The following is a 57,445-nucleotide window of genomic DNA, read 5'->3' on the forward strand; positions in this document are numbered from 1 at the left end:
CACAAGGCTGTTTCTACCCCGCACAGGCGCGCCATCCCGCTGGACAGTTTTTTAAAATGTCGCGCTCCATGCGCAGCTGTTCGTTTTCCCGCTGCAGCCGCGCAATCACGTCAGCTTGGTCCGCCGACGGCACCGCCGCTTGCGATGTGGGCGCCACGGCGCTGCCGCCGGCTTTCGCCGTGCCCTGCTCCGCCACCCACCGGCTCAGCACGGAGCCGTCAAGCCCGAGTTCCTTCGATACTGACTTCGCCGAGCGGCCGCTCGACAAAACCAGATCAACTGCCTGCCGCTTGTACTCGTCCGAATAAGAACGTCGCTGCCGTTTCGTCATCTGACACCTCTTGCTGTCTAAGCTATAGGTGTCCACCGATTTAGGGGAGGCTCAAGAGCGCCCTACTTCACCTCCGCCAGCGCCGCGAGGATGCGCGCCCACGAACGGATACCCTTCTGGAAGCTGCGGAGGTCGTACTTCTCGTTCGGCGAGTGGATGTTGTCGTCGTCGAGGCCGAAACCGACGAGCAGCGAATCCATCCCGAGCGCGCGCTTGAAGTCTGCGACGATCGGGATCGAGGCGCCCGATCCCATCAGCACGGTCTCCTTGCCCCACTCCTCGGTCAGCGCGGTCTTGGCCGCGGCGAGCGGCTTCATGTTCCAGTCGAGCGCTATCGCAGGCCCGGCGGAGTGGTCGCCGAACTCGACCTTGCAGTCTCCCGGAATGCGCGCCGTCACGTACTCACGGAAAGCCTTTCTGATCTTCGCGGGATCCTGGCCTTCGACCAGCCGGAACGAGACCTTGGCCGATGCGTGCGACGGGATCACCGTCTTCGAGCCCTCACCGATATATCCGCCCCAGATGCCGTTGACGTCGCAGGTCGGACGCGTGGAAGCCTGCTCGACCAGGAGCCTGCCCTTCTCGCCGGCGGGTATCGATAGCCCAACGGGCTTGAGGAACGTGTCCGGTGTGAAATCGAGCTTCTTCCACTGCGCGAGAATGTCCGGCGGCGTGTCCTTCACCCCGTCATAGAACCCGGGAATAGTGATACGGTTGTCATCGTCGAACAGCCCGCCGAGAATTTTGGTCAGCACCCGGATCGGGTTCATCGCGCTGCCGCCGAACACGCCGGAATGCAGGTCGCGATTGGCGGCGGTGATCTTGAGCTCCTCATAGAGCAGGCCGCGCAGCGAGGTCGTGATCGCCGGCGTGTCGCGGTCCCACATGCCGGTGTCGCAGACCAGCACGTAGTCCGCCCTAAACTCGTCCTTGTTGGCTTCGATGAACGGCACGAAGTTCTTCGAGCCGACTTCTTCCTCGCCTTCGATCAGGAACGTGACATCGATCGGCAGCGACCCCGTCACTTTCTTCCAGGCGCGGCAGGCCTCGACGAAGGTCATGACCTGGCCCTTGTCGTCCTCGGCGCCGCGCGCCACGATGATCTTGCGGCCGTCGGCATGGTCGGTCACAGCAGGCTCGAATGGCGGACGGTGCCAGAGCTCGAGGGGATCGACCGGCTGCACATCATAGTGGCCGTAGAACAGCACATGCGGCCGGCCGCCCGCGACGCTCTTGCCGACGACCGCGGGATGGCCGGCGGTCGGCCTCACTTCGGTCGCGACGCCGAGGCTCGCGATATCCCTGGCAAGATGCTCGGCCGCCGCCTTGCAATCGGCCGCGAAGGCCGGATCGGCGGAGATCGACTTGATCCGCAACAGCGAGAACAGACGCTCCAGGCTGTTGTCGAACTCCTTGTCGATGTGGTCGAGCACGGATTGAAGCTGCGCATTTGCCATTGGTCGTATTCCCTGCGTTCGAATCCCAAGACGTCGGGGCTCAAGATGTCTTCTCAAGAACTATCGGCTTTTAGCGCCGCCGCGGCGTTGGGGCCAGCCGCAACCGGCGGATGCCGGATGTGCCATGCGAGACTAGCTGCGAGGACCGCCGTGGCGACAAGGTTATTGCCCCAGGCCTGCAAGACATTGGGAAACCACGGCAGCGCCAGCAGCATGAGGATGCCGGCGGCGCCAAGGGCGAGCCAGGTTCCCAGGCGCACGTTCGCCCGCTCGTCGAAGGCGGCACGATGCATCAGCACCGTCATCGGGAAGAACAGCCAGATGAAGTAGTATTGCCGCGCCAGGGGCGAGGCCACCGTCATCAGGCAGAACAGGATGCCGAGCTCCTCGGCGTCCGAGCGCGCCGTACGCCGCATTTGCCGTGGCATGACCGCGACGAAGCCCAATCCGAGCAACGCCGACAGCGCCAGCACGATCCAGTTCGCCGTCCCGTAATCGACGTCGATGACGTTCATCGTGCGAGGCGGCTTGTTCGGATCCTCCTGATTGTAGTTGATGGGCCGGACCAGCCGGTGCGTGACAGCAATGAGCGACTGGTTCACCCACGACCAGTTCTGCTCGTCGCGCTGGCCAAATCCTTTTTCCGAACTCGACCCGACCATGCCCTGATACCAGGTCTTGACCTCGGCGGCGTTGCGCTCGAAGCCGCGAATGGGGGCCGGCACGATATAGAGAAGTATGCCGGTGAAGGCGACCGTAGCGACAGCGGCTCCCCACTTTCGCCGCCAGACCAGATAGGGCAGCACCGCAATGGGAAACACCTTGATAGCGGTGGCGAGCGCGAACATGAAGCCTGCGAGCCAGGAGCGTTGATGCTGCAAGCTCCAGAAGCCGTAGAGAATCATCGCCAGCAGGACGAGGTTCGGCTGGCCAAGATCGAACATGTCGAACACGAAGGTCACGGTGACGAGAGCGGGCAACGCCTCCAGCCAGGGGCCAGGCGTGCGGCCCGAACCGGTCATGGCATTGGAGAGCATCCCGGTGTACCACCACGCCGCAATATTCAGGATCGACAGCACGGTGTAGAGCGCGATCTTGCCGAACCAGCTCGGGATCGCCAGCAGGATCGCCGGCAGCGGTGGGTAGATGAACTCGAAGTACTCGCGGATGTCGGCGGGATAGAGCGGCCCACCGTTCAAGACCTGCTGCCCGGCCCAGTACCACAGGCCGTAGTCCTTGGTTTTGCCGTGGCCGAAGATCTCGGGACCAAGGACATCGGCAGCCAGGATGAAGCAGCAGAGCAGGAAGAGCAGGTCGAGCGGCGCACGCAACGACAGGTTTCGGAATGCGCCGGGTCGGACGAAAGATTTAAGTGAGGTCACGATGTGGTCCAGTCAGGGGCCATAGCACCTAGCAGACCGACGGACGCTTGGAGAGTCCTGATCACCCGAATTTGTACCCGCCGCGCACAAGCGGCGGGTCTGCGGACGAATTGCCTCAAACGAGGCTTTCTGCCTACCTGCGCAGCAAGCCGCCGAGCGCGCCGCGGACCAGCGTGCGGCCGATCGAGCCACCAAGCTGGCCGGCGACCGACTTGCCGATATTGGCGGCCATCCCCCCGATCACCTGATTGGTAACCGATCGGGTCATGTCGCGGGCGATGACCTGGCCGGTCGAGAGGCGGCCGCGCTTGACGTTGGTACCGAAGATGCTGCCGACCATCGAGCCGATCTGGCCGAGGATGCCGCCGCCTCCATTTCCGCCAGCCGCGCCGGGATCGGCAGTCGCAGCCGTGCCGGCAATGCGCTTCTGAATCATCTCGTAGGCGGACTCTGCATCGACGGCGGTGTCGTATTTGCCCTTCACCGGGCTTGCACCCATGATCGCCTTGCGCTCTTCCGGCGTGATCGGTCCGATCCGGGCCGATGGCGGCCGGATCATCACCCGCTCGACCATCGCCGGCGTGCCGTTGCCTTCGAGAAAGGACACCAGCGCCTCGCCCTTGCCGAGCTCCATGATCACCTTGGCAGTGTCGAGCTTCGGGTTGGGCCGGAAGGTCTGGGCCGCGGCGGCGACCGCCTTCTGGTCGCGCGGGGTGAAGGCGCGCAGCGCGTGCTGCACCCGGTTGCCCAATTGTCCGAGCACGCGGTCGGGTACGTCGACCGGGTTTTGCGTCACGAAATAGACGCCGACGCCTTTGGAGCGGATCAGGCGCACCACCTGCTCGATCTTGTCCATCAGCGCCTTGGGCGCGTCGTTGAACAACAGATGCGCCTCGTCGAAGAAGAAGACCAGCTTCGGCTTGGGCAGGTCACCGGCCTCGGGCAGCTCCTCGAACAATTCCGACAGCATCCACAGCAGGAATGTCGCGTAAAGCCGTGGGCTCTGCAGCAGCTTGTCGGCGACGAGGATGTTGACCATGCCGCGGCCGTCGCGGTCGGTCTTCATGAAGTCCTTCAGCGTCAGCGCCGGCTCGCCGAAGAATTTGTTGGCGCCCTGGTTCTCCAGCACCAGAAGCTGGCGCTGGATAGTGCCGACCGTGGCCTTGGTAACGTTGCCAAAACCCTGCGCCGCCTTCTTGATCTCGGCAAGCGGACTCTCCTCGGCATCCGTCCCCTTCTTGCCGGCATCGGGCACGATCGCATCGAGCAGCGCGCGCAGATCTTTCATGTCGATCAGCGTCAGCCCGTTGTCGTCGGCGACGCGGAAGGCGACGTTGAGCACGCCTTCCTGCACGTCGTTCAGGTCCAGCATACGTGCGAGCAGCAGCGGGCCCATTTCCGTGACGGTCGCACGCACCGGGTGGCCCTGCTCGCCGAACACGTCCCAGAACACCGTCGAGAACTGGTCGGGCTCGAACGTCAGGCCCATCTCGGTGGCGCGCTTGACGATGAAATCCTTGGCTTCGCCAACCTCGGAGATGCCGGAGAGGTCGCCCTTGATGTCGGCCGCGAACACTGGAACACCGGCGCGCGCAAATCCTTCCGCCATCACTTGCAGCGAGACCGTCTTGCCGGTTCCGGTTGCACCCGTGACGAGGCCGTGGCGATTGGCGAACGCCAGCGTCAGCCATGCCTGCTCGTTTCCTTTACCGACGAAGATCTTCTCGTCGGTATCACCGAGCTTGCTGTCCTGTGCGGTCATTATTCTCTGATCTCTCTGCCCTGTTTCGCATATCGAAACTCGAATGCACCAGTTCCGTAGTTTAACGCATGTCGCACGCTGATTGAAACCATTCAACGCGCTCCGGGCATGCGACATCGTCGGAAACATGCGGGTGGCATCCGCCGAAAGTAGGAACGACGCATTCGCATCGCGGCATTTTTTTGCCGATTTCATCTCCGCTCTTGCATCACTGCAACACTTCTCGCGCGTTCGAGACTGAATCGGAACGTTGATGGCGTTCATCGCTTGTATTTCACATCACACCGGCTCAAGATCATTTTCGAAAGCAATACTCCGGCATGTGAACCGGCTGAGGGGCGGCCATATGGACGAGCTGATCGGGCGGCTGGCGACAAACGCCAGCATAGATGGTGCTGTCGCCGAAAAGACCGTCGGCATTATCCTGGGCTTCCTCCGCAACGAGGGTCCTTCCGACAGCGTCCAGGTCCTGATCGACCACATTCCAGGTGCAGAAGCGGCAATCGAGGCGTCCGGCAGCGGCGGAGGACTGTCACGGCTGATGGGCGGCGGCCTGGTGGCGGTCGGCACGCGCCTGATGGGCCTGGGACTTGGCATGTCCGAGATTCAGAACATCGCCCGTGAACTTTTTCGCTTCGGCCGAGACAAAATCGGAGCGGATCAGATGGGCAAGATCATCGCGGGGACCCCGGGCCTCAGCCAGTTCGCCTGACGCCTGCGCATTTCACATCGAGTATCATGACATATCCGATCTCCGAGATTGAGGGCCTGTCGGCCTTTGCCGCCAACAAGTTGAAGGCGCAGGGTATCCGCACCACCGACGCGCTGCTCGAGGCGGCTTCGACCGTGAAGGGCCGCAAGGCGCTCTCCGCCAAGACCGGCATCAGCGAGCAGTTGCTGCTGGAATGGGCCAACGTCTCCGACTACATGCGCATCCCCGGCATGGGCCGGGCCAAGGTCGGCCTGGTCCGCGCGGCCGGCGTCACCACCGTGCGCGAGCTCGCCTACAGAAATCCGGCAAGGCTCGCCCAGAGCATGCGGGACGCCAACGAGAAGAAAAAGCTGCTCCGCATCCTGCCCTCGGAGAAGTCGGTCGGCGACATCATCGCCAAGGCGAAGAAGCTGCCGCCGAAGATTTCGTATTAGGGCTGCTGCTCTCCGGATACGGAGTGGGCGCTACTCTCTCGGCATCGTTTTGCCCGATGGGCAACAATGCATCCCCCAACTCCGCCGTCATACGCCGCGAAAGCGGGTATCCAGTACGCCGCGGCTCCTCCGTATCGTGGCACTGTCTCTGGAATACTGGATTGCCCGCTTTCGCGGGCAATGACAGCGAGGGTGTGCGAGGCCGTGCCGAAACGCTGGCAACCCACCGCTTCCCGTCTTGAATCCCCCCTTCCCGACCGCTAAAGCGGGCCGCATGAATGCCTCGCCCTCCCCATCCGTCCCGGCGGCCGGTTCAGTCGGGCTCGACGTGCTGCGGACGCTGCTGGAGCGGCCGATCCCGGCGGTGATGGGCGTGCTCAACGTCACCCCGGATTCATTCTCCGACGGCGGCGAATTCATCGCGCCCGAGCAGGCACTCGCGCGGGCACGGGCGATGATCGAGGCCGGGGTCGACATCATCGATATCGGTGCCGAGTCCACCCGGCCCTACAAGGGCGCCCGGCCGGTCACCGCGGCAGACGAACTGGCCCGGCTCGAGCCGGTGCTATCGGACATCGTGGCGCTCGGCGTGCCGGTCTCGATCGACAGCATGAAGGCGGAGGTGGTGGCCTTCGCGCTCGCCCAGGGTGCTGTGATCGCCAACGACGTCTGGGGCCTGCAGCGCGACGCCGGCATGGCGCCGATGGTGGCCGCCAAGGGCGCCCCCGTCATCGTCATGCACAACCGCGACAGCGTCGATCCCGCTATCGACATCATTGCGGACATGAAGGCGTTCTTCCAGCGCTCGCTGGATATCGCGGCAGAAGCCGGCATCGCCCGCGACAAGATCGTGCTCGATCCCGGCATCGGCTTCGGCAAGACGGCCGAACAGAGCATGATTGCGCTGGCGCGACTTCGCGAGCTTGACATGTTTGGCCTGCCGATCCTCGTTGGTGCCTCGCGAAAACGCTTCATCGCCTCGGTGTCGCCGTCGGAGCCGACAGAGCGGCTCGCCGGCTCGATCGCCGCGCATCTGATCGCTGCGCAACGCGGCGCGAAAATCATCAGGACCCATGACGTCGCCGAGACCTTGCAGGCCCTGCGAGTGGCGCACGCAATCGAGAGCAAGCCATGACCGATACGATCTTCGTGAGCGGCCTGTCGATCCATGCCCGCCACGGCGTGATGGAGCACGAGACCGAGGTCGGCCAGCGTTTTGTCATCGATCTCGAGCTCTATACCGACCTGTCGGAGCCGTCGCGCTCTGACCGCCTCTCCGACACCGTGTCCTACGCCGACGTCGTCGCGACCACCACCGCGGCCTTCAAGAACACCAACTACAAGCTGCTGGAGCGCGCGGCCGGCGCGGTCGCCGATGCCATCCTGTCGCACTTTCCGCGCATCCGTGCGGTCAAGATTACCGTGCACAAGCCACATGCGCCGATCGCCGCGATCTTCGACGACGTCGGCGTCATGCTGACGCGCTCGCGGCACCCCTGACATGGCGAGCGTCCTGATTGCGCTCGGCGGCAATGTCGGCGATGTCCGCGCGACGTTCCAGAAGGCGATCGCTCATATCTGCGGCATGGCGCAGGCTGCGTTGACCGCGCGCTCGTCGGACTATGCGACGCCGCCCTGGGGCGACGAGGACCAGGCCCCCTTCATCAACGCCTGCATCGAAATCGAGACCAGCCTCGATCCGCATGCGCTACTGTTCGTGATGCAGAAGGTCGAGCAGAAATTCGGCCGCACGCGCGATAAAGAGCGGCGCTGGGGCCCGCGCACGCTCGATCTCGACATGATCGCCTATGACGACGTGTCGATGCAGAAACCCGACCTGACCCTGCCGCATCCGCGCCTGTTCGAGCGCGCCTTTGTGCTGGTGCCGCTGGCCGAGATCGCGCCCGACCGCGTGATCGCAGGCATTCGTGTCCGTGACGGTCTCGCCAGCGTCTCGACACAAGGCATTGAGCGGCTTCCGGATACCGGTTAACCAAAAACAACCGTTTGCAGGGACGGCCGGCCGTGGCAATTTCGCCTGCGAACAACAAGATTTTCGGGAGCCCTTCGCCGTATGACCTCCGCGACTGACGACCTGCCGCTGGCGGCGGACTTTCCCAAGGCGACCGCCGAAGACTGGCGCAAACTGGTCGATGGCGTGCTGAAGGGCGCGCCGTTCGAGAAGCTGGTCGGCAAGACCTATGACGGCATCAGGATCGATCCGCTCTATCCGCGCGCCAAAGGCGTTGCGCCCGTGGTGGGGCGGCCGGCGGCGGCGCCCTGGCAGATCATGCAGCGGATAGATCATCCCGACGCAAGTGCGGCGAATGCGCAGGCACTCACCGATCTCGAAAATGGCGCGACGGGTCTGGCGCTGGTGTTCGCCGGCGGCAATGCCGCTCACGGCTTCGGGCTGGAACCGACCGCGGACGCAGTCGCAAAGATCTTGAAGGATGTCCATCTGGATGCCGGCATCGGCCTCGAGCTCGAGATCGGTCCGCAGTCACGGATGGCGGCGATCCACGTCGCGGAATATGTGAAGAGCAAGGGCATCGATCCCGCGGCCTGCGACATCCGCTTCGGGCTCGATCCGCTCGCGGCAGGCGCGGTGTGGGGCCATAGCCCCTATACCTGGGACGAGATCGTTCCGGCCATCACTGGCGGCATCAAGGGCCTCGCCGCGCTCGGCTTCAAGGGTCCGTTTGCATCGGCCGACGGACGCGTGATCCACGATGCCGGTGGCTCGGAGGTGCAGGAGCTCGCCTTCGTGCTCGCCTGCGGCGTCGCCTATTTGCGCGCGATCGAGAGCGCGGGCGTTCCGCTGGAGCAGGCGCAGGGCACGGTCTATGCGCGGCTTGCCGCGGATGCAGATCAGTTCCTCACAATGGCAAAATTCCGCGCATTGCGGCTGCTGTGGGCGCGTATCGAGACGGCGTGCGGGCTCACGCCAAGACCACTGTTCATCGCCGCCGATACCGCCTGGCGCATGCTGACGCAGCGCGATCCCTATGTGAACATGCTGCGCGCGACCATGGCGACGTTTGCGGCCGGACTTGCCGGCGCCAACGCGATCACCGTGCTGCCGCATACGCTGGCGCTCGGCCTGCCCGATCCGTTCGCGCGGCGCGTGGCGCGCAATACGCAGCTCGTGCTGCTGGAAGAGAGCAATCTCGCCAAGGTCAGCGATCCCGCGGCAGGCGCAGGCGGCATCGAGGCGCTGACGGGCCAGCTCTGCGACGCGGCCTGGGCGCTATTCCAGGAGAGCGAGAAAGCCGGCGGCGCCTTCGCCGCGCTTCAGCAGGGCCTGTTCCAGAGCAAGGTCGCGGCCGCGCGAAAAGTCCGCGACTCCAACATCGCAAAACGCCGCGACGTGCTGACCGGTGCCAGCGAGTTTCCGAATCTGCGCGAGAACGAGACTACGGTGCTGAAGGCGACGCCGATCGCGCTGGCGCCTTATGGCGAGCAAAAATACAAGTTCGACGCGCTGCCGCCGATCCGGCTTGCGGAACCGTTCGAGGTGCTGCGCGACAAATCCGATGCAGCGTTGAAGGCAAACGGCGCGCGGCCGAAAGTGTTTTTGGCCAATCTCGGCACGCCCGCCGATTTCACGGCGCGCGCGACCTTTGCCAAGAGCTTGTTCGAGACCGGCGGCATCCAGGCCGTCGACAACGAGGGCTTCGCCGATCCGGCCCTGTTGGCTGCCGCCTTCAAGGCCTCTGGCGCCGAGCTTGCCTGCCTTTGTTCCAGCGATAAGGTCTATGCGGAACACGCCGAAGCCGCGGCGCAGGCCCTGCAAACCGCCGGGGCCCGGCTTATCTATCTGGCAGGCCGCCCGACCGATGCCGAGGCGGCGCTGCGTGCAGCCGGGGTCACCGGTTTCGTCTTTGCCGGTGGTGATGCGCTTGCGACGCTGCAAGACACGTATCGACGGATGGAGCAGCCATGACGGAAGCAGGCAAACCCGTTCTCACCGGCGGCTGCCAATGCGGGGCAGTGCGCTTTGGAGTCATGACGGCGCCGAACAGGATTTCGATCTGCCACTGCCGGATGTGCCAGAAGGCCAGCGGGGCGCCGTTCGCCTCTTTTGCCGACATCAACAAGACGGACTTCGCCTGGACCAAGGGGAAGCCGTCGTTCTTCCGCTCCTCCTCCATCGCCGAGCGCGGCTTTTGCGCCGCCTGCGGCACGCCGCTGAGCTTTGGCCGCATCGACGGCGACCGAATCGAGATCATGACCGGCGCGTTCGACCGTCCTGACCACGTGGTGCCGACACGGCAGTTCGGCACCGAGTCCCGTCTCGGCTGGGTGGTCGGGATCGCCAATTTGCCGAGCCAGACCACGCAGCAGAATTACGGACCGGAGAAGCTGGCGACCATCGTCAGCCATCAGCATCCCGATCATGATTGAGCGCCTATGATATGGTTGAAACCATGACCCGCATTCCTGATTTCGCCGACGTCGCCTTCGAGCGCGCCAACACCGCCGCGCCATCAGGCAGCGCCGAGCCGTGGCTGACGCCCGAGGGCATTCTGGTGAAGCCCGCTTATAGCGAGGCCGACCTGGCCGGGCTCGACTTCCTCGAGACTTATCCGGGCATCGCGCCTTATCTGCGCGGCCCCTACCCGACCATGTATGTCAACCAGCCCTGGACTGTGCGGCAATATGCCGGCTTCTCCACGGCGGAGGACTCCAACGCATTCTATCGCCGCAATCTCGCGGCCGGACAGAAGGGCCTTTCGGTCGCATTCGACCTCGCCACCCATCGCGGTTATGACAGCGATCATCCGCGCGTCGGCGGCGACGTCGGCATGGCCGGCGTTGCCATCGATTCCATCTACGACATGCGTACGCTGTTCGCGGGCATTCCGCTCGACCAGATGAGCGTGTCCATGACCATGAACGGCGCGGTGCTGCCGATCCTGGCGCTCTACGTTGCGGCTGCCGAGGAACAGGGCGTGCCGCCGGAGAAGCTCTCAGGGACCATTCAGAACGACATTCTGAAAGAGTTCATGGTGCGCAACACCTACATCTATCCGCCCGCGCCCTCGATGCGGATCATCTCGGACATTTTTGCGTACACCTCGCAAAAAATGCCGAAATACAATTCGATCTCGATCTCCGGCTATCACATGCAGGAGGCCGGGGCGACGCAGGACCTCGAGCTCGCCTATACGCTGGCCGACGGTGTTGAATATCTTCGTGCCGGCCTTGCGGCGGGCCTCGATGTCGACCGCTTCGCGCCGCGCCTGTCGTTCTTCTGGGCGACCGGGATGAACTTCTTCATGGAAGTCGCCAAGATGCGCGCCGCCCGGCTGCTCTGGGCGAAGCTGCTCAAGCCTTTCAATCCCAGGGATCCGCGCTCGCTGTCACTGCGCACGCATTGTCAGACATCCGGCTGGTCGCTGACCGCGCAGGACGTCTTCAACAACGTCATGCGCACGACGGTGGAAGCGATGGCGGCAACGCAGGGTCACACCCAGTCGCTGCACACCAACGCGCTCGACGAGGCGCTGGCGCTGCCGACCGATTTCTCCGCGCGCATCGCCCGCAACACGCAGCTCTTCCTGCAGCAGGAGAGCGGCACCACCCGCATCATCGATCCCTGGGGCGGCTCGTATTATGTCGAGCGTCTGACGCGCGACCTCGCCGCCAAGGCCTGGAGCCACATCCAGGAGGTCGAGGAGCTCGGGGGCATGGCCAAGGCGATCGAGGCCGGCGTGCCCAAGCTGCGCATCGAGGAGGCCTCGGCCAAGACCCAGGCCCGCATCGATGCCGGCAAGCAGGCGGTGATCGGCGTCAACAAATACAAGCCGACCGACGAAGCTCCGATCGATATCCTCAAGGTCGACAATACCAATGTCCGCCGGCTCCAGATCGACAAGCTGACGCGGCTGAAATCCGAACGCAATCAGAAGGACGTCGAGGCCGCGCTCGCTGCGCTGACGCGCTCGGCCGGCGAAGGCAATGGCAATCTGCTGGCGCTCGCCATCGACGCTGCGCGTGCGAAGGCCACCGTCGGCGAGATCTCGGACGCGATGGAGAAGGTGTTCGGCCGGCACCGCGCCGAGATCAAGTCCATCACCGGCGTCTACAAGCGGGAGGCGTCCAGCATGGGTAACCGGGTCGAGAAGGTTCAGGCGCTGATCGACGCCTTCGAGGAGGCGGAAGGCCGCCGTCCGCGCATCCTGGTCGCGAAAATCGGCCAGGACGGTCACGATCGCGGCCAGAAGGTGATCGCGTCCGCCTTCGCCGATATCGGCTTCGACGTCGATATCGGACCGCTGTTCGCGACCGCCGACGAAGCCGCGCGCCAGGCGGTCGAGAACGACGTCCACATCCTCGGCGTCTCCTCGCTCGCCGCCGCCCACCTCACCGCAGTGCCAGAGCTGAAGGCCGCGCTGAAGAAGCAGGGCCGCGACGACATCATGATCATCGTCGGCGGCGTGGTGCCGCCACAGGATTACGACGCGCTCTACGCGGCCGGCGCCGAAGCCATCTTCCCGCCGGGCACAGTGATCGCGGACGCGGCCGAGGAGCTGATCCGCAAGCTGAATGCCCGGCTCGGGCATAGCGAGGCGGCGGAGTAGGTCGCCATCGATCTTCGAAAGGACAGTGCGTGATATTTTCCGCGCCAGCGTTCATGCGCGCGTTAGCTGTGGGCGCAGCTTGCAGCGCGTTGTTGGCTACCGCCCATGCAGCCGACCCCAAGCCCGACGCGGTCATCAAGACCAAGAGCATCGAGGCCCGCGTCTTCCTCGACGACAAGGTCAAGGTCGATGCCGCGCTGGTGGCGGATTGCCTAGCCGAAGGCAAGAAGTGGATCGACAAGAACGCGGCAGAAGCCGCCGCGTCGCGCAAAGAGGATCCGCAGTTCTTCAGGGATGGCGGCTGGGACTTCGAGCGCAAATACGCGGTCCGCTCCGTCGTTGCCGACCGCTATGTCAGCGTCCTGCGCAACGACTATATGGACACCCACGGCGCCCATCCCAACTCCGACGTGAACACTGTCCTGTGGGACAAGGCGGAGAACAAGCGCATCTCCATCCGCCCGTTCTTCGCCGAGACCTCCGACAACGGCCCGGCCATGAAGGCAATGGTGAAGGCGGTGATCGCCTCGTTGAAGATCGAGAAGAAGAAGCGCGATACGAGCGAGACCGCCACCGACGAATGGTTCAAGAGCGTGGAGCCGAGCCTGCTCAAGATCGGCGCCGTGACGCTCGCGCCCTCAACCGACGCGGGCAAGAGTTCCGGCCTCACCTTCCACTATCCGCCCTATGCAGTCGGACCCTACGCCGAGGGCGATTATGTCGCATTCGTGCCGTGGCAAACGCTGAAGCCCTATCTCACCGCAGAAGGCACCCGCATTTTCGGTGGCGCGCGACCGAAGAGCGACGCGGACGAGCCGCAGTGATCGTGTTGAGCAGCGACAGGTTGCTCGCAGAGCGCTGGTAGCGCTGCCTTGCAGCCGCGCTGCAAAGCCGACTAGAATGTCGCCATAGACAAGAGCGCCTGACGTCATGGGCGCCGCTGGGAGGCATTCATGTCCAAGATTACGCGCCGCAGCTTTGCGGCCTCTTCCGCTGCGGTTGCAGCGTCGGCCGCATTCGGCCTCACACCCGCACTTGCGCAAGCCTATCCGGCGCGGCCCGTCACCGTGATCGTGCCCTGGGGCGCGGGCGGCGGCACTGACGCGACTGCGCGCATTGTCGCAGCGCTTCTGGAGAAGGATCTCGGCCAGCCCTTCAACGTAGTCAATCGCACCGGCGGCTCCGGCGTCGTCGGCCATACCGCGATCGCGACCGCGCAGCCGGATGGCTACACCATCGGCATGCTCACGGTCGAAATCTCGATGATGCACTGGCAAGGGCTGACCGAGCTGGCGCCGAAGAGCTACACCCCGCTGGCGCTGATGAACGAAGATCCCCCGGGCATCCAGGTCTCCTCCTCCTCGCCTTACAAGACGGTGAAGGAACTCTCGGAAGCCATCAAGGCGGCCCCTCCCGGCAAGTTCAAGGCCTCCGGCACCGGCCAGGGCGGCATCTGGCATCTTGCGCTGGTCGGCTGGATGCAGGCGATGGGCCTGCCCGCCAACCAGGTCGCCTGGGTGCCGTCGAACGGCGCCGCACCCGCGATGCAGGACCTCGCCGCCGGCGGCCTCGACCTCACCACCTGCTCGGTGCCGGAAGCCCGTGCCATCATCGAGGCCGGCAAGGCCAGGAGCCTTGCCATCATGGCGCCGGCACGCAATCCGATCTTCAAGGACGTGCCGACGCTGAAGGAGGCGATGGGCATCGACTACGCGACCGGCGCCTGGCGCGGCATCGGTGCGCCGAAGAACCTTCCGCCGGAGATCGCAACGAAGCTCACCGCGGCGCTGAAGAAGGTCTATGACTCCGCCGAGTTCAAGGACTTCATGGGCAATCGCGGCTTCGGCACCGTGTGGGGCGATGCCGGCCAGTTCGCAAGCTTCATGGACAAGGGGGACGCTCAGATGGGCGAAGCGATGAAGGCGGCGGGTTTGAGCAAGGCGTGATCTCCTGCGGCTCTCACGCGAGGCGATAGTTGATTGAAGTGGCCGGTCCGCACGCTCAGTTCACCTCGCCCCGCTTGCGGGGAGAGGTCGGAATGCGCGCGAAGCGCGGATTCCGGGTGAGGGGAACTCTCCGCGAATCCAACTTTCATCTCCCCCGCGGAGAGCCCCCTCACCCCGACCCTCTCCCCGCGCGCGGGGAGAGGGAGAACACCTCTCATAGGACTCCTCCCATGCGCCTTCCCGACTCCGTCACGGGATCGTTTCTCGTCGTGCTCGGCACAGCAGCCGCCTATGGCGGCTGGCTGCTGCCGCCGGTGCCCGGACAGCCGGTCGGCCCCAACGTATTTCCGCTCGTGATCGGCATCGGGCTTGCGCTGTGCGGGCTCGCGATCGTGTTCGGGATCGGCCACACCTCCGAAGAGGCGGAAGAGCTGATCCCGCTCGAGGATGGCCAGGCAGCGGCTGCCCCGCCGCCGCAGGGAAAGTTGTACGGCCTGCGCGCGCTGCTGCCGCCGGCGCTGCTGCTGTTCTACGTGGTCGCGGCCGACCGGCTCGGCTTCATCGTCACCGCGGCGATCATGGTCTACGTCACCTCGACGGCGTTGGGAGCGAAGTGGAAGCTGGCGCTGCCGCTCGCGGCGCTGGCGCCCTTCGCCATCCACCTCATCTTCGGCAAGCTGCTGCGCGTGCCGCTTCCCGCCGGCCTGTTGCCGACGCCCTGGTGATCCCATGCTGAAAACCCTGATCGAAGCGTTCGCACTGATTTCCACCTGGGAGGTCATCATTGCGATGTTCGCAGCCTCGGTGTACGGGCTCGTGATCGGCTCGCTGCCGGGCCTGTCGGCGACGATGGCAACCGCCCTGCTCGTCCCCGTCACCTTCTATCTCTCGCCGATCGCAGCGATTGCGACCATCGTGGCGGCCTCCTCGATGGCGATCTTCTCCGGCGACATTCCCGGTGCGCTGCTGCGCATCCCCGGCACGCCCGCCTCCGCCGCCTATGCCGACGAGGCTTACGCCATGACCCGCAAGGGACAGGCCGAGCTGGCCCTCGGGGCCGGCGTGTGGTTCTCGGCCGTCGGCGGCATCGCCGGCGTGCTGTCGCTGATGATCCTGGCGCCGCCGCTGGCCGAGATCGCGCTGTCGTTCTCGACCTTCGAGTATTTCTGGCTGGCGCTGCTCGGCCTGATGTGCGCGACGCTGGTGGCACGCTCCTCGCCGGTGAAGGCGATCGCCGGCATGTTCCTCGGCCTGCTGGTCTCCTGCATCGGCATCGAAAATCCCGGCGGCGTGCCGCGCTTCACCTTCGGCCTCACCGATCTGTTCGGCGGCATCGAGCCGATCCCCGCGCTGGTCGGCGTGTTCGCGGTGGCGCAGGTGATGCGCGCGATGCTGACGCCCGAGCCGCCGCCGCTGCCGCGCCGCAAATTCGGAAGCATCATGGCCGGCCAGTGGAAGCTGACCAAGAAATACCATTGGCAGATGACGCGCGGAAACATCGTCGGCATCATCATCGGTGTGCTGCCCGGCGCCGGCGCCGACATGGCCGCCTGGGTCTCGTATGCGATGTCGAAGCGCTTCTCCAAGGAGCCGGAGAAATTCGGCACCGGCCACGTCGAGGGCCTGGTCGAGGCCGGCGCCAGCAACAATGCCAGCATCGCCTCGGGCTGGGTGCCGTCGTTGTTGTTCGGCATCCCCGGCGACACCATCGCCGCGATCGCGATCGGCGTGCTCTACATGAAGGGACTCAACCCCGGACCGACGCTGTTCACCGAGAAAGCGTCGAGCATGTACGCGATCTATCTGATGTTCATCATCGCGAACATTTTGATGATCCCGCTCGGCATCGCCATGATCCGGATTGCCGCCTACATCCTGCTGGCACCGCGCTCCGCCATCATGCCGATCATCATGCTGTGCTGCGCGGTTGGCTCGTTCGCGATCGGCAATAACATGTTCGGCGTCGTCACCGTCGCCGCCTTCGGCGTGATCGGCTATGTCATGGAAGCAAACGGCTATCCCGTCGCCGCAATGGTGCTCGGCATCGTCATGGGCACCATGGTCGAGCAGGCTTTTGTCACTTCGCTGATCAAGTCGGACGGCAGCATTTTGCCGTTTTTCGAGCGCCCCATGGCCGCGATCCTCGCCGCCATGGCGATCGGGGCGCTGCTGTGGCCGGTGATGGTCTGGGCGTGGCGCAAGCTGAAACCGGTGCGGAGCGGGGTGGCGGCGACATCCCGGTGATATCGGGTGAGCAACCCTCGCCTGCCCCGCGCCGGCGTTGTAAAGCAGGGCATGGTTGAGAAAAAGCCTTCACTGGACATCAAATCCCTCGCCCGTGACCTCCGCGCCGGCAGCCGCGCGGCGCTGGCGCGGGCCATCACGCTGGTCGAGAGCCGGCGCAGCGACCATCAGGCGCTGGCGCGCGAGCTGGTGCAGATGCTCTTGCCTGACACCGGCAGAGCGGTCCGCGTCGGCATCACCGGCTCGCCCGGCGTCGGCAAATCCACCACCATCGACGCGCTCGGCACCCATCTCATCGAGCAAGGCCACAAGGTCGCGGTGCTCGCGGTCGATCCGTCCTCGGCGCGCAGCGGCGGCTCGATCCTCGGCGACAAGACGCGGATGACCCGGCTCTCGGCCTCCGACGACGCCTTCATCCGCCCCTCGCCGTCCTCGGGCACGCTCGGCGGTGTAGCGGCGAAAACGCGCGAGGCGATGCTGCTCTGCGAAGCCGCCGGCTTCGACGTCGTGCTGGTCGAGACCGTCGGCATCGGCCAGTCCGAGACCGCAGTCTGCGACATGACCGATTTCTTCCTGGCCCTGATGCTGCCGGGCGGCGGCGACGAATTGCAGGGCATCAAGAAGGGCCTGGTCGAGCTCGCCGACATGATCGCGATCAACAAGGCCGACGGCGACAATCTCAAGCGCGCCAACATCACCGCCGCCGACTATCGCGGCGCGCTGCATATCCTGACGCCGCGCTCCGAGCACTGGCATCCGCCGGTCGAGACCTATTCGGCGCTGACCGGCGACGGCATCGCGAAGATCTGGCAGAAAGTCCTCGATCACCGCAAGGCGATGAATGCATCCGGCGACTTCGCCGCGCGGCGGCGCGAGCAGCAGGTGAAATGGATGTGGTCGATGCTGGAGCAACGCATGCTGGCGCGCTTGCGCAGCGAGGCGTCGGTGCGCACCAGGGTCCGGAAGATCGAGACTGAGGTGGCCGACGGCCATCTCACGCCGGCGCTCGCCGCCGAAAAGATCCTGGAGTTGCTGCAATGAGCGACAAGCTCCGCATTCTCCTCACCGGCTTCGGCCCGTTTCCCGGCGCGCCCTACAATCCGACCCAGCCTCTGGTCGCCCGGCTGGGGCAATTGCGGCGTCCCGCACTCGACGATACCGCGATTTCCAGCCACATCTTCCCGGTCACCTATGCCGCGGTGGACCGCCAATTGCCGGAGGTGCTCGCGAGAGAGAAGCCCGATGCGCTGCTGATGTTCGGCCTCGCCGCACGCACGCCCTATCTGCGCATCGAGAGCCGCGCGCGCAACGCCGTCACCATGCTGTGGCCCGATGCCGCCAACACTCGCGCGAGCAAGCGCGGCATCGCCGGCAGTGCGGACGCGATGATTTTCGGACCGCACACCGCCAGGCTGCTGCGCGCCGCGCGCCTCACCGGCATCGACGCGCGCGCCTCGCGGGATGCCGGCGCCTATCTCTGCAATTACCTGAGCTGGCGCGCGATCGAAAACGTCAGGGCCGGCGGGCCAAAGCTGGCCGCGTTCATCCATATTCCCCTGCTTGCGCGCAGTGGCGCCGTGCGCCGCAAGGGCGCGCCGCGGATCACGTTCGAGGAACTGGTGGATGCGGGGGAAGCGATGCTGATGGAGATGGTGCAGTTGGCACGGAAGGCTCGGAACACGACTGCGTAAACATTTAACCCTACCGCGAACAATCCTCACGCGACCAGCCGCCCTGCGCTACCTAGCCGCTGCGGACCCCCGCGTCCGCCGGAGGACGCGTCATGGACCTCAATCGCCGCCATCTCATCGGAGCTTCGACCGCAGGCATCGCCGGCGCGCTCGCGATACCCGCCGACGCCGCGCGTGCGGCGCCTCTGACGTCGCTGCTCGGCCGCGATGCCACGCAATATGGCGTGCGGCCCGGCAGCAGTGAGGATCAGACCCGCCCGCTCCAGCGTGCGATCGACGAGGCCGCGCACGCGCGGATGCCATTGGCGCTGCCGCCCGGCGTCTACCGAAGTGGGTTGCTGCGCTTGCCAAATGGCGCGCAACTGATCGGCGTGCGCGGCGCGACAAAATTCGTCTTCACCGGCGGGGCGTCGGCGATCCAGAGCGACGGCTCCGATACAATCGGCCTCACTGGCATCACCTTCGATGGTGGCGGCATTCCGCTGCCGACGCGGCGCGGGCTGATCCACGTGCTCGGCGGGCGCGACGTCCGCATCACCGATTGCGAGATCACGGGGTCCGGCGGCAGCGGCGTCTGGCTCGAGCAGGTCTCCGGCGACATCTCGGGCAACATCTTTACCAACATCGCGGTGACGGCAGTGGTGTCGTTCGACGCCAAGGGTCTCAGCGTCTCCCACAACACCATCGCCGGCACCAACGACAACGGCATCGAGATCCTGCGCACCGCTATCGGCGATGACGGCACGCTGGTCGCTGATAACCGCATCGAGGACATCAAGGCCGGCCCCGGCGGCTCCGGCCAGTATGGCAACGCCATCAACGCGTTCCGCGCCGGCAATGTCATCGTGCGCGGTAACCGCATCAAGAACTGCGATTACTCCGCCGTGCGCGGCAACTCGGCCTCGAACATCCACATCACCGGCAACAGCGTCAGCGACGTGCGCGAGGTCGCGCTTTATTCGGAGTTCGCGTTTGAGGCCGCGGTGATCGCCAACAACATTGTGGACGGCGCCGCCGTCGGCGTCTCCGTCTGCAATTTCAACGAAGGCGGCCGCATCGCCGTGGTCCAGGGCAACATCATCCGGAATCTGATCCCGAAGCGGCCGATCGGCACCGCGCCGGATGACGATGCCGGCATCGGCATCTACGTCGAGGCGGATTCATCGGTCACCGGCAACGTGATCGAGAACGCGCCGTCCTATGGCATCGTCGCCGGCTGGGGTAAATATCTCCGCGACGTCGCGATCACGGGCAACGTGATCCGCAAGGCACTGGCCGGCGTCGGCGTCTCCGTGGTGCCGGGTGCCGGCACCGCGCTGGTCAACAACAACATGATCTCGGAAACCCCGCGCGGCGCTGTGGTCGGGCTCGATCACGCGCGCGCCGTGACGTCCGACCTGTCGGCGGACGGCGCCCAGCGCTTTGCGCAATTGGTGGTCGGCGGGAATGCGGTGCGGCGGTAGCTACCGCTGCTCGCCTCTGGCTCCCGAACGTTAGAACGCGTTCCGCAGCAGCGGGTACTTCGCTTCGAGGCCGTCGAGGTTGAAGGTGAACTCAACCAGGCGCTCGGGGGGTGCGACAATTTCGGCTGCCGGCGGAGAGAACTGCGGCAGAAGCGCCGCCATCGCCGCCAGTGCCTTGGGCGCTGCCGTCGCGGCCGGCACCTTGGGCCCCGTCATCGCGACGGGCGCGGTGGGCGGCGCCATGGCAGCCGGCACTTGGAGCGGTGCCATCGCGGCAGGCGCGGCGACCCGCGCGGCCGGGGCTTCGGAGATTGCGGCGAGAACGCCCGGCTTGGGATCGAGCCTGACCGGCACGGCGGTCTCCGGGGCGATGTGCACGGCCTTCGGTTGCACGGTCTGCGCCTGCTGCTCACGCGGAAACATGCGGGGCATTGTCGCCGGCGACCAGCCGAAGGCGGGCGACACGCTCGCGGCCGCCGCGGCGACATCAGCGCCGGTGGCAAGCGCGCGCCAGGTCTGGACGGCGAGCTTGGCTTCCTGGATGTTTTCGAGAAATGCGATCTCGGAGTGATAGCGGCGCCAGCGCCCGGTCTCGAACATCTCGGAGAGATGCACCAGCCGCTGCTCGGCGAGAGCGCACCAGCGTGCCGCAACGTCGCGGCCAATAGCCACGTCGCGAATAGCCTCTTGGCGATGTGTCATAAATCAGCCCGTCAGGAGAAAATACGGACGCGACGCAACGCAAACGAATCAATTTAGACGCGACGTGAATATTTTGTGGAAAAGTTTTGACTTGTCCAGCAACGACGACGTTTTCGTCGCCAAACTCCGTAGTCGTGCGGAGATTCAAGGGGTTTTGGAGTCAAGCTTCGCACAAGCATAGCGCGCTTGCGGCGTGCGGCAGGGCGGTGGGGGATGAGCGAGCCACGATCTCTCGACCGGAAGCTGATCTCGCGCAGGGCTTCGAGGAACGGGACGTCCAAAAAGAAAAGACCCGTCCGGGGGGACAACCGGACGGGTCGAGCCATATGGGCGCTTGGGGTGGATGGGCGCTCGCGCCTGATATGACTTATGGGGAGGGATAACCGCTCCCACATAATTTGGTCGTGGCAGCGGGCCGAACGTTCAATGCGGCGTTTGATTTTTCGACCTCCGCGCCGTGCGCAAAGTTGTCGCAGCCGCTATCGCGTCGCCGGCTTATCCGCTTGAGAAATCGTGGCTTTATCCTCGGTGCTCGACAACGAAGGTTGCTCTAATGCGCGGATGCCAGGCTCGTCGCGACGCTTCTCGATATCTTCACGTTTTATTGTACCGGACGCGGCCGCGACCGGCGTCGCGCCAGCGGCAGGAACGGCCATCACCGCGGCAAACGCATCGGCCCCGCCATCGCCGAAGAGATCATCACGGCCGGGTGAACCGAGGTCGCGCGCCGTCTTCGCAAGCGTCGTGCGCAGCGCTTCCGGCTTCAAGGCGTAGTTGCGCTCGAGCAGCAGCGCCGCGACGCCCGAGACATAGGCGGCCGAGAACGAGGTGCCCGACGTCATCTGGTACTTGCCGTCAGGCGCGGGCAGGAAGATATCGACGCCGGGGGCCGCGACCGCGATGTAGTTGCCGCGGTTGGAGGCGGTGAACAGCCTGTCCTGCTGGTCGGTCGCGCTGACCGCGATCACGTTGGGGTTGGCGGCCGGATAGAGCGGCGGGGACTTCGCGCCGGCATTGCCGGCGGCCGCGATCAGCACCAGGCCACGCGCGGCGGTCGCCGCGATGGCCCGCTCGATCACCGCATCTTTCGGACCGGCAAAACTCATGTTGACGATCTGCGCACCATGCTCGGCGGCATAGTTCAGCGAGCGCAGGATGATGTAGGACGAGCTCTCGGCCCCGCCGGTGGTGCCGCCGAAGGCGCGGATGGCGATGAGGCGCGCCTCGGGCGCGCTGCCCATCAGCTTGGCATGCGCCACGATGGCGCCGGCAATGCCAGTGCCATGAATGTGCGGGCCCTCGGCGCTGCCGAGCGCATCGAAATTGTCGGCGATGGAATTGGCAAGTTCCGGATGCTGGGCGTCGATCCCGGAGTCGATCACGGCAACCGTCACATTGGCGCCATGCGCCAGCGTATGTGCCTGCGGCAGGCGGAGCTTGGCCAGCGCATATTGCGCGGGATCACCCTCGGTCGGCACCGACGATTTCTGGTCCTGGAGCAGGTAGCGGAAGTTCGGCTGGACCGAGCGCACGCTGCCGTCGGCCGCGAATTCGCGCCGCACCGTCGCGGAGGGCCGGCCGTCAGTGATGCGGAACAGTCCGAACGTTGCCCCGATCAGCGGAAAATTCTCGGAGGACACGCGGGTCAGGCCATGGCTGCGCGCAAGCTCGTCGGCCTGGGTCGACGACAGCCCGCCGTCGATCTCGGCAACGAATTCGCCGGCGAAGGTGCGCAAGTCCGCGGCGACGGGCGTGTTGTTGCGGCGCCCCTTTCCGGCGGTCTTCTTGCCCGATTTGCCCGAGCCATCGCCGCCTGCGTTCTGCTGCGCCAGGCATTCGCCGGCGGCGTCGCGATCGGACGCGGTACAGGCGGGATAGAGGTTCGGGGAGTAGCGCGCATAAGGCAGCACCGGCGTCGGTCCCATCCGCGCCGAAATCCTCGTCGTCACGACCGGGCCGGGACCGCGGCCGACGGCCACCGCTCTGGCGGCAACGCCCGGACTGACGCGTGCGGCGATGCCAGGAGAAATCGTCGGCATTCGGGAGGGGACGCTGATCGTCGGCGTGCGCATGATCGCCTGCGCCTGCGCAACCTCGACGCCGAGACAGGCGGCGAGCAGAAGCGCCGCTGCGACCGACGAAGCGCAGGCCCCGGCTCTTACTCCACTTTCAAACTTGCGCGTCATTGGTTTGGAAGCGCCCTACGGCGCCGCGACGGCGAGGTTGACGAACTTCTCGCGCTGCATCTTGCCGAGCAGCGAGGTGAGTTCGTCACGGCTCATCGCCTTGTCGAACTGGAGGCGGAACATGCCGCCCTTGGCATCACCGATGATCGAAGCCTGGTAGCCGTCGAGCAATGCGGTGATGTCGGCGACGCGCGCCTCGGGCGTGAAACGCACCAGCGCGCGCGCCGGCGGGACGGTGGTGCCAAGGTCGCGTGTGAGCGGAGCGCTGGTCGAGAGCGAAGCAGTCTGGAAGGTCGCAGTCTGGGTCTTCGTCAACACGGCGCCGATGATTCCGGCTTGCAGCACGAGCGCCATGGCGCCAAGGCTCGCCGACCAGGCCAGAGTGCGCGGCGACAGGCTCGCAAAGAAGGTGGCGATGCGCGCCGACAGCGGCAGCGAACCGGCCGCTCGCGCAGGCTCAGCGTCGATCGCGGCGAACAGCTTCTGCATCGCACGCGCCGACGGAGCACCCAGGCTCTCGTTCAGATGGATGGTCTCTTCATACTCGCCGCGGATCGCGGCATATTGCTTCGCGAGCTCGGGATCGCGCGCCAGCGCCTCGTCGACGCGGCGCGCATCGCGCGGGTTCAGCGTGCCGGCGGCGTGCCACGGCAGCAGCAGTTCAATTTCACCGGGCTCTTGCTCCAGCATCTTCTTGCTCAAAGCCATCATGGCCAGCCTCGCTCAATGCCGGCTGCCTTCAGCAGTTCGGCCAATTTCTTGCGCGCATAGAACAAGCGCGTCTTCACAGTGTTCTCCGGGATGCCAACAATTTCGGCCACTTCTTCCACGGATTTCTCGTGGTAGTAGACGAGATCGACGATTTCCCGATGGTCCGGCGAGAGGCCCGTCAGACACTCCCGCAACGCTTCACTGGTATCCTTCTTCTGCACCGCCGTTTCCGGATTGTCGGACGTATCCTCGATCGCGTTCGCGGCGTCGTCGTCCAACTCAAAATCCTTCCTGCGCCGAAGCGCAGACAGGGCCTTGAATCGGGTAATGGCCAGCAGCCAGGTGGAAACGGCGGATCGGCCCTCGAACTTGCCGGCTTGACGCCAGACGTCGAGAAATACCTCGCTGATGAGGTCTTCCGCCGCCTGCTCGTCCCGCACGAGCCGGAGGCCGAACCGATACACCCTGACATGGTGCCGCCCGTACAGCACCTGCATGGCGAGCCGGTCGCCTTGAGCGATCCTGGCGATCAGGATCTCGTCCGAAGCCGCTTGTGTCACGCTCAAAGGCCGTCTCGCAAGATTGGTCGGGTCGATGCGGCAGACGGTTCGACGGGAGAGGTAAAATTGTTCAGCCTACCGCAGTCATACGGGAGGCTGTGTGATCTACCCCACATACGCGAAATTTCCTGTTGCCGCCCGCGGCTGGGCGCCTCGCTCAAGAACGGTAACATAGTAATGAAGCACTTTCCTGCGCAAGCTGTTCCGGCATGGACGGCCCGACGTGCATGGAACCTTAGCAGCCTAGCACGACATAGTCTTCCGAAGCCCTGCTTTGGCTCGACCGCGTCGCACACGATGCCTAATCGCCGGCAAATCCTTGAGCGGTCGGCGTCCCCGCGCTGGCGCGCTGCACAGCGTGGATTCGATTTCGAAGGATACCAAACCTAAAGGCTTTCGACGTAGATTTTTGAGCTGACATCCACGATTGGCGGGACCATGAGCACGGCTGCGACGTCCTTTCCCGAGAGGAATGCCGCTGAGGCCGCGGATCTCGCCCTGACGACCGCGGCAGCGGCACCCGAAGTCCTGGCGCGCCGGATCCGGCAGCGGCGCCAGATGTATGTCGGCCAGGTGGCGAGCTATTCGCTCGGCGCCTCCGTCCTGCTGCTCTACGCTTATGACGGCGTCATCTCCATGGGCGTACCGTCACTGTTCTGGCTCGGCGGCCTTCTGATCATCGGAACCTTCACCGTGCTGTCGGAAGCGGGCTTCGGCGATCGGTTCGAGGATCACTACCTCACCGTCTTCCAGATCTCGGCGCATATGACGCTGCAGCTGCTGTTCCTGCTCGCGGTACCGACAGTCGGAGTTGCGTTCCTTGCCGTGCTGTTTCTGATCTTCGCCTTCGGCACGCTTCGCATGACCTCGAGTCAGGCGATGCTCACCTGGGGCCTTGCCACTTGCGGGCTCGCCTTGGTCTTCCTCGCCTCGGACTTGCCGATCGGACTGCCGGTTACGACCCAGCTGCAACGGGCGGCATCGATGCTGTGCTTCGTGCTGGTGATCGGCCAGTGCGCCTTCCTCGGCCTGTTCGGCGCCACGCTGCGCAAGATCCTGTACCGGCGCAGCATCGAGCTGAAGGCCGCCTATCAGCGCATCGAGGAGCTGGCGGAGCTCGACGAGCTCACCGGCTCCTACAACCGCCGCTGCATCATGCGGCTTCTCGACGCCGAGATCGAAAAATCGCGGCAGACGTCGACGCCTTGCGCGATCGCGCTGATCGACCTCGACTGGTTCAAGCGCATCAACGATGCCCACGGCCATCCCGTCGGCGACGAGGTGCTGCGCACCTTCGCAATCACCATTTTCGCCAACATCCGCCCGGCTGACTGCTTCGGCCGCTACGGCGGCGAGGAATTCTTGCTGCTGCTGCCGGGGATGGACGGCGATGCGGCGTCGCGCATGCTCGATCGGCTGCGCGGCATCGTCGCCGATCTGGACTGGAGCGCATTCTCCCCGGGCATGCGCGTGACCATTTCCGCGGGCGTCGTGACGCTGCGCGACAACGATACTGCCGACACGTTTCTCGTGCGCGCCGACAGCGCGCTCTATTCCGCCAAGGCACAAGGGCGCAACCGCATTGCAACCAGCTGACCAATCCATTTTCTCCCGGTACGACAGAAGCCGCTGCCGGGCCGAACGCTCCAGGATAGGGCAATGAGATCCAAATCCGCAAAATCATCCGAGAATCTGCTCGAGGAATTACAAACTGCGCTCTCGCACGGCACCGTTGCGCACCGGGTCGAGACGTTGCGCCGGGTCACAGATCTCTTCGTCGGCAATGCGGTGGATTATTCCGACGACCACGTTCGTGTGTTCGACGACGTGTTCCAATGCCTGATCGAGCAGATCGAGACGTCCGCCAGGGCGCTGCTCGCCGAACGCCTCGCACCGATCGCGGCTGCGCCGCCGAAGATCATCCGCACGCTCGCGCTCGACGAGGTGATCGAAATTTCCGGCCCGGTGCTGTCGAAATCCGAACGGCTGGACGAGGCGACCCTGATCGAGATCGCGCGCACCAGGGGCCAGGCCCATCTCAAGGCGATCTCGCTGCGGCGGGTGCTGTCGGAAGCGCTGAGCGACGTGCTGGTGACCCGCGGCGACGAGGACGTGGTGCAATCGACCGTCAGCAATCCGGGCGCGCAACTGTCGGAGGGAAGTCTCGCCGACCTCGTGACCCGCGCCGAACGTGACGACGACCTCGCCAGCTGCATCGGCCTGCGGGCCGACCTGCCCCGCCATCATTATTTGAAGCTGGTCGCGAAGGCCTCCTTGACCGTGCGCAGGAAGCTGGAGGCCGCGCATCCGGAGCTCGCGGACGACGTGTCCAGCGCGGTCCAGGAAGCGGCCCAACGAATCCGCGCCGCCAGCATGACCAGGCAGACCGAGAGGGCGCGCGCGCTGGTGAAGTCGCTGCACGAGGACGGCCGCCTCACCGAGCTCCAGGTCGCCACTTTCGCGGAGCAGGGCAAGTTCGACGAAACCAATGCAGGGCTCGCGGCGCTTGCGGGCGTCGCAGTCGAGACCGCCGAGACCATGATGATCGAAAGCCGGGTCGAGGGCGTGATGATCCTCGCCAAGGTCGCGGCCATGCAATGGTCGAGCGTCCGCGCCATCATCGCCCTGCGCGAGAAGCTCTCAGGCGGCTCGCAGTCCGACATGCTGACGCTACGCGACGCTTACGAGGCGCTGCGTAGCTCGACCGCGCAGCAGGTGCTGCGCTTCCACCGCATGCAGCAGGGTGCGACGCCGGCGGCGTGAAGCCGGCGTAGCTAGTAGCGCAGGACCCTCGCCCCCACCGCCGCTCCGATCGCAGTCACCAACGCGGTCGCGAGCGTGTACCAGGTCGCGACGAACAGCGGCGAGTCGTCGGTGCAGTGTGAGGCGTACAGCGTCGCGGCGAGTCCGGCCGACACCAGGCCGGCGAGCGCACCGGCAAGCGCGGGGTGCGACGGCGCGCCGTGGCGCAGGCCGAACAAGGCCCCCGCAAGCAGCGGTAGCGACATCGCGGGGATTGCGAACAGGCACACCCTGGAATTCTTGCCCATCAAGCGCATCGTCATCGGCATGGCCGGCGCCATCATCGCCTCGCTGCCGATCGCCACTGCGAGCAGCCCGACGGGCAGCAGCAGCAGCCAGCCCCAGCCGCGCATCAGGGCTTCGGGCCGCGACAGATGCAGGCTGACGATGATCGCGGGAATCGCGAGCGACAGCGTGACCGCGAACTTCATGTCGAAGAACGGATTGTGCATCGCGCTCATCACGTCGTGACGCACACCGAGGAAGGTGGCGAAGATCAGGATCGACAGGGGCGCGGCGACCAGCAGCGCCATGGTCAGCACCGCGCCGACGCGCGGCGCACGATGGGCGTTGTCGGCCGCGAGCGAGCGAATGAGTTGATCGGTATCCATGACTAGTGGTCCCGCAGTTTGGCAGTCAGTGCCGCAAGTCCGCGATGCAGCGCGACCCGTACCGCGCCCTCGCTCATCGAATATTTCACCGCCGTGTCCTTGATCGAGGTGCTGTCGACCGCGATCGACTGCAACACGTCGCGCTGGCGCTGCGGCAGCGTATTGAGCTGGCTGGCGACCTCGCCGGCCGAAACTGTCTCCTGCGGCATCTCGCCCGGCAGGGTCTCGGCGAAATCGTCGATATTAACGAAGATCCGCCTCCCCCGTCGCCGCAGCATGTCGATCAGCTTGTTGCGGCCGATCGCAAACAGCCACGGGGCGAAGGGGGCTTCGCTATCCCAGGTGTGCCGCTTCAGATGCACCGCCAACAGAATCTCCTGCACGATATCCTCGGCCTGGTCGGGAGGCTGCCCGGCCCGCGCCAGGCCCCGCCTCGCGGCAGCGCGCAGCACAGGCGTGACCGCCTTCAACAGACGATGATACGCCGCGTCATCGCCTGCCATGGCCGACCGCATCAGGCCGGTCCACTCGTCCTCACGTCCGCGCACGCGCCCTCACCATGCAATTCGGCCGCTCTTTCAGTTTGTTACGCCGGCAGCTGCACGATCACGAATTCGTGATCATGCTTGGCCACGCAACCGATACGGCCGTCAGGATCTGCGACGGCTCATAACACCGATCGGTCCCGTACGCACCCGCGGCCGGCCGCAACGGCAACGGATTGCCGCGCTTTTGCCCGGTGTGGCCCGAAGATTCCCATTTTCTGCCCCGCTGTCGTCACGCCCCAGGGTCTCTGTTCGGTCCGGGACGGGCGGACTTGGGGAGATGTCAACATGATGAAAGCCAGCGGGCGCGCGGCCCTGATTCTCCTGGCCGGGCTTTTGGTGCTGTTCGGGGGCGTTGCACAGGCGGCGCCGAGTTCAGCCGCTAGCAGCAAGTCGGACAATGCGGGCAAACAGGCGGACGAGGTCAAGCAGAGCAAGCAGCGGCGTCACACGTCGCGCCACCGCGACAGCACCAAGACGGCGCAGAAATCCGACGACAAGACGGACAAGAAGGACGCCGCGGCAACGGCCGATGAGACGAAGGCCGGCAATCGTGACGCGCCGGCCTCGAGCCAGATGCCGCCGGACGTCGCCAACGCCAATGCGCAGCTCGCCGCCGATACGCCGACGGCGGCTGCCGCCTCCGCAATGACGGGCCGCGCCAACGACAACGTCCAGGCCGCGGCCGATAATACCGCCGCCCCGAACGCCGAAAGCCAGGTCGTCGCACCCGATCAGCTCAACGACATCGACCGCGCCGTGCAACAGGACAACGCGCCGGCGCAGAAGACGGTGATCGCCGCAACCGACGCGCAGCCACGTCCGGCACCGGTGATGGCAAGCAGCCAGCAGAGCTCGGCCTGGGACCAGAGCTCCCTGATCGGAAAAATCTTCATCGGCGTCGGCACGCTGCTGACGCTGGCCTCCGCCGCGCGCATGTTCATGGCGTGACTTTGGCTTGATTTCGGCCTGATCGCCGGTTCGCGGGACCTCGTCTGGAACGCGTATCTTTGCCGCGTGTTCCGGCCGTTCTTGCTCCGATGGCTTTTGGCGCCTCTTGAAGCCCACCGCGTCAGCGGGCACATTGCCTGCTCAACCAAAAGCGTGGGTGGAGCATGAGCACGTTCGAACACATCATCGTCGAAAGCAAAGGCGCAGTCGGCATCATCAAGCTGAACCGGCCGAAGCTGCTCAACGCACTCTCCTTCGGCGTCTTCCGCGAGATCGCCGCGGCCGTCGACGATCTCGAAGCCGATGACGCCATCGGCTGCATCGTCGTGACCGGCAGCGAGAAGGCCTTTGCCGCCGGCGCCGACATCAAGGAGATGCAGCCGAAAGGCTTCATCGACATGTTCTCGGAGGATTTTGCCGCAATCGGCGGCGATCGGGTCGCGCGCTGCCGCAAGCCGACGATCGCTGCGGTCGCGGGCTATGCGCTGGGCGGCGGCTGCGAGCTCGCGATGATGTGCGACTTTATCATCGCCGCCGACACCGCCAAATTTGGCCAACCCGAAATCACGCTCGGCACCATCCCCGGCATCGGCGGCACCCAGCGCCTGACCCGTGCGATCGGCAAGTCCAAGGCGATGGACCTTTGCCTCACCGGCCGCATGATGGATGCAGCCGAGGCCGAGCGCAGCGGCCTCGTCAGCCGCATCGTGCCGGCCGACAAGCTGATGGACGAGGTGATGGCCGCGGCCGAGAAGATCGCCGCGATGTCGCGGCCCGCGGTCGCGATGGCCAAGGAAGCGGTCAACCGCGCCTTCGAGACCACGCTCGCCGAGGGCATGAGCGTCGAGCGCAACCTGTTCCACTCGACCTTCGCGCTGGAGGACCGCTCCGAGGGCATGGCTGCGTTCATCGAGAAGCGGAAGCCGGTGAACAAGAACCGGTAAGGTGCGCGCGGTCAGGCTGGTGTAAGACTCTGCCCTTCCCGCAGAATCCCTGTGATGTAGCTGCAACAAGCACGGAATACATGGGGGTTTCCCCCGCGGCAGTTTGCCTGCGAGACCTCGGCTGGTTAAACAGTTAAGAGAGCCGCCGTCGGCGGGGGCGGACAGCCGGGATTTGCGGATTACATGATTGGGCGTGCCGCCAGAGCTGGTCGCGTGATGACGCGGCATCGATCGGGCGTGGCTCCTGTGCTCGCGACATGGACCACGCTGGCGCTCTGTTGCGCCCTGCCCTCCGCCGCACGGGCGGAAGCGCTGCCGGAGGCGCTCGCCAAGGCCTACCAGACCAATCCGCAGCTGAATGCCGAGCGTGCGCGGCAGCGCGCCACCGACGAGAACGTGCCGCAGGCCCTCGCCGGCTACCGGCCACAGATCGTGGCAAGCCTCAGCGCCGGGCTGCAATCGGTGCGCAACCTGCTGCCCGACAACACCATCCAGACCGCCAATCTGAAGCCGTGGATCATCGGCGTCACCGTGACGCAGACCCTGTTCAACGGCTTCCGCACCGCCAACAACGTGCGGGCCGCCGAACTCCAGGTGCAGTCGGGCCGCGAGGCGCTGCGCAACGTCGGCCAGGGCGTACTGCTCGACGCGGTCACCGCCTACACCAATGTGCTCGCCAACCAGTCGCTGGTCGAGGCGCAGCGCTCCAACGTCGCCTTCCTGCGCGAAACGCTTTCGGTCACCCAGCGGCGCCTCAACGCCGGCGACGTCACGCCGACCGACAGCGCCCAGGCCGAGGCGCGGCTCAACCGCGGGCTTTCCGATCTCAACGCCGCCGAAGTCGCGCTGGCCGTGAGCCAGGCGATCTACGCGCAGGTGATCGGCAATGCGCCGTCGCAGCTTCGGGTCGCCGAAGTCGTCGACCGCTATCTGCCGAAGAGCCGCGAAGACGCGCTGACGATGGCGATCCGCCAGCACCCGGCGGTGATGGCGGCGGGCTTCGACGTCGATGTCGCCTCCACCAACATCCGTGTCGCCGAAGGCGCGCTGCTGCCGAGCGCCAGCGTCCAGGGCAGCGCCAGCAAGAGCCGCAACAACGACCCGACGCTGGGGACCTTCGCCGAAGATCAGGCCTCGATCGTCGCCAATGTCACCGTGCCGATCTACGACGGCGGCCAGGCCGCCGCACAGACCCGGCAGGCCAAGGAAATCACGGCGCAGAGCCGGCTCGTGCTCGACCAGGTGCGCAACCAGGCGCGCACGGCGGCGGTCAGCGCGTGGGTTGCCAATGAAGGCGCCAAGATCGCGGTCTCGGCCTCGGAGTCCGAAGTGAAGGCGGCGACCGTCGCGCTCCAGGGCGTGCAGCGCGAGGCCGCCGGCGGACAGCGCACGACGGTGGATGTGCTGAACTCGCAGGCCGATCTGATCCAGGCCAAGGCCCGCCTGATCGGCGCCAATCGCGACCGCGTGATCGCCTCCTACACGCTGCTCAGCGCCGTCGGCCATCTCGACGTCAAGACCTTGAGCCTGAACACGCCGGACTATCTGCCCGAGGTGCACTACCATCAGGTCCGCGACGCCTGGCACGGCCTGCGCACGCCGTCTGGGCAGTAGCGTCCGCAACGCCTTTCGCCACCCTCCTTTGACATTTTGTAGCCCATGGGCTACATTTGCACCTCACGATCGAGGTGAGGCAAACCGAGCATTTTTCGGAGTGGCTGACCCGCCTCAAGGACGCCAGCGCGGTTGCCCGGATCACGGCCCGCGTTCGCCGCATGGAGATGGGCAATCCCGGCGACAGCAAGAGCGTCGGTCGCGACGTCCGGGAAATGCGCATCGACCACGGACCGGGCTATCGGATCTACTATGTGCAGCGCGGAACGCAGATTGTGATCCTGCTGTGTGGCGGGGACAAGCGCACGCAGCGACAGGACATCAAGCTAGCCCAGCAACTGGCGGAGACAATGTGATGCCAAAGGCAGCGAAAACGACCGTCAAGGCGGCATCCAGGACGACGCGCTTCGACGCCGCCGACTATCTCAACACAGAAGAACGTCAGGCCGCCTATATTGCGGCCGCATTAGAGACCGGCGATGCTGATTTCGTGCGCGACGCACTCGGCCTTGTCGCTCGTGCGCGCGGCATGAGCGCGATCGCGAAGAAAGCCGGCTTGAACCGCGAAAGCCTGTACAAGGCGCTCGGAGAGACCGGGAATCCTGAGTTTGGCACGGTCATGCGCATTGTCGGAGCGTTAGGCCTGACATTGTCCGCCCAACCCGCGACAAGCGGGCGAATGTCGAAGCGCCGCCGAGCGGCTTGAGGGAGCACGCCGCCCACCCGCGAAATCGGTTCGGGCAGTCGCTGGACGTGAACATGAAAAGCCGCCGCATCCATCTGATGGGAGCTTCGGGCTCCGGCGTGACGACCATCGGCCGCGCGCTCGCGAGCCGGCTGGCGTTGCCGCATCACGACAGTGATGATTATTTTTGGCTGCCGACTGCGCCGCCCTACCAGACGACACGCCCTGCCGCCGAACGTTTGCGGCTGATGCGCGAGATGTTTCTGCCGCGGCTCGATTGGGTGCTGAGCGGAACCGTCACCGGCTGGGGCGACGAGCTCGTCCCATTCTTCGATCTCGTCGTCTTTGTGAGGACGCCGCGCGAGCTTCGCTTGCAGCGCCTGCGTGGCCGCGAGGCAACGCATTTCGGAGCGGATGCCGTCGCACAGGGCGGCTGGCGTCATGAGGAGGCGGAGTCGTTCGTCGACTGGGCCTCGCACTACGAAGCCGGCGATCGCGACGGCCGCAGTCTCGCAAAAGATGAGGCGTGGCTCGCGAAGCTGCCCTGCCCGATCGTGCGCGTCGACGGCTCACGCCCGCTTGTGGACCTCGTCGAGCAGCTATGCAGCGAAGCGCAGCGGCTGCCGGGCTGATGTGATACTGTCGCGACGCCACTGCCAAATAACAAAACAGGGAGAGAAACCATGCTCAGCCGACGCAGCGTCCTGCTTGCCTCCCTTGCCGCCGGAGTTGCCATGTCCAACAAAGCCCACGCACGTGCCGCGCAGCCCGCCACGCCGGTCAATTTCGACGTCCCTGCCCATGCCTGCGACTGTCACACCCACATCCATGGCGATGTCGAGAAGTTTCCGTTTTTTGCCGGCCGCGTCTACACGCCGGAGCCGGCGAGCCCCGAAGAAATGGCCGCGTTGCACAAGGCGCTGCATATCGAGCGCGTGGTGATCGTGACACCGAGTGTCTACGGCACCGATAATTCCTCGACGCTGTTCGGCATGAAGGCGCGTGGCGCGGCCGCGCGCGGGGTGGCCGTGATCGACGACAAAACGACCGAGGCCCAGCTCGACACGATGCAAACAGACGGCTTTCGCGGTGTCCGCCTCAATCTCGCGACCGGCGGCGTCAACGACCCCAACGTCGGCCGGCCGCGCTTCACCGCCGCAGTCGAGCGCATGAAGGCGCGCGGGTGGCACGTGCAGCTCTACACCACGCTTCCCATGATCTCGGCGATCAAGGATCTCGTCGAGACGGCGCCGGTACCGGTTGTCTTCGACCATTTCGGCGGCCTCGAGGCTTCGCTTGGGCTGGAGCAGCCGGGATTTGCCGATTTGGTCGCGCTGGTGAAATCCGGCAAGGCCTATGTTAAGATTTCCGGCGCCTATCGCTCCTCGAAGCTGGCGCCCGACTATCAGGACATGGCGCCCTATGCGCGCGCACTGATCGCGGCGAATGCGGACCGCATCGTCTGGGGGACTGATTGGCCGCATCCGGATTCGAGCCGTGTCGAGGGACGCAAAGCCACCGACATCGCGCCGCTTTACCAGATCGACGACGGCCGCCTGCTCAACCAGCTTCCGGTGTGGGCGCCGGATGCGGATGTACGCAAGAAGATCCTGGTCGATAACCCGGCGCAACTCTACGGGTTTTGACGTCAGCGTGCGCGGCGGGAGAAGAAGGAGATCAGCACCGGCAGCGTCACCAGGATCACGACCGGCGCCAGCATCATGCCAGTCACCACGACCACCGCGAGGGGCTTCTGCACCTGCGAGCCGATGCCTTCCGACAGCGCGGCCGGCAACAGGCCGATGCCGGCGACGACGCAGGTCATCAGCACCGGCCGAAGCTGCAATTCGCCGGTGCGTATCACCGCGCTCATGCGGTCCATGCCCTCTTCGATGAGCTGGTTGAACTGCGACAGGATGATGATGCCGTCCATCACGGCGATGCCGAACAGCGCGATGAAGCCGATCGCCGCCGAGACGCTGAAGGCGGTGCCGGTGATCAAGAGACCGAGCACGCCGCCAAAGATCGCCATCGGGATCACGCTCATGGCGAGCAGCGTGTCGGTCATCGAGCCGAAATTGAACCAGAGCAGGACGCCGATCAGCGCGAGCGAGATCGGCACCACGATCGACAATCGCCGGATCGCGTCCTGGAGATTGCCGAATTCGCCGACCCAATCCATGTGCGCGCCGGGCGGCAGCTGCACCTGATCGGCGATCTTCTGCTGCGCCTCGCGGATCGCGCTGCCGAGGTCGCGCTCACGCACCGAGAACTTGATCGGCAGATAGCGTTCCTGCTGCTCGCGATAAATGTAGGCGGCACCCGAGACCAGGCTGATGGTCGCGACCTCGCTCAGGGGGATCTGCGTGACGGTGCCGTTCGGTCCGGGCGCGCCGATCCGCAAATTCTGGATCGCCTCTGCGCTCCTGCGGAATTCCGGCGCAAGACGAACGATGATCGGGAAGTGGCGGTCGCTTCCGGCCTCGTAGATGTCGCCGGCGGTGTCGCCGCCGATCGCGACCTTGATGGTAGCGTTGATGTCGCCCGGCGCAAGGCCATAGCGCGCGGCCTTGGCACGGTTGATGTCGATCTGGATGGTCGGCTGCCCCAGTGAGGTGAACACGGCAAGGTCGGTGACGCCCTGCACGGTTGATAGCACCGACTTGATCTTGTTGGCGGTGTCGGTCAGCGCCTGGAGATCGCTGCCGAACAGCTTGATCGAGTTCTCGCCCTTCACGCCGGAGACGGCTTCGGAGACGTTGTCCTGGAGATATTGCGAGAAGTTGAACTCGACGCCGGGGAAGCGATCGTCGAGCTGCTTGAGCAGCTGCGCGGTCAGCTCTTCCTTGTCGCGGGTGCCGGGCCATTGGCTCGCGGGCTTGAGCGGCGCGAAGAACTCGGCGTTGAAGAAGCCGGCGGCGTCGGTGCCGTCATCGGGGCGGCCGTGCTGCGACACCACGGATTCCACTTCAGGCCGCGCGCGGATCACCTTGCGCATCTCGTTGACGTAGGAGTTGCCTTCCTGGAGCGAGATGGTCGGCGGCAGCGTGGCGCGGATCCAGAGATTGCCCTCCTCCAGCTTCGGCAGGAATTCGAGGCCAAGCAACCGGCTGAGCGCAACCGTCATCAGCACGAGGCCGAACGCGCCACCGAGCATGATGCCGCGGTTGGCGACCGCCCAATGCAGCACCGGCATGTAGATCCGATGCAGGATCAGCATCACCCTGGTCTCGGTCTCCCTGACGTGCGCGGGCAGGATGATCGAGGACAGCGCCGGAGTGACGGTGAAGGTCGCAAGCAGACCGCCGGCCAGCGCGTAGGCATAGGTGCGCGCCATCGGCCCGAAGATGTTGCCCTCGACGCCGGAGAGCGTGAACAGCGGCAGGAAGGCCGCGATGATGATCGCCGCGGCGAAGAAGATCGAACGTGAGACATCGGCCGCCGCGCTGAGGATGGCGTGGCTTTTCATGCCGAACAGCGTCTCGGACGACATCTGCTCGGATTCCGACATCGGCGTCGTCTGGGTCAGGCGCCGGAAGATTGCCTCGACCATGATGACGGTGGCATCGACGATCAGGCCGAAATCGATCGCGCCGACCGACAGCAGGTTCGCCGATTCCCCGCGCAGCACCAGGATGATCACCGCGAAGAACAGCGCGAACGGAATGGTGGCGCCGACGATCAGCGCGCTGCGGAGATCGCCGAGGAAGATCCACTGCAGCAGCACGATCAGCAGAATGCCGATCACCATGTTGTGCAGCACGGTGTGGGTCGTGAGGTCGATCAGGTCGCCACGGTCGTAGATGCGCTCGATACGCACGCCGGGCGGCAGGATGCTGGACTCGTTGATGGTTTGAACGAGCTGGTGCACGCGCTTGATGGTCGGCGAGCTCTGCTCGCCGCGGCGCATCAGGACGATGCCTTGCACGATGTCGTCGGCCTCGTCGAGGCCGGCGATGCCGAGACGGGGCTTCTGGCCGACGGTGACGGTGGCGACGTCCTTGACCAGCACCGGATTGCCGTTGGTCTGCGAGACCATGGTGTTGGCGAGGTCGTCGATCGAGCGGATCAGGCCGACGCCGCGCACCACGGCCGATTGCTGACCGATATTGACGGTGTTGCCGCCGACATTGACGTTGGAATTGCCGACCGCCTGGAGCAATTGCGGCAGCGTCAGGCCGTTGGCGACCAGCTTGTTGAAGTCGACCTGGAGCTCGTAGGTCTTGCTCTTGCCGCCCCAGCCGGTGACGTCGATCACGCCGGGCACGGCGCGGAAGCGGCGCTGGAGGATCCAGTCCTGGATGGTCTTGAGGTCGAGCACGCTGTAGTTCGGCGGGCCGACGAGACGGTAGCGGAAGATTTCGCCAATTGGACTGAGCGGCGAGATCTGCGGCTGCACGTTGCCGGGCAGTGGCGCGAGCTGCGCCAGGCGGTTCAAGACCTGCTGCAACGCCTCGTCATAGGTGTAAGCGAAGGAGAACTGCAGTTTGACGTCGGAGAGGCCGTAGAGCGAGATGGTGCGAATGGTCGTGAGGTTCTTCAGACCTGCGACCTGGGTCTCGATCGGAATCGTGATGTAGCGCTCGATCTCCTCCGCCGACAGCCCCGGACTCTGCGTCACGATGTCGACCATCGGCGGAGTCGGATCGGGGTAAGCCTCGATGTTGAGCTGGTTGAACGCGATCAGGCCGCCGATGAGCACGGCGACGAACATCCCGACCATCAGGAAGCGCCGGTTGACGGCAAGGGCGACGAGGCGATCCATTCAGGTCTTCAGCTTGTCTCTTCCCGGCCCGTCGATCAGCTGCCGGACGCGGCGCGGTCGATGAACAGGCTGCCTTTGGTGACCACCTGCTCGCCGGGCTTCAGATTGCTGGTGACCTCGACGAGGTTGCCATTGATGACACCGATCTTGATCTCGCGCAGCTCGACCGACTTGTCCTCGCGTGCGACCCAGAGGCGGACCTTGTCGGCTTCGTAGATCAAGGCCTGCTTCGGTACCGCCGGCGCGGCGCGGTCGCCGGACGAATAGATCGTGACGTTGGCGAACATCTCCGGCTTCAGCAGACCGTCCTTGTTGTCGATGGTGGCGCGGACCAGCAGGCGACGGGTGTTCGGATCGATCGCGGCGGCGACGTAGTTGACCTTGGCGGTCAAGGGACGGCCCGGCAGCGCCATCACGTTGACGGTGATGTCCTGCCCGACGCACACGGCAGCCGCATCGCTCTCGCGCACGAAGGCGGTGAGCCAGACCGAGGAGAGGTCGCCGACCACGAAGACCGGATCGCTGGCGCCGGAATTGACGTACTGGCCGGGGCCGATCTTACGCTGCACGACCGTGCCCGCGATCGGCGAATAGATCGTGACTTCCGGGTTGATGACGCCCTTGTCCTGGAACGCCTTGATGGTCTGATCCGTGAAGCCGAGGATACGCAGCTTGTTGCGCGCGGCTTCCAGCGCCGTCGCCGAGGAGCGCATGTCGTTCTGCGCCTGAACCTGGGTCGCTTCCGCCTGCTGATAGTCCTTCAGGGGGATGGCATGGCCCTCGTAGAGGTCCTTGGCACGCTTGAACTGGATATCGGCAAGATCGATCGCCGACTTCGCCTTATTCTGCGAGCTCATCGCTGCAATGAAATCGTTCTGGGCCTGCACGGTGTCGGCGGCCTCGATTGTGAACAGCGGTTGGCCTTGCTTCAGCACCTCGCCGGGCTTGGCGAGCAGCTTGGTCACTCGCCCCGCATAGGGCGAAAACACCGGCGTCGAACGGTCCTCGTCGACTGCGACCTTGCCCTCGGTGACATACTCGGCACGGAAGGTCTTGGCCTTGACCGGCTCGATCGTCAGCGTCGCCCATTCCGACGGCGTCGGCGTGAAGTTCTGCGCATTTCTGCGCGACTGGCTGGAGATCTCGGAGTGGCTCTTCTCCTTGGCTCCCGCATGGAGGAAGCCGTAGGCCCCGGCACCGGCAAGAGCTAGTAAAACTACGGATGTAATCACCCGTTGTTTTGTAAGCACCTGCAATCGCTTGGTATTTTCAACTACCATGGAGCCCGGTCATGTCTGCGATGATAGCGGCGGATGCCGGCGTCATCGGTCGCGCTAATAGTGCCGAATTGTGATTTCAAACAACCTAAAAAACGCCGGGCGCCTTTCGGTTTGCGTTAAAAATTTGCGACACGTCAGCTTCACGTCAGCTTGTCACCGGCCACTCTGCCGGATGACTGCCGAGCGGCATCGCCGGACGGCTCCATCGCGCCGGCGTCTTCGACAGCAGTGCTGAATGGCGCACCGCCTTCAACGTGCCGAAGCCAGATGGCATGCTCTCGATGAATGCAGCATGTACAGCCTCGCCCGTAATGTCCGGGGTGTTCAGGCCATTTTCGAGCCGTCCGAGATTCCACAGCCAGCGCCCGGTCTGCGCCAGCGACACGCGCACGTGCCAGCTGCCGCCTTCGCGGGCCTGGCGCGCCTTGGCCATCATCGCGCCGAACGCCATCAGATAGCCGGTGGCGTGGTCGAGCATCTGTGCCGGCAATTCCTTTGGCCCATCGATGCCAGCAGCCTGTCCCTCGGCATGGTTGAAGCCGGTCGTGGTCTGCACCAGCGAATCGAAGCCGCGCCGTTCCGCCCAGGGACCGGCATGGCCATAGGCCGACAGCGTCACGTAGACGATGCCGGGGTTGATTGTCGCTGCGTCGTCCGGCGTAAAGCCGAGAGTGGCGAGCGCGCGCGGGCGATAGCCTTGCGAGAAGATGTCGGCGTCTCTCAAGAGCTCACGCAACCGCGCACGCCCGGCCTCGCTTTTCAGCTCGATGAAGGTGGTGAGCTTGCCGCGGCCGGTGTCGACGGTCAGCCACGGAATGGCCGGCAGCGCGGGGCCTGACACGAGCAGCACATCGGCGCCGTGCGCAGCGAGCGTGCGGCCGGCGACGGGGCCCGCGATGACGCGAGAGAGATCGAGCACGCGCAGGCCCGCGAGCGGGCGATCGCCTTTTGGCGGTCGTTGCGGCCACGGCTTCGGCGGGGCCTCGCCGATCTTCTCGATCGAGACCAGCGGCAATTCGGCGAGCGCGCGGGCCTGCGGCAGCGCCGACCATTCGTCGTAGGAGCGCATCAAGGCAACGACGCCGCCCGCGGCGTAAGCCGCAGTCTCGAAATCCTCGCCCTTCCATTGCATCAATGCGGCCTGCACCTTCTCGCGTGCGGGTTCGCAGCCGAGGACCTTGCAGACGGCGTCGCGATGATGTGGAAAATTGGTGTGGCAGCGGACGAAGCGGTTGTCGCCGGTTCTGTAGACGCCGGCGATGGCGTCCCAGGCGGGCGGCGGCGGCTTGTCGTCGACGCGCAAGTAGCGCTCGGAGCGGCATTCGGCGAGGGCATGGCGCAGGTCGACGCTAACGTCCTGCGCCTCGCCGCTGCGCAATCTCCAGATTTCGGCGGCGGCAAGGCCGGCGGCGGCGATCGTCGTCTGGCCGGCAATTGCGACGCGGAACGAAGACGGGATTTGCGGCTCCTCGCCCGTCAGCCGCACGCGTGCAAGCGCGGCGGCGTCACCGCCGGCGGCTGTCCAGATGTCACTGAGAATCTCGGCGGGGCTTTGCATGACCCTTCTCTCCCTCTAGTTTGCGACCATCGCATTAGCACACAAGGACATGCAATGGCCGCCATCGACCCCCTCACCGCAGGCGCCGTGTTCATCGCAACGGCGGCCACCGACGCGGTCTATGTCATGTTCACCTCGGCCGTGATCGCGCGCAAGCGCGTGCCCGCGGCGAACTGGAGCGCGGTCTGGTACATGCTCTCCTCCTATGCGGTGATCAGCTACACCGAAAACGCCTTCTATGTGGCCTTCGCGGCGATCGGCTCCTGGGCCGGCGCCTACGTCTCGCTGACATTCCTGCACCGCCCGCCCGGCGGCCCACCGGTGGGGGCGGCACCGGAATGAGGGCCGTCGATGTGAGCGGCGCGATCGACCACATGCTCAGTGTCGTCCTGGCGAAAGCCAGGACCCATTGCCCCGGTCGATTGTTGTTGCGATATGCCCTGGCCACAGCATCGCGTAACGACTGCGGCCTGTGGTAATGGATCCTGGCTTTCGCCAGGACGACATTGGGGAGACACTGCGCTTCACTCGTCCCAACGGTGCGCACGACCAACAAAGGAAAACCAACAATGGATCTCGGTCTCAAGGGCAAGAACGCCGTCGTGCTTGGCGGCACGCGCGGCATCGGGCGGGCGATTGCGGCGACGCTGGCCGGCGAAGGCAGCAATGTCGCGGTGTGTGCACGCAACGCCGATCAGGTTGCCGCTACCGTTACGGAGTTGAAGGCCGGCGGGATCCGCGCGACCGGCGGCCCCGTCGATGTCACCGACGGCGCGGCACTGAAATCCTGGATCGAGAGCGCGGCAAAAGAGCTTGGCGGCATCGACATGCTGTTCTCCAACGCGGGCGCGATGGCGCAGGGCCATGATGCCGCATCGTGGGAACAAAATTTTCGGCTCGACCTGCTCGGCGCCGTGCATGCGTTCGACGCCGCGCGGCCGTTCCTCGAGGCCAGCGGCGACAAGGGCGGCGACGCCGCCTTCGTGATCATCTCATCGATCTCCGCGGCGCAAGCGGACACGGCGAGCTCGTACGGCCCGATCAAGGCGGCACTGATCCACATGGCCAAGGGGCTGGCGCGGCAGTACGCGAAGAAGAAGATCCGGGTCAACGTGGTCTCGCCCGGCACCGTCTACTTCAAGGGCGGCGTCTGGAATACGATCGAGCAGAACATGCCCGAGCGCTACAATGATGCGATGAAGCGTAACCCCACCGGCCGCATGGCGACGCCGCAGGAAATCGCGAGCGCAGCGGTGTTTCTGGCAAGCCCGGTGTCGGGGTTCACCACGGGCTCCAATCTCGTCGTGGACGGCGCGATCTCGAACCGGGTGAATTTTTAGGCGGGCATGCGCGTCCCTGCCTTTCCGTCATCATGAGGTGCGAAGCTTGCGATGCAAAGCATCGCAAGAAGAGCCTCGAAGGATGAATGGCCGAGCTGGCAGCCGGGCCGTCGCCCTTCGAGGGCCGCCGAAGAAGCGGCCACCTCAGGGTGACGGTGCGAGAGCGGCGCGGCCCACACCCTCAATGGAAATCGCGCGACGGCGGCAGGATGCGGACGTTGCGGGGATGGCGGATTTTTTGCGCGGGCGCATCCGTGTGGGCGCGGGGATCGTCGTTAAGCGGTTCGACCACAGTGGCGCCTGCCGGCACCGGATGCTTGCGGCCGAGGGCGTCGTTGGCGAGGCCGACCAGATCGTGCGAGCGGTCGATCATGCGCTGGGCAATGAGGTGCGTCACCTTTTCGGGGCTGCTCTGGATGTAGCCCTCGACCAGGATGAGGCGCGCGCCCATCACCTCCTTCCGGTACTGCTCCATGATCTTCGGCCACACCACGATATTGGCGATGCCGGTTTCGTCCTCCAGTGTCATGAACACGACGCCGCTGGCGCTGCCCGGCCGCTGCCGTACCAGCACGACGCCGGCACAGCGGACGCGGCGCCGCTCGTTCTCATGATTGATGTCCTTGCAGGCGACGATGCGCTCGCGCGTAAACATCTCGCGCAAAAATTCCATCGGATGCCCCTTCAGCGATAACCGAATGGTCTGATAGTCCGCGACCACCTGTTCGGCGCGCGGCATCACCGGCAACGGCCTGGCGTGCTCGTCCGGCTGCTCGCGTGCGGTGGCCACCTCGAACAGCGGCAGCGGAACATCGTCGGGCAGGCGACGCACCTGCCACAGCGCCTCGCGGCGGTCGAGCCCGAGCGAGCGGAACGCGTCGGCATCCGCCAGCAGGATCAGCGCGCGCTTGGGCAGGCCGGTGTCGCGGGCGAAGTCTTCCAGCGATGTGAAGGGCCGGCGGTTGCGGGCGGCGACGATGCGGTCGGCCCAGTCTTTCGACTTGTCATTCCGGGACGAGGCATGAGCGTCGAACCCGGAATCCACGCCTCCAGGCGTACGCGGTCCGATGGATTCCGCGCTCGCACCAAGCGGCGCGCCCACATTGCGCAATTGCCCAATGGGGAATGACGATTGGAGACATTTCAATCGCTCCTCATCCTCATCGAGCCAATGAAAACCGTCGATCTGGCGGAAGCCCAGACGCACGGCGCAATATTTGCCACTTCCTTCTTCCAGCGTGTTCTGCGCAAAGCTGTAGGACACATCGATATCGCGCACCTCGACGCCGTTCTTGCGAGCGTCGCTGACGATCTGCGCCGGGGCGTAAAAGCCCATCGGCTGCGAGTTCAGGAGGCCGCAGCAGAATGCATCAGGGTGATAATGCTTCAGCCATGAGGAGATATAGACAAGCTGCGCGAAGCTTGCGGCATGGCTCTCCGGAAAACCGTAGCTGCCAAAACCCTTGATCTGTTCGAAACAGTTTCTGGCAAAATCAGGCGCATAACCGCGCGCGATCATGTTGCCGGTCATCTTGTCTTCGAACCTGCCGATGGTGCCGACATTGCGGAACGTTGCCATCGCACGGCGGAGGCCGTTGGCTTCCTCCGGCGTGAACTTCGCGGCCTCGATCGCGATCCGCATCGCCTGCTCCTGGAACAAGGGCACGCCGAGCGTCTTGTGCAGCACTCTGTAAAGCTCGTCCTTGTCGCCATGCTCCGGTGACGGCGATGGATAGTTCACTTTTTCCAAGCCGTTCCGCCGCCGCAAATAGGGATGCACCATGTCGCCCTGGATCGGTCCCGGCCGCACGATCGCGACCTCGATCACGAGATCGTAGAAGGTCCGTGGCTTCAGCCGGGGCAACATGTTCATCTGCGCGCGGCTCTCGACCTGGAACACGCCGAGCGACTCCCCGTCGCACAGCATGTCGTAAACTTTGGAATCATCCTGCGGGACGCTCGCCAGCATCCAGCGTTCACCCTTGTGCTGCTCGATCAGATCAAAGCACTTGCGGATGCAGGTCAGCATGCCCAGCGCGAGCACGTCGACCTTCATCATGCTGAGCGCGTCGACATCGTCCTTGTCCCATTCGATGAAGGTACGATCGTCCATCGCGGCGTTGCCGATCGGCACATAGGTGTCGAGCCGGTCTTGCGTGAGCACATAGCCGCCGACATGCTGGGACAGATGACGCGGGAATTCGATCAGCTCGGTCGCGAGCTCGACCGCGAGGTTGATCATGGAGTTTTGCGGATCGAGGCCGGCCTGCCTGACCTGCATGTCGTTGAGGCCCTTGCCCCAGCTGCCCCAGACGGTGTCGGCAAGTGCGGCGGTGACGTCCTCGGTCAGGCCCAGCGCCTTGCCGACGTCGCGGATGGCGCTACGCGGGCGATAATGAATGACGGTGGCGATGATCGCGGCGCGATGGCGGCCGTAACGCCGATACACATATTGCATCACCTCCTCGCGCCGCGAATGCTCGAAATCGACGTCGATGTCGGGCGGCTCCAGCCGCTCCTTGGAGATGAAGCGCTCGAACAGCAGATCGACCTTGGTCGGGTCGACCGAGGTGATGCCGAGCACGTAGCAGACCGCCGAATTAGCCGCCGATCCCCGCCCCTGGCACAAAATGTTCTGGCTGCGGGCGTAATGCACGATGTCGTGCACGGTAAGGAAGTAATGCGCGTATTTCAGCTCGGCGATCAGCGCGAGTTCTTTCTTCAGGGTGGCGCGCAGCTTGTCGTCGATCTCGCCATCGAAATATTTGTCGACACCGGCCCAGGTCAGATCCTCCAGATGCCCTTGCGCGGTCTTGCCCCGTGGTACCGGCTCATCCGGATACTGGTATTTGAGCTGGTCGAGCGAGAAGGGGACCTTGTCCGCAAAGCGCATAGTCTCCGCGATCGCCTCAGGGAAATCACGGAACAGGCGCGCCATCTCCCTGGGCGTCTTCAGGAACCGTTCTGCATTGGCTTCCAGCTTCCGGCCGACCGCCTCGATCGTGGTTTTCTCCCGGATGCAGGTCAGCACGTCCTGGAGGGGACGGCGCGCGGGGTGGTGATAGAGCACCTCGTTGGTCGCAAGCAGCGGCACTTTTGCTTTTGCGGCGAGATCATCGAGCTGCGCGAGGCGACGGCGGTCGTCGCCGCGATAGACCAGGCTCGCCGCCAGCCACACGCCCTCGGCACGGCTTGCCTTCAGCCTGGCGAGAATGTCCTGCGCTTGCGCCGCATCGAAGCGATGCGGCAGCGTCAGGATCAGGATCAGGAGCTGGCCTTCGGAAAACGCAAGGAGATCGGCGAAGGTGAGATGGCATTCGCCCTTCGCGATCCGCGTGATGTCGTCGCCGCGCTTGCCCCTGGTGAGAAGCTGGCACAGCCGGCCATAGGCGGCGCGGTCGCGCGGATAGACCAGGATATCGGGCGTCCCATCGATGAAGACGATGCGCGTGCCGATCAGAAGCTTCGGCTTGTGCAGCACCTCGTCATTGTCGAGCTCCTTGTAGGCACGCACTACACCGGCGAGCGTGTTGTGATCGGCAATGCCGATCACGGGAATGCCGAGGATGCTGGCCTGATGCACATAGTCGCGCGGATCCGAGCCGCCGCGCAGGAAGGAGAAATTCGTGGTGATTCCGATCTCGGCATAAGCGGGCGTGTTCATGCGAAAAGGCCGTGCACATACCAACCGGGAGGAGCGGGCTTGCCGTCGCCGTCGAAGCACTCCCCCTCGTAAAGACCATCGCGAAAGATCCAGAAGCGCAGGCCTTCGGCATCCTCGATGCGGAAATAGTCCCGCGTCAGTTGCTTGCCGTCCTGCCGCCACCATTCCATGGCGATGCGCTCGGGGCCTTCCACCCGCACCACCGCATGCTGCGCGCGACGCCAGGTGAATTGATGCGGCGGCCCGTCGGGGACAGTCGCGAACGGCACATTGATCGGCTCAGGCTTGTCGAACAGCCGCAACGGACGCAGCGGCGGCTCACTCTTGGTGCGCGCGGGCCATTCGGCCTGCATCGCCACGGCGAGATGATGCTGGGCAGGCGCCGCCAGCACCGCACATTCAGGGATATGGGTATCCTCAGGCAGATGCACGACGACGCGCTTTCCGCCGATGCGCGCGGCGATGCGGTCGATCAGCGCGGCAAGCTCGTCATTGTCGTGGACATGGGCGTCGAGATCGCGCTGCTCCTGCACCACGATCTCGGTGCGGCTTGCCGACAGCCGCACCATGTCGAAGCCGAAGCCGGGATCGAGCGGATCGGCGAGTGCATCGAGACGCTCGCGGAACAGCCGGTCGACGACCGCGCTCCGCGTCACGGGGCGTCCGGTCTCGACCATGATGGCGCGCACCGCGCCGTCGGTCCGGAAGAAGGTGGCCTCCAGCCGGCGCGCGCCCTTGCCCTGCTTCTCCATCGACGCGATCAACGTGTCGGCGAGGCGCAACAGCGTCATCGCGATCATGGTGTCGGTCGCGATCGGCTCGGCAAAGCGTTTCTCCACGATGTAATCGGGCAGCGGCTTTCGTGGATTGATCGGCGCATCGCCCTGCCCCAGCGCATGCGCGAGCAACGTGGAGAACCGCGCACCGAACCGCGCCGTGATTTCGCTCGGCGTGCGCGAGGCGACATCGCCGATGGTTTTCAGGCCGGCGCGGCGCAGGCCGGTGCTGATAGTCTCGCCCGCGCCGAGCGCGGACACCGGAAACCGGCTGATTGCCGCCGCCTCCCCGCCATCGGCAACGATGGTCCCTGAAGATTGCCGCGTCAGCGTGCGCGCGCAGACCGAGGTGCCGGCGATCGCCGCGCTGACGGCAAAGCCCTGGCGATCGAGGGCACGGACAAGGGTTTGCAACAGCGCAGCCTCGCCGCCAAACAGATGCGCGCAGCCGGTGATGTCGAGAAACAGCCCGTGTGGCGGATCGAGCGCCACCAGCGGCGTGAAGCGGTCGCACCAGTCGGCGATGTCGCCGATCGTCTTCGCATCAGCCACGGCATCGGCGTCGAACACCTTTAGATCCGGACACATCGCCCGGGCATTGGCCAGGGGCTGGCCGATATACAGACCGAGGCGCTCGGCGGCGTCGTCCAGCGCATGGATCACCAACGCGTTGCTGTCCTTGATGACGACGATGCTCGGATCATTGGTTCTACCCAGCCCGACGCCGTCGAAGAACCGCTGGATCCGGTCGATGGGCAGGCGCGGCAGCCACAGGCTGAGGATACGCCGACGATTCAGAGAACTGGCACTCATCACATTTCCATTCCATGATCCACCGGCCGCAGGGGCCATGACGATTGCGCAGGAGCTCGGCATCGAAGCGCGGCGCGCCCCAGGCACTCCACACCGGCCCCGGCGGCGAATGCGCCGCGCGAAGCATCCATCTGGTCTCGGCGGTCGAGGGCAAGGGTTGCGCGGCCATCCGCAGCAGCAAACCGGTGACACCGGAAGATTGCGCAGCCAGCGTCAGCTTGCGGCTCGCTACGAGATCGAACTGCCTGGTCTCACCCCAGAGCTCGAGCACGACCGCGCCCAGCGCGTCGCAGGCGAGCGCATCGGCCGACGTGCGCAGGGCACTCTCCACGTCGGCAGCGCGTACCATCACCATGCGGCGCGGATCGAGACCGATCTCGGCGAGCCCGCTCATCGACAGCGCACCGGTTTCAATGTCTGAAAAATCCTGCCGCACCCACAGCAGTGGCTTGCGCACCGTCACGCGCCCCGCAAGGCCGGTGACAAAGCCGGTCGCGGCTGCGCCCTGGCGTCCTTCGCAAAATACCTCGTGGATTGCCGCGCGCGCGAGCCCGCCCTTCAGCGCGCTGTCGGCCTCGCTATGGCCGAGCGCGACACGGTCACGATGATGCACGACCTCCGCCGTCTCGATGCGCTCGATCTGGCCGCGCAAGGCTGCAAGCGCGCTTGTTCGTGCGCCGCTCATATACGCCGCTCCTCAAGGGTGATTGCCGATGGCTCTCAAAAAGAGAACCAGCGGCTAGCTCATTTGTTCATGATATGTTCTAATATAAAGCTAACGACGCCCCGGGAGTCAATCGAATTGGCGGGCCTTGGGATTCATGAGCTGAATCAAAGGGATTCCAACTATGGACGTGCAACGCAAGCTGGAAATCCTGGCGGACGCCGCCAAGTACGACGCGTCCTGCGCCTCCAGCGGCACCGAGAGGCGGGATTCCAGCGACGGCAAGGGCATGGGCTCGACTGCGCCCGGCATGGGCATTTGCCATTCCTACGCGCCGGACGGCCGCTGCATCTCGCTGCTCAAAGTGCTGCTGACCAACGCCTGCAATTACGATTGCCTCTATTGCGTCAACCGCGCCTCTTCCAATGTGCCGCGTGCCCGCTTCACCATCGACGAAGTGGTCAAGCTGACGCTCGACTTCTACCGGCGCAATTACATCGAGGGGCTGTTTCTCTCCTCCGGCATCATCCGCAACCCCGACTACACCATGGAGCAGGTGGTGAGCGTTGCGCGCAAACTGCGCGAGGAGCATCACTTCCGCGGCTACATCCATCTCAAGACTATCCCCGAGGCCGACGATGCATTGATCTCCGAGGCCGGCAAATATGCCGACCGTCTCTCCATCAACATCGAGATGCCGCAGGAGACGAGCCTACAGCAATTCGCGCCCGAGAAAGACGTGCGCGCGATCCGCCGCACCATGGGCCGGCTGCGGCTGAAGCTGGACGAGGCCGAGGAAAGCCGCAGCGCGAAGACGAAAGCCAAGCCGCAGCGCTTCGCGCCGGCCGGCCAGAGCACGCAGATGATCGTCGGCGCCGACGCGGCCTCCGACCACACCATCCTCCACACCAGCGCCAATCTCTACGGTTCATATCGGCTGAGGCGCGTCTATTATTCCGCGTTCAGCCCGATCCCCGATGCCAGTCGCGCGCTGCCTCTGCGCGCGCCGCCCTTGCTGCGCGAGCACCGACTCTATCAGGCCGATTGGCTGATGCGGTTCTACGGCTTCGACGTCGGGGAGATCGTCGACGACAGCGCGATGCTGCCGCTCGACATCGATCCAAAACTCGCCTGGGCGCTGCGCCACCGCGACCGCTTCCCGCTCGACGTCAACCGCGCCAGCCGCGAGGAATTGTTGCGCGTGCCGGGCTTCGGCACCAAGGCGGTCGAGCGCATCATCGCGGCGCGCCGCACGACCACGATCCGTGTCGCCGATCTCGCGCGGCTGCATGTGCCCCGCAACAAGGCGCTGCCGTTCATCGTCCTCAGCGATCACCGGCCTGCGCCGCATCGCCTCGACGAGGCACGGCTGATCGAACGGTTCAAGCCGAAGGCAACACAACTGGGATTTGGCTTCTGATGCAGTACATCACCCTCGATAGCGAAACCGATTTCGACGGCTGGCGCAAAGCCGCGCGTAGCCTCGTGCTTCATCAGGTGAAACCGGCCGATGTCACCTGGGCCGTGCAGGGCGGCGAAGCGGAGCTGTTCGCGACGCCCTCGCCGTCTCCGCTGCCGGCGGCTGGCGACGGCACCTTCAACGTGCCTGCAAAATTCGTCGAGCTCGCCAAGGCCGCGATCCTGCATCGCGATCCCGAGCGTTTCGCGATCCTCTATCGCCTGCTGTTTCGGCTGAAGAACAATCACGATCTCACCGAGGTCGCGACCGATGCCGATGTCGCGCAAGTCATGGCCATGGCAAAGGCGGTCTACCGCGACGAGCACAAGATGCATGCCTTCGTGCGCTTCCGCGAGATCGGCAGGGAACGTGAAGCACACTACGTTGCGTGGTTCGAGCCGGAGCATCACATCGTCGAGCTCGCCGCGCCGTTCTTCGCCAAGCGCTTTGCCGACATGCCCTGGTCGATCCTGACGCCGGACCTCTGCGCGCATTGGGATGGCCATGCGCTCTCGTTCACATCAGGCGTCAGCAAGAGCGAGGCGCCGAGCGAAGACCGGCTGGAGGACACCTGGCGGCGCTACTACGCCAGCATCTTCAATCCCGCCCGCCTGAAGGTGAAGGCGATGCAAACGGAAATGCCGAAGAAATATTGGAGGAACCTGCCCGAGGCTTCGATCATTAAGCCTCTGATCGAGGATGCCGAGCGCATGACCGGCGCCATGATCGCCAATGCCGCAACCGATCCGCACAAGCCTCAAAAGCGGCCGGAGGCTCCGATGAAACGCAAGACCGCTATCGACGATCTCGAAGCGCTCCGCGAGGAGGCCGCCCACTGCCGCGCCTGCCATCTCTACAAGGACGCCACCCAGACCGTGTTCGGCGAGGGTCCGAAGTCCGCCAATATCATGCTGGTCGGCGAGCAGCCCGGCGACAAGGAAGACCTCGCGGGCCATCCCTTCGTCGGTCCGGCCGGCCAGATGCTCGACAAGGCACTGCAGGAGGCCGGCGTCGACCGCAAGAAGGTCTATGTCACCAACGCGGTGAAACACTTCAAATTCGTGCCGCGCGGCAAAATCCGCCTGCATCAGAAGCCGAACACGCCGGAGATAAAGGCCTGCCGGCAGTGGTACGAGCGGGAAGTCTCCGTCATCCAGCCCGATCTCATCGTCGCGATGGGCGCGACCGCCGCGCAGAGCGTGTTCGGCAAGATCACCCCGATCGGAAAGAACCGTGGCCGGCTCATAGACCTGCCCGACGGTTACAAGGCGCTGGTGACGGTGCACCCGTCCTATCTGCTGCGGCTGCCCGATCCGGAAGCCAAGGCGCTGGAATATCAGCGCTTTGTCGAAGACCTGAAGATCGTCGCCGGTTTGCAGAAGAAAGCCGCGCGCGCCGCCTGAATACGAGCGGGAAAACGGCTTTCAAGCCTCGGTTGTCATCCAGCCTTCAAATCCATCGAGGACAATAGCCCTTACAGAAAGTTAAGGGGCGTTCAGACATGACCGATGTTGCATTCGACCGCGCGGTAGCCGATCCCGCGCCGATCCAGCCGGCCTCGCGGCCAAATCTCGACAAGGGCTTCAATCCGCTGACGATGATCCTGTTCTTCGGCATCCTTGCCGCGGGCCTGCTCTATGTGGCCTACAGCATCTATGCCGACGTCGATGCGACCGGCACCAGGGTCACGAGCTACCTGCCCTTCATCCTCCTGTTCGTCGCGCTCTTGATCGCGCTCGGCTTCGAGTTCGTCAACGGCTTCCACGACACCGCCAACGCGGTCGCGACCGTGATCTACACCCACTCGCTGCCGGCCGAAGTTGCGGTGATGTGGTCGGGCTTCTTCAACTTCCTCGGCGTGTTGCTCTCGTCCGGCGCGGTCGCCTTCGGCATCGTCTCGCTGCTGCCGGTCGAGCTGATCCTGCAAGTCGGCTCCAGCGCCGGTTTCGCGATGGTGTTCGCGCTGCTGATCGCCGCGATCCTTTGGAACCTCGGCACCTGGTACTTCGGCCTGCCGGCCTCCTCCTCGCACACGCTGATCGGCTCGATCATCGGCGTCGGCGTCGCCAACGCGCTGATGCGCGGCCGCGACGGCACCTCGGGCGTGGACTGGGGCAAGGCCACCGAGATCGGCTATGCGCTTCTGCTGTCGCCGCTGGTCGGCTTCGTCTGCGCCGCCGGCCTGCTGCTGCTGCTCAAGCTGATCATCAAGAACCCAGCGCTCTATGCCGCCCCCGAGGGTAACAAAGCCCCGCCAATCTGGATTCGCGGCCTGCTGATCCTGACCTGCACCGGCGTCAGCTTCGCCCACGGTTCGAACGACGGCCAGAAGGGCATGGGCCTGATCATGCTGATCCTGATCGGCACCGTGCCCACGGCCTATGCGCTCAACCGCGCCTTGCCGGAGTCGCAGGTCGCCCAGTTCGCGAAGGTCTCGGAAGCCGCCTCCAAGGTGGTTGCGGCCAAGGGCGCCGGTCACGCGATCATCGGCGATCCCCGTCCCGTGGTGACGCAGTACATCACCTCGCACCACATCAGCGAAGGCACCTATCCCTCGCTGTCGGTGCTGGTGAAGGATGTCGGCGAGCAGGTCGCGAAATACGGTTCGCTGAACAAGGTGCCGGCGGAAGTCGTCGGCAACACCCGCAACGACATGTACCTGACCTCGGAAGCGATCCGCTTCCTGATGAAGGACAAGGAAAACGACCTCAGCAAGGAAGAGGTCGCGACCTTGAACGCCTACAAGGGCGGGCTCGACAGCGCGACCAAGTTCATCCCGACCTGGGTGAAGGTCGCGGTCGCCATCGCGCTCGGCCTCGGCACCATGATCGGCTGGAAGCGCATCGTCGTCACCGTCGGTGAGAAGATCGGCAAGACCCATCTCACCTACGCGCAGGGTGCCTCCGCCGAGCTCGTCGCCGCCGCCACGATCGGCGCCGCCGACGTGTTCGGCCTGCCGGTCTCGACCACCCACGTGCTGTCGTCCGGCGTCGCCGGCACCATGGCCGCGAACGGTTCAGGTCTCCAGGTCGCCACCATCAGGAACATGGTGATGGCCTGGGTGCTGACCTTGCCGGTCGCGATCCTGTTGTCAGGCACGCTGTACGTGATCTTCTCGCGGATCTTCTGAGCTCTTTCCCTCTCCCCGTTCTTACGGGGAGAGGGTCAGGGTGAGGGGCTGCTTCCGCGATCGCGGTGAGAGACGGACTCGCGGAGAGTCCCCCTCACCCGGAATTCAAGCTGCGCTTGAATTCCGACCTCTCCCCGCAAGCGGGGCGAGGTGAAGTAAGAGCCTTACGACGCCGCGAGCGACTCCTCGACCAGCTTGACCCAATACGACGTGCCGTAAACGATCGCCTCGTCGTCGAAATTGTAGGCGGGGTGATGCAGGCCGGCGCTATCGCCGTTGCCGCAGAAGATGAAGGCGCCGGGGCGCGCTTCCAGCATATAGGCGAAATCCTCGCCGCCCATCAGCGGCGACATCTCGAGCACATTGGCCTCGCCCGCAACTTGCCCCGCGATGCGACGCGCAATCTCGGTCTCCGCGGCGTGATTGTTCACCACGGGATAATTCCGCTTGTAGTGCAGGTCGATCTTGGCGCCGGTGATCTGCGCCACGCCCGCCACGACCTCGTGCACGCGCTTCTCCACCAGCTTGCGCACCTCGGGCGACAGCGTGCGGATGGTGCCCCTCAGTGTCGCGGTTTGTGGAATCACGTTGCGGGCATTGCCCGCGTGGAACTCGCAGATCGAGATCACGGCCGATTCCAACGGATCGACGCTGCGCGCGACGATCGACTGCAGCGCCGTGATCACCTGTGCGCCGACCAGAACGGAATCGACACATTTGTGCGGCCGCGCGGCATGGCCGCCGAGACCCTCGATCATGATATCGACCTCGTCGGTCGCCGCCATGATCGGACCCGGCCGGATCGCGAACGAGCCGACCGGGATGCCCGGACCGTTGTGCATGCCGTAGACCTGCTCGATGCCGAAGCGCTCCATCATTCCGTCCTTGACCATGGCCAAGCCGCCGGCGCCCCCCTCCTCGGCCGGCTGGAAGATCACCACCGCATCGCCGGCGAAGTTGCGGGTCTCGGCGAGATAACGCGCAGCACCGAGCAGCATCGCGGTGTGGCCGTCATGACCGCAGGCGTGCATCTTGCCCGGGGTCTTCGAAGCGTAAGGCAGGTTGGTCTGTTCCTCGACCGGTAGCGCATCCATGTCGGCACGCAGGCCGATGGCCTTGAGGCCCTCGCCGGCCGGCTTGCTGCCCTTGATCACGCCGACCACGCCGGTCTGGCCGATGCCCGTCACGACCTCATCGCAGCCGAATTCGCGCAGGCGGTCCGCGACGAATGCTGCGGTGCGGTGGACGTCGTAGAGCAGCTCCGGATACTGGTGGATGTCCCGGCGCCAGGCCTGAATATCGGGTTGAAGGTCGGCGACGCGGTTCACGATGGGCATGGAGGGGTCTCGGGGTTTATTGAAAATGCAGGCCTGTCTACCATGCAAGCACCAGTCCACCCAACTGGCGGAGGGTCTGGGGTAGCTCTGTCCTCTCGTCATGGCCGGGCTTGTCCCGGCCATCCACGTCTGACTATTAGAACGGAAAGCGCGTGGATGCCCGGGACAATCCCGCGCATGACGCCTGTCGGGTGGAAGCAGAATGCCAAGGCGGCTCGAAGGTGAGTTTGACTACATTGTCGTTGGGGCCGGCACGGCGGGCTGCATCCTCGCCAACCGGCTGTCCGCCAATTCCAGCAATCGCGTCCTCGTCCTCGAAGCCGGCGGCGACGACAACTGGATCTGGTTCCACATTCCCGTCGGCTATCTCTTCGCCATCGGCAATCCGCGCTCGGACTGGATGTTCAGGACCGAGGCCGAGCCCGGCCTGAACGGCCGCTCGCTCGCTTATCCCCGTGGCAAGGTGATCGGCGGCTCTTCGGCGATCAACGCCATGATCTCGATGCGTGGACAGGCCGCCGATTACGATCACTGGCGCCAGCTCGGCATGACCGGCTGGGGTTATGACGATTTGCTGCCGCTGTTCAAACGGCTCGAGGATCACTTCCTCGGCGCGAGCGAGCACCACGGCGCCGGCGGCGGCTGGCGCATCGAGGCGCCGCGGCTGTCCTGGGACGTCCTGGATGCGGTGGGCGATGCGGCCGAGGAGATGGGCGTCAAGCGCATCCCGGATTTCAATACCGGCGACAACGAAGGCACCAGCTATTTCCACGTCAATCAGAAGCGCGGCCGACGCTGGTCGTCGGCGCGCGGCTTCCTCAAGCCGGTCCTGAGCCGCCCGAACCTGCGGCTCGAAAAGCATGTGCTGGTCGATCGTCTGATCATCGAACAGGGCCGCGCCCTCGGCGTGCGCTTCATCCAGAATGGCGAGATCATCGAGGCGCGTGCCAAACGCGAGGTGATCCTCTCGGCAGGCGCGATCGGCTCGGTGCAGGTGCTGCATCGCTCCGGCATCGGACCCGCCGATTGGCTATCCCCGCTCGGCATAGACATCGTGATGGACAAGCCCGGCATCGGCCGCAATCTGCAGGATCATCTGCAGCAGCGCGCGATCTACAAGGTCGAGGGCGTGCGCACCCTGAACGAGACCTATTACAACCTGGTTCGACGCGGCCTGATGGGCCTCGACTACGCCTTCCGCCGCCGCGGGCCGCTGACGATGGCGCCGTCGCAGCTCGGCATCTTCACCCGCTCCGATGCGACGCGCGCACGCGCCAACATCCAGTTCCACGTGCAACCGCTATCGCTCGACAAGTTCGGCGATCCCCTGCACCGCTTCCCCGCGATCACGGTGAGCGCCTGCAATCTCCAGCCGACATCGCGCGGTACCGTACGTCTGCGTTCGGCAGCGCCGGACGAGAAGCCAATCATCGCGCCGAATTATCTTTCAACGGATGACGACCGTCAGGTCGGCGCCGATGCCATCCGCACCACCCGCCGCCTGATGCAGCAGAAGGCGCTGGCAAAATACCGCCCGAGCGAATATCTGCCCGGCCCCGCCGTCGGTGATGACGATGCCTCGCTCGCCAAGGCCGCCGGCGACATCGGCACCACCATCTTCCATCCCGTCGGCACCGCGAAGATGGGCGCGGTGAGCGATCCGATGGCGGTGGTCGACGAACGCCTGCGCTTCTACGGTCTCGGCGGCCTTCGCATTGTCGATGCCTCGATCATGCCGACCATCACGTCGGGCAACACCAACACGCCGACCGCGATGATCGCCGAGAAAGGCGCGACGATGATTTTGGAAGATACGAAGTGAATGCGTAGCCTGATGGGACGAGGCGAAATCCGCGAGAGGACGCTCGATTGGTCCCGTATTCCGCTACGCTCCATACGGGTTACGCGTCCAACCACCTCACGAAAACGTCATCGCGTCCGGGAATAAGTCCCCTCCTCCCGCAATCACCTCCCCGAAGCCCAATTCCGGGCGAAGTGGAGCTGCGCGATGAGCGGACATGATCACGGCGAGGACGGCTCGAGCCGCCGCAAGGTGTTGGAATGCATGACCTGGGCCGGCACCGGGGTGCTCTGGACCATCACCGGTGGCGTGCCGCGCTCGCTCGGCATCATCGATTCCGCGCAAGCTGCGACCGCGGCCGCGCCCGGAATGACCTTCCTCCAGATCAGCGACAGCCATGTCGGCTTCGACAAGCCGGCCAATCCCAACGCGCTCGGCACGCTGGAGGAAGCCGTCAACAAGATCAACGCGATGCCGGTCAAGCCGTCGTTCATGATTCACACTGGCGACATCACGCATCTCTCCAAGGCCGCCGAGTTCGACAATGCCGATCGCATCATCTCGCAGAGCAAGCTCGACGTGCACTACGTGCCCGGCGAGCATGACTTCCTCGACGAGGACGTGAAGTTCTATCGCGAGCGCTACGGCCGCGGCACCAAGGGCGCGGGCTGGTATTCGTTCGATGCCGGCGGCGTGCACTTCATCGGCCTCGTCAATGTCGTCGACCTCAAAGCCGGAGGCCTCGGCAATCTCGGCGTCGAGCAGCTCGCCTGGCTCGAGGACGATCTGCGCGGCAAGTCGAAATCGACGCCGATCGTACTGTTCGCCCACATCCCGCTCTGGACCGTCTACCCCGAATGGGGCTGGGGCACCGAGGACGGCGCCCGCGCGCTGGAACAGGTGAAGGGCTTTGGTTCGGTCACCGTGCTGAACGGCCACATTCACCAGGTGATGCAGAAGGTCGAAGGCAACGTCACGTTCCATACCGCCCGCTCGACCGCCTTCCCGCAGCCGGCGCCGGGATCTGCCCCCTCGCCCGGACCGATGAAGGTCGAGGACGCAAAGCTCCGCGCGATGCTCGGCGTTGCCAGCATCAACTTCAAGCAGAATGAGCAGCGGCTCGCGATCATCGACACGCCGCTCCAGGGTTGATGCAGGACTAACGGAATCTGACAATGAAGACACTCGATCGCCGCGACCTCGGTGTCGCCTTCGGTCTCGCTTTGGCCGCGGCCATGCTGCTGCCCGCCACCATCGCCCATGCCGACGACATAGAGGTGCATATCGACAATTTCGTCTTCCAGCCGGCCGAGCTCAAGATCAAGGTCGGCACCACCGTGACCTGGACCAACCGGGACGACATCCCCCACACCGTGGTGTCGGCCGGCAAATTCAGGTCCAAGACCCTGGACACTGACGACAAGTTCTCGTTCACCTTCACCAATGCGGGCGACTACAAATATTTTTGTTCTCTGCACCCGCACATGACGGGGATGATCAAGGTTGAGTAACATCTCGAACCAAGGCATCAACGTCTTGCCCGGCCGGTGGTCCCACGTCGGCCGGGCTCGTGTGCCTTCGATCACACACACAGATAAGACGAACAGGGACGAAACGAACAGCGACGAAACGAAGCAACGCGCAGAACAAGAGGCAAAGCGAGGAGCGATGCCCGCCAACGACGATTTGCAGAAGGCGCAACGCTTCCGCGAGGCGGCGCTGCCCTATCTCGACGACGTCTACACGGTCGCGCGCTATCTGTTGCGTGACGCCTCCGATGCCGAGGACGCGGTGCAGGAGTGCTATCTGCGCGCACTGAAGCATTTCGACAGCTATCGCGGGCCGGCGATGAAGCCCTGGCTGTTCGCGATCCTGCGCAACGTCTGCAATGCCGAATATGCACGGCGCGCACACAGGCACAGCGCGATCGAGGATACGCCCGGCGCTGCCGAGCAGACGCCGATCTGGCAGGAGACCGAGGCCAGCCCCGAAACCGAAGTGCTGCGCAGCCGCGATGCGGGCGCGATCCGCAAGCTGATCGACGCGCTCGCCGAGCCGTTCAAGGAAACATTCGTGCTGCGGGAGATCAACAACCTGTCCTATCGTGAAATCGCCGAGGCCGTCGGTGCACCCGTCGGCACTGTGATGTCCCGCCTCGCCCGCGCCCGCGCCATGCTGCGCGCGGCCTGGACGGCGGATGAGGAGCAAGCAAGATGACCTGCGACGAAGCAAGGATCCTGCTGCACGCGCTGCTCGACAACGAACTCGATGCCGGCCACGCGCGCGAGGTCGAAGCCCATATCGCCAGCTGCCCGGCCTGCGCTGCGGAGTTTTCGGCCCAACGCGACATGCAGCGCGTACTCGCGAACGCCGATTTGCGCTACACCGCACCGGCGAGCCTGCGGGCGCGTATCGAGGCCTCGCTGCCGCAGCCGCAGCGTCAACAGCCGAGCCGCCGCTCCGTGCTGCGCGGCTTTGCGATGGGCTCGGCAGTCTCCGCGCTGGCCGCCTCCGGCGTCGTCGCATTGGTGCTGCGCC

The 57,445-nt window shown here is 64.9% G+C and carries 51 protein-coding genes (1 of these 51 cut by a window edge); 34 read left to right on the plus strand and 17 right to left on the minus strand.

All coding sequences use genetic code 11. The annotated features are described in order from the left end of the window. Positions 1–13: 13 nt before the first annotated feature. The 4 genes from AC0L2F_RS03255 to AC0L2F_RS03270 form a co-directional block, all read right to left on the minus strand. Positions 14–331: an IS3 family transposase gene (locus tag AC0L2F_RS03255; RefSeq protein WP_063996673.1), complete on the minus strand. Its 318-nt coding sequence runs from the start codon at positions 329–331 to the stop codon at positions 14–16. Positions 332–393: 62 nt separating this feature from the next. After that, positions 394–1,788 carry a M20/M25/M40 family metallo-hydrolase gene (locus tag AC0L2F_RS03260; protein ID WP_007608197.1) on the minus strand — a complete coding sequence of 465 codons (1,395 nt, stop codon included), beginning with the start codon at positions 1,786–1,788 and terminating at the stop codon, positions 394–396. Positions 1,789–1,841: 53 nt separating this feature from the next. Beyond that, positions 1,842–3,170, minus strand: a complete 1,329-nt coding sequence (locus AC0L2F_RS03265) for a glycosyltransferase family 87 protein (protein WP_473247463.1) — start codon at positions 3,168–3,170, stop codon at positions 1,842–1,844. A gap of 133 nt (positions 3,171–3,303) precedes the next feature. Next, positions 3,304–4,932, minus strand: a complete 1,629-nt coding sequence (locus tag AC0L2F_RS03270) for a helicase HerA-like domain-containing protein (RefSeq protein ID WP_473247464.1) — start codon at positions 4,930–4,932, stop codon at positions 3,304–3,306. A gap of 346 nt (positions 4,933–5,278) precedes the next feature. Between AC0L2F_RS03270 and AC0L2F_RS03275 the strand changes: the two genes are divergently transcribed. From AC0L2F_RS03275 to AC0L2F_RS03345, 15 genes are all read left to right on the plus strand, one after another. Beyond that, the gene (locus tag AC0L2F_RS03275; RefSeq protein ID WP_473247465.1) at positions 5,279–5,644 is read left to right on the plus strand and encodes a DUF2267 domain-containing protein; all 366 of its coding nucleotides are present in this window, start codon (positions 5,279–5,281) and stop codon (positions 5,642–5,644) included. 26 nt (positions 5,645–5,670) lie between these two features. Further along, complete coding sequence (locus AC0L2F_RS03280) at positions 5,671–6,078, plus strand: DUF4332 domain-containing protein (protein WP_007608193.1); 408 nt, start codon at positions 5,671–5,673, stop codon at positions 6,076–6,078. 274 nt (positions 6,079–6,352) lie between these two features. Beyond that, complete coding sequence (folP, locus tag AC0L2F_RS03285; RefSeq protein ID WP_473247466.1) at positions 6,353–7,213, plus strand: dihydropteroate synthase; 861 nt, start codon at positions 6,353–6,355, stop codon at positions 7,211–7,213. Continuing rightward, complete coding sequence (folB, locus tag AC0L2F_RS03290; RefSeq protein WP_007608190.1) at positions 7,210–7,578, plus strand: dihydroneopterin aldolase; 369 nt, start codon at positions 7,210–7,212, stop codon at positions 7,576–7,578. The genes folP and folB overlap by 4 nt, the downstream gene beginning before the upstream one ends. Before the next feature lies 1 nt (position 7,579). Continuing rightward, positions 7,580–8,071: a 2-amino-4-hydroxy-6-hydroxymethyldihydropteridine diphosphokinase gene (gene folK / locus AC0L2F_RS03295; RefSeq protein ID WP_007608188.1), complete on the plus strand. Its 492-nt coding sequence runs from the start codon at positions 7,580–7,582 to the stop codon at positions 8,069–8,071. Positions 8,072–8,152: 81 nt separating this feature from the next. Beyond that, entirely contained in the window at positions 8,153–10,024 is a 1,872-nt protein-coding gene (locus AC0L2F_RS03300) for a methylmalonyl-CoA mutase family protein (protein ID WP_473247468.1), read from the plus strand. After that, on the plus strand, positions 10,021–10,485 hold the full coding sequence (locus AC0L2F_RS03305) for a GFA family protein (protein ID WP_473247469.1): 465 nt from the start codon (positions 10,021–10,023) through the stop codon (positions 10,483–10,485). The genes AC0L2F_RS03300 and AC0L2F_RS03305 overlap by 4 nt, the downstream gene beginning before the upstream one ends. A gap of 23 nt (positions 10,486–10,508) precedes the next feature. Then, positions 10,509–12,665, plus strand: coding sequence for a methylmalonyl-CoA mutase (gene scpA, locus AC0L2F_RS03310; RefSeq protein ID WP_473247470.1), 2,157 nt, complete (start codon positions 10,509–10,511; stop codon positions 12,663–12,665). A gap of 53 nt (positions 12,666–12,718) precedes the next feature. After that, positions 12,719–13,489, plus strand: a complete 771-nt coding sequence (locus tag AC0L2F_RS03315) for an RsiV family protein (RefSeq protein ID WP_473247471.1) — start codon at positions 12,719–12,721, stop codon at positions 13,487–13,489. Between the two features lie 129 nt (positions 13,490–13,618). Beyond that, entirely contained in the window at positions 13,619–14,611 is a 993-nt protein-coding gene (locus AC0L2F_RS03320) for a tripartite tricarboxylate transporter substrate binding protein (RefSeq protein WP_473247472.1), read from the plus strand. 230 nt (positions 14,612–14,841) lie between these two features. Continuing rightward, positions 14,842–15,336 carry a tripartite tricarboxylate transporter TctB family protein gene (locus tag AC0L2F_RS03325; RefSeq protein WP_473247474.1) on the plus strand — a complete coding sequence of 165 codons (495 nt, stop codon included), beginning with the start codon at positions 14,842–14,844 and terminating at the stop codon, positions 15,334–15,336. Positions 15,337–15,340: 4 nt separating this feature from the next. Then, positions 15,341–16,855 carry a tripartite tricarboxylate transporter permease gene (locus AC0L2F_RS03330; protein WP_473247475.1) on the plus strand — a complete coding sequence of 505 codons (1,515 nt, stop codon included), beginning with the start codon at positions 15,341–15,343 and terminating at the stop codon, positions 16,853–16,855. 51 nt (positions 16,856–16,906) lie between these two features. Then, complete coding sequence (meaB, locus tag AC0L2F_RS03335) at positions 16,907–17,896, plus strand: methylmalonyl Co-A mutase-associated GTPase MeaB (RefSeq protein ID WP_473247476.1); 990 nt, start codon at positions 16,907–16,909, stop codon at positions 17,894–17,896. Then, complete coding sequence (locus AC0L2F_RS03340) at positions 17,893–18,546, plus strand: pyroglutamyl-peptidase I (protein ID WP_473247477.1); 654 nt, start codon at positions 17,893–17,895, stop codon at positions 18,544–18,546. The genes meaB and AC0L2F_RS03340 overlap by 4 nt, the downstream gene beginning before the upstream one ends. Positions 18,547–18,638: 92 nt before the next feature. Continuing rightward, positions 18,639–20,009 (plus strand): TIGR03808 family TAT-translocated repetitive protein, encoded by a 1,371-nt coding sequence (locus AC0L2F_RS03345; RefSeq protein WP_473247478.1) that lies wholly within the window; start codon positions 18,639–18,641, stop codon positions 20,007–20,009. 30 nt (positions 20,010–20,039) lie between these two features. On the opposite strand, the gene AC0L2F_RS03350 is transcribed toward AC0L2F_RS03345, so the two are convergent. The 4 genes from AC0L2F_RS03350 to AC0L2F_RS03365 all read right to left on the minus strand — a co-directional run bounded on the left by AC0L2F_RS03350 (position 20,040) and on the right by AC0L2F_RS03365 (position 24,174). Next, positions 20,040–20,681: a TIGR03809 family protein gene (locus AC0L2F_RS03350; protein WP_473247798.1), complete on the minus strand. Its 642-nt coding sequence runs from the start codon at positions 20,679–20,681 to the stop codon at positions 20,040–20,042. Between the two features lie 509 nt (positions 20,682–21,190). Next, the gene (locus tag AC0L2F_RS03355; protein WP_473247479.1) at positions 21,191–22,897 is read right to left on the minus strand and encodes a S8 family serine peptidase; all 1,707 of its coding nucleotides are present in this window, start codon (positions 22,895–22,897) and stop codon (positions 21,191–21,193) included. A 15-nt stretch (positions 22,898–22,912) separates the two neighbouring features. Then, positions 22,913–23,608 carry a hypothetical protein gene (locus AC0L2F_RS03360; protein WP_007608162.1) on the minus strand — a complete coding sequence of 232 codons (696 nt, stop codon included), beginning with the start codon at positions 23,606–23,608 and terminating at the stop codon, positions 22,913–22,915. Then, entirely contained in the window at positions 23,605–24,174 is a 570-nt protein-coding gene (locus AC0L2F_RS03365; RefSeq protein ID WP_007593582.1) for a sigma-70 family RNA polymerase sigma factor, read from the minus strand. Before AC0L2F_RS03365 ends, AC0L2F_RS03360 begins: the two co-directional genes overlap by 4 nt. Before the next feature lie 432 nt (positions 24,175–24,606). Between AC0L2F_RS03365 and AC0L2F_RS03370 the strand changes: the two genes are divergently transcribed. Together AC0L2F_RS03370 and AC0L2F_RS03375 are read left to right on the plus strand one after the other, a co-directional pair. Then, a complete protein-coding gene (locus tag AC0L2F_RS03370) occupies positions 24,607–25,764 on the plus strand; it encodes a GGDEF domain-containing protein (RefSeq protein WP_007608160.1) in 1,158 nt (385 codons plus the stop codon). 63 nt (positions 25,765–25,827) lie between these two features. Beyond that, on the plus strand, positions 25,828–26,931 hold the full coding sequence (locus tag AC0L2F_RS03375) for a DUF2336 domain-containing protein (protein WP_473247480.1): 1,104 nt from the start codon (positions 25,828–25,830) through the stop codon (positions 26,929–26,931). Positions 26,932–26,942: 11 nt separating this feature from the next. Here the strand turns inward: AC0L2F_RS03375 and AC0L2F_RS03380 are convergent, their stop codons facing one another. Next, positions 26,943–27,581, minus strand: a complete 639-nt coding sequence (locus AC0L2F_RS03380) for an NrsF family protein (protein ID WP_007608157.1) — start codon at positions 27,579–27,581, stop codon at positions 26,943–26,945. A gap of 2 nt (positions 27,582–27,583) precedes the next feature. Beyond that, complete coding sequence (locus tag AC0L2F_RS03385) at positions 27,584–28,129, minus strand: sigma-70 family RNA polymerase sigma factor (protein WP_063993097.1); 546 nt, start codon at positions 28,127–28,129, stop codon at positions 27,584–27,586. A 285-nt stretch (positions 28,130–28,414) separates the two neighbouring features. Between AC0L2F_RS03385 and AC0L2F_RS03390 the strand changes: the two genes are divergently transcribed. From AC0L2F_RS03390 to AC0L2F_RS03420, 7 genes are all read left to right on the plus strand, one after another. Next, a complete protein-coding gene (locus AC0L2F_RS03390; RefSeq protein ID WP_473247481.1) occupies positions 28,415–29,077 on the plus strand; it encodes a hypothetical protein in 663 nt (220 codons plus the stop codon). 164 nt (positions 29,078–29,241) lie between these two features. Beyond that, positions 29,242–30,021, plus strand: a complete 780-nt coding sequence (locus AC0L2F_RS03395; RefSeq protein ID WP_007608148.1) for an enoyl-CoA hydratase — start codon at positions 29,242–29,244, stop codon at positions 30,019–30,021. Between the two features lie 216 nt (positions 30,022–30,237). Then, positions 30,238–31,635, plus strand: coding sequence for a TolC family outer membrane protein (locus AC0L2F_RS03400; protein WP_473247482.1), 1,398 nt, complete (start codon positions 30,238–30,240; stop codon positions 31,633–31,635). Positions 31,636–31,691: 56 nt separating this feature from the next. Next, the gene (locus tag AC0L2F_RS03405; protein ID WP_473247483.1) at positions 31,692–31,991 is read left to right on the plus strand and encodes a type II toxin-antitoxin system RelE/ParE family toxin; all 300 of its coding nucleotides are present in this window, start codon (positions 31,692–31,694) and stop codon (positions 31,989–31,991) included. Further along, positions 31,991–32,341: an addiction module antidote protein gene (locus tag AC0L2F_RS03410; RefSeq protein ID WP_007608139.1), complete on the plus strand. Its 351-nt coding sequence runs from the start codon at positions 31,991–31,993 to the stop codon at positions 32,339–32,341. The genes AC0L2F_RS03405 and AC0L2F_RS03410 overlap by 1 nt, the downstream gene beginning before the upstream one ends. Before the next feature lie 53 nt (positions 32,342–32,394). Next, positions 32,395–32,952 carry a P-loop NTPase family protein gene (locus tag AC0L2F_RS03415; protein WP_473247485.1) on the plus strand — a complete coding sequence of 186 codons (558 nt, stop codon included), beginning with the start codon at positions 32,395–32,397 and terminating at the stop codon, positions 32,950–32,952. 51 nt (positions 32,953–33,003) lie between these two features. Continuing rightward, entirely contained in the window at positions 33,004–33,966 is a 963-nt protein-coding gene (locus AC0L2F_RS03420; RefSeq protein ID WP_473247486.1) for an amidohydrolase family protein, read from the plus strand. 2 nt (positions 33,967–33,968) lie between these two features. Here AC0L2F_RS03420 and AC0L2F_RS03425 read toward each other — a convergent pair whose 3' ends face one another. From AC0L2F_RS03425 to AC0L2F_RS03435, 3 genes are all read right to left on the minus strand, one after another. Next, complete coding sequence (locus AC0L2F_RS03425; RefSeq protein ID WP_473247487.1) at positions 33,969–37,085, minus strand: efflux RND transporter permease subunit; 3,117 nt, start codon at positions 37,083–37,085, stop codon at positions 33,969–33,971. A gap of 35 nt (positions 37,086–37,120) precedes the next feature. Next, entirely contained in the window at positions 37,121–38,365 is a 1,245-nt protein-coding gene (locus tag AC0L2F_RS03430; protein WP_473247488.1) for an efflux RND transporter periplasmic adaptor subunit, read from the minus strand. A 145-nt stretch (positions 38,366–38,510) separates the two neighbouring features. Beyond that, the gene (locus AC0L2F_RS03435; RefSeq protein WP_473247489.1) at positions 38,511–39,923 is read right to left on the minus strand and encodes a CoA transferase; all 1,413 of its coding nucleotides are present in this window, start codon (positions 39,921–39,923) and stop codon (positions 38,511–38,513) included. A gap of 54 nt (positions 39,924–39,977) precedes the next feature. Between AC0L2F_RS03435 and AC0L2F_RS03440 the strand changes: the two genes are divergently transcribed. Next, positions 39,978–40,265: a hypothetical protein gene (locus tag AC0L2F_RS03440; RefSeq protein ID WP_007593600.1), complete on the plus strand. Its 288-nt coding sequence runs from the start codon at positions 39,978–39,980 to the stop codon at positions 40,263–40,265. Between the two features lie 227 nt (positions 40,266–40,492). Next, positions 40,493–41,263, plus strand: coding sequence for an SDR family NAD(P)-dependent oxidoreductase (locus AC0L2F_RS03445; protein WP_007608120.1), 771 nt, complete (start codon positions 40,493–40,495; stop codon positions 41,261–41,263). 181 nt (positions 41,264–41,444) lie between these two features. On the opposite strand, the gene AC0L2F_RS03450 is transcribed toward AC0L2F_RS03445, so the two are convergent. From AC0L2F_RS03450 to AC0L2F_RS03460, 3 genes are read right to left on the minus strand one after another with little or no spacing between them, the layout of a single operon-like run. Continuing rightward, the gene (locus tag AC0L2F_RS03450) at positions 41,445–44,927 is read right to left on the minus strand and encodes an error-prone DNA polymerase (RefSeq protein WP_473247490.1); all 3,483 of its coding nucleotides are present in this window, start codon (positions 44,925–44,927) and stop codon (positions 41,445–41,447) included. Continuing rightward, positions 44,924–46,516, minus strand: coding sequence for a Y-family DNA polymerase (locus AC0L2F_RS03455; protein ID WP_473247491.1), 1,593 nt, complete (start codon positions 46,514–46,516; stop codon positions 44,924–44,926). Before AC0L2F_RS03455 ends, AC0L2F_RS03450 begins: the two co-directional genes overlap by 4 nt. Then, on the minus strand, positions 46,413–47,201 hold the full coding sequence (locus AC0L2F_RS03460) for an ImuA family protein (protein ID WP_473247492.1): 789 nt from the start codon (positions 47,199–47,201) through the stop codon (positions 46,413–46,415). Before AC0L2F_RS03460 ends, AC0L2F_RS03455 begins: the two co-directional genes overlap by 104 nt. A 163-nt stretch (positions 47,202–47,364) precedes the next feature. Between AC0L2F_RS03460 and AC0L2F_RS03465 the strand changes: the two genes are divergently transcribed. The 3 genes from AC0L2F_RS03465 (at position 47,365) to AC0L2F_RS03475 (ending at position 51,769) form a co-directional block, all read left to right on the plus strand. Continuing rightward, on the plus strand, positions 47,365–48,600 hold the full coding sequence (locus AC0L2F_RS03465; protein ID WP_473247493.1) for a putative DNA modification/repair radical SAM protein: 1,236 nt from the start codon (positions 47,365–47,367) through the stop codon (positions 48,598–48,600). Then, complete coding sequence (locus tag AC0L2F_RS03470; protein ID WP_473247494.1) at positions 48,600–50,042, plus strand: UdgX family uracil-DNA binding protein; 1,443 nt, start codon at positions 48,600–48,602, stop codon at positions 50,040–50,042. The genes AC0L2F_RS03465 and AC0L2F_RS03470 overlap by 1 nt, the downstream gene beginning before the upstream one ends. A gap of 98 nt (positions 50,043–50,140) precedes the next feature. Further along, complete coding sequence (locus AC0L2F_RS03475) at positions 50,141–51,769, plus strand: inorganic phosphate transporter (RefSeq protein WP_473247495.1); 1,629 nt, start codon at positions 50,141–50,143, stop codon at positions 51,767–51,769. A 164-nt stretch (positions 51,770–51,933) separates the two neighbouring features. On the opposite strand, the gene AC0L2F_RS03480 is transcribed toward AC0L2F_RS03475, so the two are convergent. Then, positions 51,934–53,106: a M20 aminoacylase family protein gene (locus AC0L2F_RS03480; RefSeq protein ID WP_007608109.1), complete on the minus strand. Its 1,173-nt coding sequence runs from the start codon at positions 53,104–53,106 to the stop codon at positions 51,934–51,936. Between the two features lie 202 nt (positions 53,107–53,308). Here AC0L2F_RS03480 and AC0L2F_RS03485 point away from each other — a divergent pair, with 202 nt between their 5' ends. From AC0L2F_RS03485 to AC0L2F_RS03505, 5 genes are all read left to right on the plus strand, one after another. Next, positions 53,309–54,928, plus strand: a complete 1,620-nt coding sequence (locus tag AC0L2F_RS03485; protein WP_473247496.1) for a GMC family oxidoreductase — start codon at positions 53,309–53,311, stop codon at positions 54,926–54,928. 186 nt (positions 54,929–55,114) lie between these two features. Continuing rightward, positions 55,115–56,059: a metallophosphoesterase family protein gene (locus AC0L2F_RS03490; protein WP_473247498.1), complete on the plus strand. Its 945-nt coding sequence runs from the start codon at positions 55,115–55,117 to the stop codon at positions 56,057–56,059. Positions 56,060–56,082: 23 nt separating this feature from the next. Next, entirely contained in the window at positions 56,083–56,418 is a 336-nt protein-coding gene (locus tag AC0L2F_RS03495) for a cupredoxin domain-containing protein (RefSeq protein ID WP_473247499.1), read from the plus strand. Positions 56,419–56,575: 157 nt separating this feature from the next. Next, entirely contained in the window at positions 56,576–57,124 is a 549-nt protein-coding gene (locus tag AC0L2F_RS03500) for a sigma-70 family RNA polymerase sigma factor (RefSeq protein WP_473247500.1), read from the plus strand. After that, positions 57,121–57,445, plus strand: partial view of an anti-sigma factor family protein gene (locus tag AC0L2F_RS03505; protein ID WP_473247501.1) — the start only. The gene runs 443 nt beyond the window's last position; the window shows 325 of its 768 coding nt (coding positions 1–325); the start codon lies at positions 57,121–57,123; its stop codon lies off the right edge, out of view. Before AC0L2F_RS03500 ends, AC0L2F_RS03505 begins: the two co-directional genes overlap by 4 nt.

It is taken from the genome of Bradyrhizobium sp. Ken64, from assembly GCF_055807555.1.

Coding starts and splice junctions, on each gene's coding strand:
- AC0L2F_RS03330 (WP_473247475.1), top strand. CDS start 15,341: ATGCTGAAAACCCTGATCGAAGCGTTCGCACTGATTTCCACCTGGGAG.
- AC0L2F_RS03325 (WP_473247474.1), top strand. CDS start 14,842: ATGCGCCTTCCCGACTCCGTCACGGGATCGTTTCTCGTCGTGCTCGGC.
- AC0L2F_RS03495 (WP_473247499.1), top strand. CDS start 56,083: ATGAAGACACTCGATCGCCGCGACCTCGGTGTCGCCTTCGGTCTCGCT.
- AC0L2F_RS03435 (WP_473247489.1), bottom strand. CDS start 39,923: ATGCAAAGCCCCGCCGAGATTCTCAGTGACATCTGGACAGCCGCCGGC.
- AC0L2F_RS03320 (WP_473247472.1), top strand. CDS start 13,619: ATGTCCAAGATTACGCGCCGCAGCTTTGCGGCCTCTTCCGCTGCGGTT.
- AC0L2F_RS03270 (WP_473247464.1), bottom strand. CDS start 4,932: ATGACCGCACAGGACAGCAAGCTCGGTGATACCGACGAGAAGATCTTC.
- AC0L2F_RS03490 (WP_473247498.1), top strand. CDS start 55,115: ATGAGCGGACATGATCACGGCGAGGACGGCTCGAGCCGCCGCAAGGTG.
- meaB (WP_473247476.1), top strand. CDS start 16,907: ATGGTTGAGAAAAAGCCTTCACTGGACATCAAATCCCTCGCCCGTGAC.
- AC0L2F_RS03390 (WP_473247481.1), top strand. CDS start 28,415: ATGATGAAAGCCAGCGGGCGCGCGGCCCTGATTCTCCTGGCCGGGCTT.
- AC0L2F_RS03400 (WP_473247482.1), top strand. CDS start 30,238: ATGACGCGGCATCGATCGGGCGTGGCTCCTGTGCTCGCGACATGGACC.
- AC0L2F_RS03430 (WP_473247488.1), bottom strand. CDS start 38,365: ATGGTAGTTGAAAATACCAAGCGATTGCAGGTGCTTACAAAACAACGG.
- AC0L2F_RS03315 (WP_473247471.1), top strand. CDS start 12,719: ATGCGCGCGTTAGCTGTGGGCGCAGCTTGCAGCGCGTTGTTGGCTACC.
- AC0L2F_RS03395 (WP_007608148.1), top strand. CDS start 29,242: ATGAGCACGTTCGAACACATCATCGTCGAAAGCAAAGGCGCAGTCGGC.
- AC0L2F_RS03460 (WP_473247492.1), bottom strand. CDS start 47,201: ATGAGCGGCGCACGAACAAGCGCGCTTGCAGCCTTGCGCGGCCAGATC.
- AC0L2F_RS03480 (WP_007608109.1), bottom strand. CDS start 53,106: ATGCCCATCGTGAACCGCGTCGCCGACCTTCAACCCGATATTCAGGCC.
- AC0L2F_RS03280 (WP_007608193.1), top strand. CDS start 5,671: ATGACATATCCGATCTCCGAGATTGAGGGCCTGTCGGCCTTTGCCGCC.
- AC0L2F_RS03355 (WP_473247479.1), bottom strand. CDS start 22,897: ATGACGCGCAAGTTTGAAAGTGGAGTAAGAGCCGGGGCCTGCGCTTCG.
- folB (WP_007608190.1), top strand. CDS start 7,210: ATGACCGATACGATCTTCGTGAGCGGCCTGTCGATCCATGCCCGCCAC.
- folK (WP_007608188.1), top strand. CDS start 7,580: ATGGCGAGCGTCCTGATTGCGCTCGGCGGCAATGTCGGCGATGTCCGC.
- AC0L2F_RS03420 (WP_473247486.1), top strand. CDS start 33,004: ATGCTCAGCCGACGCAGCGTCCTGCTTGCCTCCCTTGCCGCCGGAGTT.
- AC0L2F_RS03375 (WP_473247480.1), top strand. CDS start 25,828: ATGAGATCCAAATCCGCAAAATCATCCGAGAATCTGCTCGAGGAATTA.
- AC0L2F_RS03470 (WP_473247494.1), top strand. CDS start 48,600: ATGCAGTACATCACCCTCGATAGCGAAACCGATTTCGACGGCTGGCGC.
- AC0L2F_RS03475 (WP_473247495.1), top strand. CDS start 50,141: ATGACCGATGTTGCATTCGACCGCGCGGTAGCCGATCCCGCGCCGATC.
- folP (WP_473247466.1), top strand. CDS start 6,353: ATGAATGCCTCGCCCTCCCCATCCGTCCCGGCGGCCGGTTCAGTCGGG.
- AC0L2F_RS03260 (WP_007608197.1), bottom strand. CDS start 1,788: ATGGCAAATGCGCAGCTTCAATCCGTGCTCGACCACATCGACAAGGAG.
- AC0L2F_RS03370 (WP_007608160.1), top strand. CDS start 24,607: ATGAGCACGGCTGCGACGTCCTTTCCCGAGAGGAATGCCGCTGAGGCC.
- AC0L2F_RS03425 (WP_473247487.1), bottom strand. CDS start 37,085: ATGGATCGCCTCGTCGCCCTTGCCGTCAACCGGCGCTTCCTGATGGTC.
- AC0L2F_RS03415 (WP_473247485.1), top strand. CDS start 32,395: ATGAAAAGCCGCCGCATCCATCTGATGGGAGCTTCGGGCTCCGGCGTG.
- AC0L2F_RS03445 (WP_007608120.1), top strand. CDS start 40,493: ATGGATCTCGGTCTCAAGGGCAAGAACGCCGTCGTGCTTGGCGGCACG.
- AC0L2F_RS03300 (WP_473247468.1), top strand. CDS start 8,153: ATGACCTCCGCGACTGACGACCTGCCGCTGGCGGCGGACTTTCCCAAG.
- AC0L2F_RS03275 (WP_473247465.1), top strand. CDS start 5,279: ATGGACGAGCTGATCGGGCGGCTGGCGACAAACGCCAGCATAGATGGT.
- AC0L2F_RS03255 (WP_063996673.1), bottom strand. CDS start 331: ATGACGAAACGGCAGCGACGTTCTTATTCGGACGAGTACAAGCGGCAG.
- AC0L2F_RS03500 (WP_473247500.1), top strand. CDS start 56,576: ATGCCCGCCAACGACGATTTGCAGAAGGCGCAACGCTTCCGCGAGGCG.
- AC0L2F_RS03410 (WP_007608139.1), top strand. CDS start 31,991: ATGCCAAAGGCAGCGAAAACGACCGTCAAGGCGGCATCCAGGACGACG.
- AC0L2F_RS03450 (WP_473247490.1), bottom strand. CDS start 44,927: ATGAACACGCCCGCTTATGCCGAGATCGGAATCACCACGAATTTCTCC.
- AC0L2F_RS03485 (WP_473247496.1), top strand. CDS start 53,309: ATGCCAAGGCGGCTCGAAGGTGAGTTTGACTACATTGTCGTTGGGGCC.
- AC0L2F_RS03345 (WP_473247478.1), top strand. CDS start 18,639: ATGGACCTCAATCGCCGCCATCTCATCGGAGCTTCGACCGCAGGCATC.
- AC0L2F_RS03360 (WP_007608162.1), bottom strand. CDS start 23,608: ATGATGGCTTTGAGCAAGAAGATGCTGGAGCAAGAGCCCGGTGAAATT.
- AC0L2F_RS03465 (WP_473247493.1), top strand. CDS start 47,365: ATGGACGTGCAACGCAAGCTGGAAATCCTGGCGGACGCCGCCAAGTAC.
- AC0L2F_RS03380 (WP_007608157.1), bottom strand. CDS start 27,581: ATGGATACCGATCAACTCATTCGCTCGCTCGCGGCCGACAACGCCCAT.
- AC0L2F_RS03340 (WP_473247477.1), top strand. CDS start 17,893: ATGAGCGACAAGCTCCGCATTCTCCTCACCGGCTTCGGCCCGTTTCCC.
- AC0L2F_RS03455 (WP_473247491.1), bottom strand. CDS start 46,516: ATGAGTGCCAGTTCTCTGAATCGTCGGCGTATCCTCAGCCTGTGGCTG.
- AC0L2F_RS03305 (WP_473247469.1), top strand. CDS start 10,021: ATGACGGAAGCAGGCAAACCCGTTCTCACCGGCGGCTGCCAATGCGGG.
- scpA (WP_473247470.1), top strand. CDS start 10,509: ATGACCCGCATTCCTGATTTCGCCGACGTCGCCTTCGAGCGCGCCAAC.
- AC0L2F_RS03440 (WP_007593600.1), top strand. CDS start 39,978: ATGGCCGCCATCGACCCCCTCACCGCAGGCGCCGTGTTCATCGCAACG.